This is a genomic window from Paenibacillus jilunlii (genome assembly GCF_900102965.1).
Lineage (GTDB): Bacteria > Bacillota > Bacilli > Paenibacillales > Paenibacillaceae > Paenibacillus_AQ > Paenibacillus_AQ jilunlii.
In genome coordinates this window covers 1,013-58,683 of the sequence record NZ_FNGM01000026.1, presented here as the reverse complement: position 1 = coordinate 58,683, position 57,671 = coordinate 1,013, and the positions used below count along the sequence as shown (strand labels likewise).

The following is a 57,671-nucleotide window of genomic DNA, read 5'->3' as shown; positions in this document are numbered from 1 at the left end:
AATAATAATGTCTCCCTTGGATAACAGCGGCGCCAGCTCTTCAATTACAGAATCGACAAACGCATGCGGCACCATAATCCAGGCGATCCGCGGCGCTTCCAGCTTGGAGATCAGCCCGGCCAGACTGCCTGCTCCAGCCGCACCTTTGGACTCAAGCTCCGCAACCGCCTCCCGGTTTACATCAAACGCAACAACCTCGTGCCCATGGTCCAGCAGATTCCGGCCCAGATTGGAACCCATTTTTCCTAAACCAATCAATCCGACTTTCATGAATATACCCCTCCGTTTGTGTTAGTTAACCTGGAATTTCTCATGCTCCCGGACGTACAGCTTCCGAATCCGCAGCATGAACGGCAGTAATACTATTATGTACATCAGACGTTGGTTCATCCAGCCACCAGTGGGCATCGCCCAGCAGCGCATCATAAATAAGGTTCTCATAGGCTTCCGGCAGCTCCGGATTGGCCGAATCATGTCTGATGCTTACAGGCTCAAGCTGTCCTATACTCGAAATAATCAAAATAAGCCGCTTTCGCCTGCTGATCCAGATCCTGGGCGCAGATTCCGGCATAGGCACCGGTGAAGCCCAGCTTGCCCCCGTATTCATCCGACAGTGTGCCTAAATCAAGCGGTGTGCACATGGCGGTCCAGATTTCTCCATCCGGGGAAGCATAGAACATGATGTCCCGGCCTTCGATTACAGCCTTCAGGTAGTAGCGGTCCCAATCCTTCACAGAAATTTGCATCGGAGTGACCTCATCGTATTTTCCTGCCCTGCACATTACAACGCCAAGGCATACCCCTCTAATTTCGTCGGCGGTCACCCGCAGGTAATAGTAATCACTGTCGTCATAATAAAGGACCAGCCCGGCCATTTGCATGAAGGTATCCGGTTCGAACTCCAGACAGGTAGACACCGTGCAGGCAAAATGCTGAATCGGACGCCCTATCAGACTCTGGTCATGCAGCGAGGCCAGCGATTCCCTGCCCCGCAGGCGCAAGAAGCCGGGACGTTCGGTGAGGCTGACCCAGGAGGGGTCAAACGGCACCCGCAGGCTCTGGTAGGGATACCCCAGCGTATCGCAATCAAAATCATCCCGCTCGGGCAATTCCGGGAACGGATGCGGCGGCAGGTCCGGCGCTGCTACCGTCAGCGCAGGCAGCTTGCCGCCATGGGCCAGGCGCAGCCAGCCGTCTTCCGTCCAGACCACGCGCTGGATGGCTGTTTCCCGGCCCAGCGGATTCATCGTTCCGGTTCCCGGGATGGGACGCGTGCACAGATGGGCCATGTACCACTCGCCGGCCGGTGTCTCCACCAGTGAGCCATGACCGGCCTGCTGGAAGGCAAAGGTCAGATCGTGCGCAGTGGTCATGACCGGATAATCCGGATCGGTCTCATAAGGGCCGGTCCGGCTGCGGCTGCGGGCGAGCGTGACCATGTGATTAATGCCCGTCCCGCCTTCTGCGACAAGCAGGTAGTAATAGCCGTTTCTCTGATAAAGCTGCGGCCCTTCCGTTACGCCGGCAGGCGTCCCTTTGTACAGCTCATGGACAGGTCCGGTCAAGCTGCGGCTTTCAGGATCATACTGCTGCATGATTATACCGGAGAAATTACTGTGCTGTTTGCGGAAATCCCAGCGCATATTCAGCAGCCATTTGGTACCGTCGGCATCATGGAACAGGAAGGGATCGAAGCCGCTGCCGTTCAGCCGTACCGGATCGCTCCAGGGTCCCAGGATACCTGCAGCGGTGATGAGATAATTATGCAGATCCTTATAGACACTTTTACGTGACTTCACATCGGTAAAGAGTAAATAATAGATCCCGTTATCGTATGAAAGTGCCGGCGCCCAGATCGAGCCGGAGCTTGGGTTGCCGCGCAGATCTGCCTGCGATGACTCGGTCAGGACACGGGCAAGCGGGTGCCAATGCACCAAATCACGGGAATGGTGGATTTCCACTCCCGGGAACCACTCGAAGGTGGAGGTGGCGATATAATAATCATCCCCGACACGCAGAAAAGACGGATCAGGATGAAAACCCGTCAGGACCGGATTAACGATGGTTGAAGCCATAAATTTTACCCTCCTAATATTCGCTGTGCAACTATGCTTTTCATTAACTGTTCTCCGTTTTATTGTAGCGGTTACAGCTGTAAAAAGTTATACTGGGTAATACGGAAATGTTTATATTTTGTCATGATGGAGGCCTTATGAAACAGCTGTTCGAACCTGTCATTTTTACGGACCGCAAGTCGCTGATTTGGGACTATCAGATATATACCGACGATCATTACAAAGGGTACTACCATTGGCACCAGTGCTGCGAGGTCATGTACGTTCACGGCGGCCAGGGCAATGTTGTCGTGAACCAGCAGATGTACGAAATCCGCTCCGGGATGCTGTTCTTTTTCCAGCCCTACCAGCTGCACCGGATTTATTCCGAGGTCTCCCGCGAGTGTCCCTTTGTGCGCACGATTTTTTATATCGATCCGCACACCGCCGAGAATCTGCTGTCGGGCTTTGCCAAACGCAAGGCGATCTTCTCCGCTCTTTGGCAGGGTGAAAATACCTATTGCGGTTTTGATCTGAGCGGCAGCGCCGCAGCGGTTGATTGGATCTACAAGAATTACAACCTGTGCCGCAACAGCGCTATGGAGGAAGACACCGAAGATATTACGATGCTGCTCCTTCAGCTGCTGAGCTGTCTCGGAACCGGGGAGAACTCCCTTATTCAACCCGAGGAGCGGCGGAACCTCCGCTATTCCGAGCAGATTATGAACTGGATCGAGGAGCACTACCAGGAAGAAGTTAAGCTGGAGCAGCTTGCCGCCGAGACACATTTGTCCAAGTCCTATGTCTCCAGAGTCTTTCATCATGAAACGGGCGGACGCCTGGTGGACTACCTTACGGCCCGGCGGATCAAACAGGCTTGCCGTCTGCTTAGCACAACCGATATGCCGGTCGAACAGATCGGCATCGCAGTCGGTTTTCCGAACGCCTCCTACTTCAACCAGCTCTTCAAAAGAGTCCTCGGAACCACGCCCCTGAAGTACAGAAAAAACAATTAAGACGTTTACTCACGCTTGAACACCACATTGTGCGCATAGGTATTCAACAGAATGAGGTCTGTGCGCGCATTTTCTACCAGTTCCCCGCCCATCTGCAGGTTGATGAATTGCACCCCGTTCACGCCCCGGTCTTCATCGTACCCGTAAATCCGCGAAGGATGGACCCCGCCTCCGCTAAAGCTGACATTGCGAAAGGTCACTTTTTCAATCCCCGTACCCGGCTCAGGGTTGTAATCCTTGTTCATCACCACCCGCAGATCAAACAGCTGTCCCTGCTCGATCCATTCAACCCGGATGTTGCTGTACAGCACGTTCCGTACCGTATTGCAGTCGCCCGCATTAATCGCCAGCGCTCCCCAATAGTTCTCCTGCGGCTCATGATGCTCCAGAATGTCAATGTTTTCGTACACGATATTTTCAATGATGTCTCCGCCCCGCCGGTGATCGCCGTGTGTGCCTATCATAAGCGGGTGGGCCACATCCGCCCACAGAACCGAATCGCGTACGCTGATGTTGCGGCTGTCCCCGGAGTAATCCCATCTGGAGCCGTAAATGGCGATGCAGTCATCTGAATTGCGCATGAATACATCCCGGATAGCAATCTCACTGCTGGACATGATGTCTATGCCGTCACTCCAGCCGCGTGTGCTGAAAGATTTGAAATTCGTGACTGTAATATCCGTAGACTGGCCGATAAAAATACTGTAATGCGGCGGATCGATCACCGTAATGCCTTCAACACTGATCCGGCGCGAGAAAACAATCTTCACCCCGCGAAAAGCGGAAAACCGGTGGAAATCCGCCAAATACACCACACCCCGGCCACGAATCTCCACATCCTCCACCCGTTCACAAACCAAAGAACCGGCAAAGGCCGCACCGCCAGCCAAATAGATGACTGTTCCGGATGGAACTGCAAATACGGTTTCTTCTATGTAATGGGTTCCGGGGGCAAAATAAAGCGTTTGCGGCAGTCCGGTCTCCTGGTCTTCCGTCCGCTTCAGTAATGCGAGGAGATCCGGAGAACGGTGGATGCCCGGCTGAACCAGATGGACTCCTGCCCCATCCGGCTGCGGTGCCCCAACCTCCAAGGGATTGGCAAAAAGGTGCAGATTCCGGAAACGGCCGCCGTTAATCTCCACCGAAAGCTTTTGCGGCCCGTTCAGCTTGAAGCTGATTTTGCGCCCGTCATGACTACAGACTACTGAGCGTGCGGCTGGGGAAATATTCACATGTTCAATCTCAGTATAAAGACAGTCAATTTCAACCTCTGCTTCGCCCTCCACATCAAAAAAAGCCATCGACGCCGGACGCACCTCATGCATGTCAACTTTAACCTCATACACAAAAAGCGGCTGCCATCGGCCTCCCGCTGTTCTTACCTTAACCCGGTAATCCTCCCGCCCCGGAATATATTTCGGAGCCTCATACACCTGCAGCTGATTCATTCTCAACTAACCTCCCTGGATATGTCCTGTGATGAGTATACCGCCCTCTCCCACTCCGTAGTTTGGCTGGGTTATACAGAAATGTTGATATTTTGTCGCGGTAAAAGCGCTGCCATTGTTCAACAGGATATCTGAACTCCTTCAGAAAGGATGACAAGATTTCGATATTTTGGGATATCAAATTGCAACTTTCTTCAATGGCTTCACGATATACTCAGGACACAATCTTAAATATTGGAGGCATCCGCAATGAGTACAGCGTATTGGCAGGAAATAATGGACAGACTGGATACGAAGGTAACACGCATGGCAGCGCAAATCGGCGGCAAATGCCCGCATTATGCCGGTGCAGACGGCAAATATGATGATATGGCTTCCGACTGGTGGACCACCGGCTTCTGGCCCGGCCTTCTCTGGATCATGCATGACATGACCGGAAAAGAACTATATAAGGAAGCGGCCTGGCATTGGGACGCAACTCTGGAGGAATGGTTCGTTAAACCGACGGTGGAGCTGCATCATGATGTGGGTTTTCAGTTTCTGCCTACGGCCGTCATCAAGCATACGCTGACTGGCGACGAGGACGGGCTGCGCAGAGGGATTGAGGCCGCCAACTTCCTGGCCGCCCGTTATAATCCAGCAGGCAAATTCATCCGCGCCTGGAATGAAGACAAATATGGCTGGGTCATCATCGACTGCATGCTGAATATCTCGCTGCTCTTCTGGGCCAGCAAGGTTACCGGTGATCCTCGCTACAAGCATATTGCGGTCAGCCATGCGGAAACTGCCATGCAGTACGGTGTCCGCGAGGATGGCTCCACGAAGCATATCCTTTCCTTCGATGCCGAAACCGGCGCCTATATTGAGAACTTCGGCGGACAGGGTTATTCGCCGGAATCCTGCTGGAGCCGCGGAGCCGCTTGGGGTCTGTACGGATTCGTCAATACGCACCGCCATACCGGGGATGAACGCTTCTTGAATACCGCCAAGCGGATTGCCCATTACTTCATCGCTGCCCTGCCGGACGATCAGGTTCCCTATTGGGATTTCCGTACCGGAAATGACGGGCGCAAGTACAAGGACAGCTCGGCTGCAGCGATCGCCGCTTCAGGCCTGCTGGAGCTAGCCGATGTTGTCCCGCTGGGCGAAAAAAGCCTGTACGCCAATGCCGCAGAACGCATCCTTCGCTCCCTGACTGAGAATTATGCTACCTGGGACCAACCGGAGCATGAAGCGGTCCTCACCAAAGGTACAGGCAGCGGGGACTCCTTCATCGAAGTCTCGCTGATTTACGCAGACTACTATTATATTGAAGCAGTTGCGAAGCTGAACGGGTGGAAGCACCGGATATTCTAGTTCAGGTTCTGCTCCTGAATGAGCAGCATTCATCCGGAAGCTTGCAGCTGTAGACACAGCAATCGCCTTGTCCCCGAAATGGAGGGCAAGGCGATTGGTCTTCATGTTAAGCTGGGAGGCCGCTCACTATGTAATAAATCCCCCGGTAAACTGTTGCGTTTATAGTGGAATTCTACGAATTCCGGACTAATTTCTAAAAGATTCGTAACCGCATCCGCCTCGGTAGCGGCTTTGGTATCGGGAGTGGCTTGCCTCTTCTATGCTTTTTTTAGCCTAAATTTTATAGGGCAGTAGATTCTCCACTTTCATCTCTATCCCAGCAGCCAAGCCAATGCCAATGCCTCACTGCCGAACACCCGGAAGTTCTCGCCTTTGTTCAATTCGGTCAGCAGTTCTTTGAATCTGCCTTGAGTGGTCTCCTCCGTGCGGATTACGGCCGCAGCCTTGATGTGATAGTTGATCAATTTCTGCAGCGCTGTTCCTGCCAGGCCTGTTCTGAGATTATAAAATTCGTCGGAAAGCGTTCCTTCGTGGAGCAGCAGCTTATAGCTGTTATGCTCAAAGCACACCGAGATAAGATCGAGCACGTCCTGCTCTGTGCGCAGTGGCTGACCATCAGGGTGGCAGAGAATATAGCCCTGCCCTTCTTTTTGAATTGATTCCATCTTCATATCCATTACCTCCTGCTCAAGTTAGCCCCAGCTCATGACGCAATTCCGCAAGCCAGGTCAATTCATTGTTATAGGTTGAAATCAGATTGCTGTGAATCAGCTTCCATAGCGTGATCCCTTTCGCATTCCCTTCGTTTACATAATGATCGCTGCCAGCCTGGCCTTTCAGAAGCAATAACTGTGTGCGCACTTCCTGCTCATATCCCGCCAGCAGCGCGTTCAATTCATCCGGGTTCAGCAGATCCGCCCAAGCAAGCTGGATAAGAAAAGTCTTCTTGAACTCCGGCGGCTCCGGTGGAGTAAGCACCCACTTCCGCAGCTCGTCGAGGCCGGCGGATGTGACGGTATAAATTTTTTTGGAGGGCGAGCTGTCCTGGTGCAGGACCTCATTGGTTACAAAACCCGCATTCAGCAGCTCCAATAGCGCTTTGTAGATTTGATTGTTATTGCCGGACCAATACAGGAATGAGGATTCCTGTATGAGCTTTTTGAGATCATACCCGGTCATCGGCTTATGGCTCAGCAGTCCCAGAATAGCGTGATTGATTGAGATAAGACCCACCTCCACTTCAGTATCATATGTTAACTGTATCATATGATATCCAGGAAGTCGACAATGACTTTAGATTTTAGACTTGTTAGACTGTAGACTGTAGACTGTAGAGTGTAGAGTGTAGATTTTTGTTTTTTGATTTTTGATTTTTGTTTTTTGCTTTTTGATTTTTGTTTTTTGCTTTTTGTTTTTTGCTTTTTGCTTTTTGCTTTTTGCTTTTTGCTTTTTGCTTTTTGCTTTTTGCTTTTTGCTTTTTAATTGTAGATTGTAGATTGTAGATTGTAGATTGTAGACTTTAGCTTCAGACTTCAGGTTTCAGATTTATGAATGTATAGATATATATTACAACCAACAGGAACAGAACGGTTGCGCCGTCCCCCACGGGACAGTGCAGCCGTCTTGGATTTCAGTCTAGCGTTTCCTGGTGAACGAATTAAGATGACTCCTACGGCAACTCCAAGTGGAAAAAGGGACACTAATTCAGCTCATTTCGCCATTAGACAAGGAATATAACCTAATTAAGTTCACTTTTTCCATTTGAATCTCATTATTTTTGAATTTCCGGAAAAATAAGTTCCCTTTTTCCAACTAGCGCTTGCGAAGCAGCCGTTGAGCAAGCGCTAGTTGGAAAAAGAAGATCTAGACCCGTCGCTCCCTCAACTTTATAGCTTCCAAGAAAAGGGCAAACCAGCCTTCGGCGCTCTAATAACGGTATTTCTACCGTTGTCTTCCAGACAAACCAGCCCGGGGCGCTCTAACAACGGTATTTCTGCCGTTATTTCCAGGCAAACCAGCCTTCGGCGCTCCAACAACGGTATTTCTGCCGTTGTTTCCCGAAAAACCAGCCTTCGGCGCTCCAACAACGGTATTTCTGCCGTTGTTTCCAGGCAAACCAGACTTCGGCGCTACAACAACGGTATTTCTGCCGTTATTTTCCGGCAACCCGGCATTCCGGTCCAAATTCGTCCTTCAGACGAACCAAACTAAAAAAACCTTATCCCCTCACAACCATACCCAGAACAGAAAAACACATAATTTCCCAAACAACAAGTGGAAACGGCTACGCCGTCCTTATAAGGACGGTACCCGTTTCAGCGAGAAATAGAAGGATAGTTTATAGCGCGAAGCATATAAATTATATTTGAACAAAACGGCCGCACCATCCTTCACAGGATAGCGCTGCCGCTTTAATTGTTGGGGTTAGGTTACCTGCTTGCACCGGGAAGTACGCCCAAGTGGCATAGTGAAACTAAATTCACCCTACTTTCCTGCTGCTCCCCTTTCAGATAAATGTATGTGTCATCTAATCAAAACAATGCCTTCGATTTCAACTGTAGTTATCGCTCATCCAGTCCTACGAATTCAACTATAGTTATCACTCATCCAGTCCTACCAATTCAACTGTAGTTATCGCTCATCCAGTCCTACCAATTCAACTGTAGTTATCGCTCATCCAGTCCTACGAATTTAACTTTAGTTATCGCTCATCCAGTCCTACGAATTCAACTATAGTTATCGCTCATCCCGTCCCACAAATTCAACTATAATTATGCTCATCCAGCCACAAAATGGCTGTGACCCCGCGCGGATAATATTTGCTGCCCGTGATTTCACCGGAGATGATCTGGTCGCTCCAGCTCCAGACTGACAGCTCCGGATGCGTAAGCCACTCCACATGCGCCCGGTCCGCTTCACTACCGCTCTCTGTCCACTTCAGGCCCAGAATCTGGCGGGCGATGAACTGGCTGAGGTAGACTTTGCTCAACCAGCTGTTGTTGCTGGTCGAGGAGATTTTCCAGCCGCCGTCTTCGAACAGGCAGACTCCCTTGACGAGCACCGCCTGCAGGTGCCGTTCCAGTGCAGCAATGTATTCTGCGAAACGTCCATCCCGCTCCAGTGCTTCTCTGCAGCCGGTAAAGTATGGGAATACCAGGCCTTCGATGGCCGGAATGATCTTCGAGTTATTGCCTTCGCCGATCACTGCCGGAATGTAGCCGTCCTCCGTAACACTTGCCACAATCGTTGCGGCGCAGCGTTCAGCCTGATCCCCGGCGGTACCGGACAGCTCCGGCTTTCCTGCCTCGCGGAAGATCTTTTCCATCGCAAGGTAAGCCGCCCAGCATTTTCCCGCGAGGTAAATGTTGTTCCGGGCCTGTCCCAGCGATACATCCAAACTGTCGTAGGTTGTGATCTCCGCCCCGCCCATTGTGCGCGAGCTGTCCAGACCCATGACCCCGTTGCGCTGTCCGGGTTCAGGATGGTCGCGGTTGACCATGCTGGTGAGGCAGTCTTCTAGCACGCCCAGATTCCGTTCCATCCAGGAACGGTCCCCCGTATGCTCCAGATACACCGCGCTGCTAAGCACCCAGTTAACAAGCTGTTCATGGGTCATATGTGAAAAGCAGCCGTCAATGCCGTACATCTCATATGCCGAGTAGCCGGAACGCGACACTGCATTAGCCACTCCCATATCATGAGTAAAGCTGATGCCGCCGGGATATTCCGTCTTGTCGCCAGGGAAGCGGACGGTATCTGTATAGCTGTACCGCTCCACGAACATATCCAGCTCATTGCGCACGGTCCATGGATTCATCCGCAGCTCATAGAACAGCTGATCGACCGTAAGGTCGAAGGTATTCATCATGCGGTATTCGCCTTCGTTCACAGTCCAGAACGGTTTATGATTGTAATCCAGCAATTGGGTAGAACCGTAATAGCTGCGGATCGCATGGGCAAGCATGAAGGTCTGGTCTTCGCTGAGCCCTGAACCCTCCAGCATGGCATTGGCTTGTACGGCCTGCTGCTTAATCTCCTCAAAGTGTGCCAAAGCATACTCCGCAACAGACTCCACATTGCTGAAATAACGGTTATAGTAGTAGGATGCATCCATCCCGGTGGTTACAAAGCCGGAACGGTGGAAGCAGACAGCGAAACGGTAGCATTGCTTCACACCCGGCGGCACCTCCATCACTTGCGCGCCTACCTGGCCCAGACCAAAGGTCCAGTTCTCCTCCAGCTCAGCCAGCAGGATGTCTTCCATTGTGAAATGCAGTGCCGATTTCACGCCGGTCCCCTGCTCTGCGGCGATGGCCAGAAATCTGCCCTGGCCTACTCCGGTTAGCCCGGACTGCATATCATCCAGCCGTCTCATCGCGCTGTAGGGATCATTGCCCTGGAAGCCGAAAAAGGCGCGTCTGGCCGATGGGCTTGCGCTATTATCCACTTCCAGCTCCACCAGTAGTGCCGGGAGCAGGATCTGCTTCAATTCCTCCGCTGAGGAAGTTTCCGGATCGGGAACGGCCCTTACCGGTGAATAAATGCGGAAGGTTAAATCCCCCGCCGACCAGCTGTCTATGCTGAGGCTGAAATCACGGGTAATCTCTTCATCCGCGAATGGATGGAGAATTCTTGGCTTGTCGGGATTGGGATCGGGGTTTTCAATATCGTAGCGCTTGCTTTCATCATCCCCGCCCTGCTCATGAAAAGGCAGAGTATCATAGCCATTGCCGTCCTCCCGGGCAAGGCCGATAAATATGTTGTGTCTGGGCGGCTTGCCGCCTTCCAGATCGAAGCCGCCTGCGGCTCCTTTGAAGCCCAGGGTAAAACTCGCAAACGCTCCAATCGGTGAATGATGGGCATTGAAAAATTGATTCTTCGGCATAACTTAAAGCACTCCCTCCAGCTATTCTCCGGTATTACCGGACTCTATCTCTATGTTAGCTATCCCCCTGCTCCCGTGACAGGTTCAAAGCCGCCTATTATTTGGGCAAATCGAACGAATGAATCCGGCTATGCTATAATCAATCCATATATTCCAGTGAAAAAGAGGATACCCATGAACGTGAATTTTCCCGGTATTGAACATTCTTTGGACGGCCGCATGTCCCCGGATCTGCAAGCGGCTTTCCACATCTACGCAGCCCATTGGCGCAAAGTCAACGCGCAGTGGCAATACCCCGAGCATACCCATCCGATGTTCGAAATCAACCTCGTACTGCAGGGAAGGCAGCACATGACTGTAGGCGGGCAATCCTATGTGCAGGAATGCGGGGACATCCTGTTCATCCGACCCGGAGTCAGACATGCCAGTTTTGGAGCTGATTCTGCGGGGGACATGACCTATTATTGCCTGCATTTTGATATCGATGATCTGTCGCTGCGGCGCGCGCTCCTGACGATGGATGCCGTCAGTCTCAGCGGCGAATCGTCGGTACTGCTGGCGATCCGCTCAGCGCTGGATGTGATGATCCGCACGGCGATTCTCACGGAGGCTGAAGATGCTCAGCGGAACCGGCTGGTAAGGCTGAATGCCTCCCTGCAGCTGTTCGCTGCACTTAGCGCATGGGTGCTGTCCGAGACCCCTGTGGCCACGCGCAGCGCGCAGCCGGGGATTACAGAGAATACCGTTGCTCTCGCAAATGCAGTGGAAGGATTGCTGCAGGAATCGGTCTTTACAGCTGCAGCAACCGGCAGCAGAGGCGGCGGCATTGAGGACATTGCCGCACGGCTGGGCTACAGCCCGAACCACTGCAACCGGGCATTCCGGCACATCTACGGAATGTCGCCCAGACAATACCTGTCCGGGCTGATTATCCGCCACGCGAAGCTGATGCTGCTGGACAACAGCCTGTCCGTCGAGGCCATTGCCCACCGGCTCGGCTACCGCGATGTCTCCCATTTCAGCAAGCAGTTCAAGCGCTGGACCGGCCTGCCGCCCATGGCTTACCGCCAGTTGACAGCAGAGTCCAAATAGTTCACAAGATGTGGACGGCACCACGGCGGTTGTCATGGACAAGCGGAGAGCTGAATCCGGCTGCTTATATGAGCACGATACTACGCCGCAGCACGCAAATAAGGGTCAGGCAAGCCACTGTTTTAACAATGGCTTGCCTGACCCTTTGATTGTATGATAGCTTACCCCTTGGTAGCTCCCGAAGCTATCCCTTTGACAAAATACTTTTGCAGAGCTATGAACACGATCAGGACAGGTACCACTGACATTGCAGTTCCGGCAAAGATCATATCCCAGCGGGAGGAAAATTCTCCGATATACCGGTAGATTTCCACGACCATGGTCTTCGGCTCGCCGGAAGGCAGCACCAGCATCGGCATCAGGAAGTCATTCCAGATCCCGAGGCCGTTCAGCACGACCATACTTGCCGTAACCGGTCCCAGCAGCGGAAAGACGATTTTCCAGAAGATCCCGTACCGGCTGCAGCCGTCAATCTCCGCCGCCTCCTCGATCTCCTTCGGAATTCCTTTGACAAAGCTCGTATAGAGCAGACAGCCGAAGCCGACCGCACCGGCGACATAGACCAGGATCGGACCGGCCAGGCTTCCGTACAAACCGAACATCCGGAGTTCTTTGAATAACGGAATCATATACGCCTGAAAAGGAATCATCATCCCTGCCAGGAAATACAGGAACACCATCTTCGTCCACCGGGTATCCCTGCGTTCAATCGCATAACCCGCCATTGGAATAATCAGCACCTGGGCCACGATCGAAACGAGCGTCAGAATCAGGCTGTTCACAATGGCTCTGGGGAAATCCGTTTCCGTCAGCAGGTACTTGAAGCTGTCCAGATACAATCCTTTCGGAAAGGCAATTGCATCCTTCATGATTTCCGCATTGCTTTTAAAGGCCGACATCAGGTTGAAGAAAATCGGGAAAAAGAAAATAATCGCCAGCAGAACCGTTATGGCAAGCAGGGCAATTTCTCCCCATCTTTTTTTGGCTTGTAGCGTCATATTACATCTGCACCTCCCGTTTCCGGAGGAATTTCACTTGGATGACCGTGATAAGCATGATGATCAGGAACAGCACCATGGCAAGTGCCGTACCAAAGCCCTGCCTAAGTTCACCAAAGCCTACCTTATAAATAATATAGGTTAATGTCTCCGTCTCGAAGCCCGGACCTCCATCGGTCATCACCGCGATCTGGTCAAAAATCTTCAGTGCGCTGATCATCGAGAGGACCAGACATACTGTCATCGAACCGGCGAGCAGCGGGAAGGTTATATGGCGGAACTGCTGAAATCCGCTGGCTCCGTCAATGCTTGCCGCTTCATTCAGCTCGGCGGGAATGCCCTGCAGCCCTGCCAGATAGATGATCATGTAATAGCCCGCGCCCTTCCAGACCGTAGACAAAATAATCGAAATCATCGCATACTTCGGATTGCCGAGCCAGTCGACCACCCAGCTTCCCAGTCCGATGGCATCCAGAATCTGATTAAACACACCGAAATTGTAGTTCAGAATCATGGCCCAGACAAACCCCATAACAATACCGCTGAGGAGTGTGGGGAAATAAAAAATACTTCTGAACAAATTGCGGAACCAGCGGACCTTATCCACCAGCACAGCCAGCATTATGGCCGCAATATTTTCCAGCAGCACCAGGCTGACCGTCATGACCAGTGTGTTCTTCAACGCGTTATGAACCCGGGGACTTTGCCAGATCTCCACAAAATTGGCGAAGCCGATATACCGGACATCCTCACTGATGCCGTCCCATGAAGTAAAGCTCAAATAGATGCTTCCTGCCGTAGGAACGATAACAAACAGGGTATATATTAAAAATGATGGTAGTATAAACAACAGTGCATAGGACTGCCACTTCTTCTTTTTCTTTGGTATGGCTGCCGTTAGCGGCTTGTCTATTCTTGTTACTGCTGTAGCCATGATTGCTCTCCCTCCCGGAGGTGTTCCGCCAGAGGGGCCCGCCGCCTTTGCTGCGCAGCTGCTCCCCGCCGGACCATGATCTGTTTATTGTGCGTTGGCTTTGACCTGGGCGTCGTATTCCGTGTCCGCCTGCTTCATGTAGCCGGCTACATCGCCGTTTTTCACAACCAAATCCTGCAGCAGCTTGTAATACCAGTTACGGAACTGCGGCGGAATCAGATTGTCCCCCCACCAGTTGTTAATCGCCAGCGACTTGGTTACGTTAGGATCGGCAATCAGGTCCAGGGCTGCTTGCATTTGCTCGCCGGTTTCATAGATCACCTTTTCTTTTGTGGACGGAATGGCATTGATGCTGGCCAGGTAAGCGGCATACTGCTCAGGTGCAAAGAAGAAACGGATGAAATCTTTAATGGCCTGTGTTTTGCCGGCGTCCTTAGCAGCCTCAGCGGACAGCGACCATCCGGCCGGTGACGGCAGACCGATAACATTGACTTTACCTTCACGGTCAGGAACGGCATAGAAGCCAAATTCAAAATTCGGGTCAGCCTCCTTAATCTGTGAGAACATCCAGGTTCCAGAGAACAGCTGGGCCGCTTTGCCGGATACGAGAATGGAGGCTGTCTGATTGTCTCCTGTGCTGAGCCAGCCTTTATCGACATAATTGGTGAACAGGTCCTTGAAATCCGTCATGGCTTGAACGACATTGGGATCTGTGAAGCTGACGGTTTTGGCAGTGCGCTTGGAGTTCCAGTCCGGATCTTTGGTATAGACATCATCAATCAGGAACTTGTTCACCCAGAAGCCCATATGGAAAATATCCTTGCCGCCGACCACGATTGGTGTAATCCCGCTTGTCTTCAGCTTGTCCTGGATGGTAATGAATTCATCATAGGTTTTGGGAAGCTCGGTGATTCCGGCATCGGCATAAGCCTTTTTGCTGTAAATAATGCCTTGCGGCACATTTACGGACATGGGTGCGTTCCACACTTTGCCCTTAACCTGAGGCGGGTCCTTAAAAAGCTCCAGCAGATCGCTTGGCAGTTCAACAATTTTACCGGCGTCGGCAAAAACCTCGGTATCACGCATCTCCACCAGATCCGGAAATTCGCCTACAGCGTCCTTGGTCTTCAGCCAATCCAGATACGCCGATGAAGTTGTTTCGCTGATATCTTTGATCTTCACATTGGGACTTACTTTCATGAACGCTTCTACGGTAGCTGCGATGGCTTTTTTGGTGGCAGGGTCGCCGGCTGCATACCCGATCGAGAAGCTCACTTCTTTCTTGGCATCCGTGGCAGCGGCATCCGGTGATTGTGAGGCAGCCGTATTTCCGCCGGTATTGCCAGCTTTGCTGTTGTTATTGTTGCTTCCGCAAGCCGATAAGACTGTTGTGGCCGCCAGGAGCAGCACCGACAGCTTAGTCATTGTTTTCTTTTGCATATGAGAGTAACCCCCTATAAGTTCTGGTTCGAAAGTGTATTGGCTTAGTCTTGTTTAATGGGCCGGAAACCGGGGCTCGATGTGCGCATCATCGTTCGTAAGCGTTTCCTTGCTACAAGAATAGCATTCCTAAACTTTCGTTAGAATGAACTTTTTTAAGCCGCGTATGCGGTAAATTTAAGAGGAATCCTACGGCAACTTTTTAAGTGGAAAAAGGTTAACTAATTTTCCGGAGTACCTTATCCTCGGGCAGATGAAGTGGAAAAAGGGACACTAATTCTGCTCTTTTCGCCATTGTTCAAGAAAAGTGGCTCTATTAGGTTTACTTTTTCCACTTAACCCTCAGGATTTCTTAATTTTCGGAAAAATAAGTTCCTTTTTTCCAACTAGCACTTGCGAAGAAACCGGTAAGTAATTGTCTAGATGGAAATAGGATATTTAGACCGGCTCCCCCTCAGAATTCGGTCTTCGGCGCCCCAACAAGGGATTTCTGCCGTTGTTCGTTTCAAATTCGTCCAAAGTATATTATCCCCACCTGCAGAAGTAATCATAGTTTCCTACAAAACAAAAAAAGGAGGATCATAGATCCCCCGTCTGAGTTCATATGCAGTTATTGCTATCCGGTTCTGCCCCAACCTTCTCTGTCACAGCTAATTGTCCTGCACCTGGCGGTCATATTCCCGGTCTGCCCGGTTCATATATTCGGTGACATCTCCGTCAGTAAGGATCATCTCCTCCAGCAGTTTATAAAACCAGTTGCGGAAATCCGGCGGAATCAGATTATCCCCCCACCAGTTGTTGATCATCAGCGATTTGGTCACATCCGGGTCGGCCATCAGTTTCAGGGCTTCCTGCATCTGCTCCCCCGTATCATAGGTTATCTTCTCCTTCGTGGAGGGAAGGCCATTGATCCCGGCCAGAAATTTCGAGTACGGTTCAGGCGCAAAGAAAAAGCGGATGAATTCCTTAATCGCTTCCGTTTTCTCCGTATCCTTGGCGGCTTCCGCAGAGAGCGACCAGCCGGTTGGCGAAGGCAGACCGACTACATTCCGTTTGCCGCTGCGGTCAGGCAGGGCATAGAAGCCATACTCAAAACCGGGATCAGCTTCCTCAATCTGCGAGAACATCCATGTTCCCGAATAGAGCTGGGCAGCCTTGCCTGATGTAAGCATAGAGGCGGTCTGGTTATCATTGGTGCTCAACCAGCCTTCGTTAACGTCAGTTTGGAACAGCTCCTTGAAATTTGTCATCGCCTGAACCACATTATGATCGGTGAAGCTGACCTGCTTCGCTGTGCGTTTGGCGTTCCAGTCCGGGTCCTTGTCATAGACTTCATCGATCAGGAACTTGTTCACCCAGAAGCCCAAGTGAAAAATATCCTTGGCTCCAACCACCAGAGGTGTCATCCCCACGGCCTTCAATTTCTTCTGTATGTCCAGGAATTCGCCATAGGTTTGCGGGAGCCGGGTGATTCCCGCACGGGCGTATGCTTGTTTACTGTATATGATTCCTTGCGGCGCACTTACGAACAGAGGAGCGTTCCACACCTTGCCGTTCACCTGCGGCAGATTGTCGAACAGTTCCAGCAGCCCGGAGGGCAGCTCTACGATTTTTCCTGCACTGGCAAACGCATCGGTATCCCGGATTTCCACCAGGTCAGGAAACTCGCCTACCGCATCCTTGAGCTTCAGCCAATCCAGATATGCGCTGGAGGACAGCTCACTGCTGTCCTGAATGATAATATCCGGATGGGCTTGCATGAAGGCTTCAATGGTGGCCGCGATGGCCTGCTTGGTGGCCGGGTCTCCCGCAGCATATGCGATGCTGAAATGCACTTCTTTCTTAGGCTCTGCTGCTCCGCCTGATGTGACAAGAGAATTTCCTGTACCGTGGCCCCTGCAAGCAGTGAGGAGGAGTATAGCCGCCAGCGGCACTGCCTGCAGCCGCATCCATTGTTTCCTCTGCATCTCTAGCTGTTACCTCCTACTAATCTTGTGATATAACGCCGGATAGACGGCCTTCTTCTATTCGTCCAACTGACGGCGGTATCTTGTATACGCCGGGTGTTCAGTCTATTATCGGGAATAACAGTGTAATTGAGGTTCCGACATGCTCCCGGCTGTTGATGGACAGCCCATAGTCTTCTCCAAACGTCGAGCGTATCCGCTCATGCACGTTTTTTAGACCCACATTTTTGCTGGGCGCTTCGGGATCTTCCAGTGTTTGGGTAATCCTCGCCAGAGCTTCCCGGCTCATGCCGACGCCATCATCATAAATGGTGATCGCAAGCACCCGGTCTTTCTTTTCCATGGTAATCCCTACTGTTCCCTTTCCCTGCAGACGGAGTCCATGCTGAACGGCATTCTCTACAATCGGCTGGAGCGAGAGCTTCAGGATCGGCCAATCCATCTGAACCTCCGGGGCAATATCCAGAACAAGCTCATAACGGTTCTCGAAACGGACAGATATAATATAGAAATAATTCTGCAAATGCTCCAGCTCGCTGCGGATGCTTGCCCGGTCCTCACCATAATCAATGACATATTTCAGTTCGTTGGACAAGGCAAGGATCATATCTGCAACCTCTCCAGCTTCCTTATCCACAGCGTTCATCCGGATCACTTCAAGCGTATTATACAAATAATGCGGCCGGATCTGGCTCTTCAGCGCGTTCAGCTCCGTCTGCTTTTGCTTGATTTGCGCTACATAAGCCTCGTCGATATAGATCTGAAGCCGTTCCACCATCCGGTTGAACCCGTGGGCGAGCCTGCCCATTTCATCATTCGTGTTCACAGACAACTGGGTATCCAGCTTGCCGGACTCCACAACGGCCATCTGCTTGATTATTTCGCGGATCGGCGCCGCCAGACGCCTGGAGAACCACGCCCCCATCACAATCATCACAAAAGCACAGATCATAATGGCAATGTAGACAGCCGCTCTGGCCGATAACAGCTGCTCGAACAGACTGCCGCGGTGAATCCGCGCAACCACCCTGCCATTCAGAAACGGAATATCCTCGCTAAGCTCGATCATCTCCCGGTTTGTCTGAACGGCGGCTGCAACCGACCCTTCCGGCAGATTCTGATTGCTGAAGTAGACCTTGCCTTCCCCATCCAGAAGATACAGCTCATCCTTGTCACCCAGGCTCAGCTCCCTGAAAAATTGTTCCAACAACGAAATATCAATATCCAGAAACAGCGTGCCTACCACCTTGGGTTCTTGGGTTACTTTTCCAGAGGTATCAATCAGGCTGCGTCCAATCGTGAACACCTTTCTGCTCGAGCGGAAGAAATACTGGTCGGTATGTGTAGGAAAGATAGCTACTGCGGACGGATTGGGAGCCATAGTCTCCAGCCATTCGGCTGCGGGAAACGAATTCGTATCCAGCGATCTGTTTTCTTTTTCCTGGGAATACAGCTTGCCGTCGGACTGGCGGACAAACACGGCGCTTGAAATATACGGGTCGCTGAACAGCACTGTTTTTAGAAAAGAATCAATCGGAATGGTGTTGATCTGCTCCAGCTCATTGACGTTGGCGGTCTGGTCCTGCTTATAGCTGTCAATAAAGCCTTCATAACGCCCGGTATACATCAGCTTGGAGACTTCATTGTACTGGTTGAACGCCGAGTTCAGATTATAGCTCATATACAGCACCATTTGCTGGAGATTGCTGGTGGTATACCGCTCCACATAGCTGGAGAAGGTCTTCACGGAGAAGAGGCTGAGCGCCAGCAGGGGAATCAGTCCCACCAGCAGAAATGATGCCGAGAATTTGACAAAAATACTTTTGGATCTCCGCCCCCAGATCAGCACGAACCCCCCCTTTTCTCTGATAAGCTGCTACTGCTTCACCGATTGTTTATACTCCTGGGGCAGCTTGCCGAAATGTTTCTTGAACATATCGCTGAAATGCCGGGCATTATTGTAGCCGACGCGTTCCGCAATCTCGTAGACCATCAGATCGGTTTGCAGCAGCAGCCGCAGCGCATGATCCATTCTGGTTTGGGTAACATAGTTTTTAAAATTCTGTCCGGTATGCTTTTTGAAAAAGCTGCTGAAATAGTAGGGATTCATATAGACCAGAGCGGCCATCGACTCCAGAGTAATATTCTCTGCATAATGCTCTTCGACAAAAGCCTTCACCTGCAGCAGTTGGGGCATCTCCTTGCCGTTCAACTTACAGGCCAGCTGGTCAGCGAGCCGCTTCAGCACGTCTTCAAACTGCTGCTTCAATGCGTCAAAGGTCGGGGCATCCTCCAGCTTTTCCAGCAGCGGCAGATCTTCCGGGTCCACCAGCCCGGCATCCACGCCAAAGCCGGCAAGCTCCTGCTCCAGCTGAAGGATGGAATTGTACACATGGGTGACCGCCTGGTTCCTGCGGTTTCCGGACAAAAGCCGGACCGTTTCCAGCAGCCTGGCCGCCAGGACAGGCACCTGCTCCTTGTCCAGTGATTTGAGCGCTTCTGTAAGTGCTGCTTGAGCCGCCGCCCATTCGGATACCGCCACAGTTGTCTCCTGATTACCCGCTTCCCGCAGCACCCGGTTAAGCCCGGTAAAATAGCGGGTTTTGAGCGCTTTCAATGCGCTGCGGTAGGATTCGCCGGCTTCCTCCATTCCGCTTACCGGCCGCCCGATGCCAATCGAGACCTGGAGCTTCAGGTAACTGTTGATTTTGTGATGGAGATCCAGCATCATCCGCTCCGGTTCCATTTCCTGCTCATGCTGAAGCAATACTGCGAAACGCTCCCCTTTGCGGAAAACATAGCCGTTGCCCCCAGCCTCCACGGTTTCTTTGATAATATTGGACAGGGCAAATTCCACCAGCTTGCGTTCCCGCTCCTCCCAGCGTGAGGCCTGGCCGCTATATTCATCCATTTCCAGGACACATACGCTGGCATAACGGGTTATCGCTATGTTTCCCATCCGGGCCAGCGTGGATGCCGCTCCTTTGTTGCCGTCGGTCAAGAGCTCAAGGAGCTCCTCTACAGTAATGGAATGATTTTTGCGTTCATAGGATTTGAGCATTTCCTTGTTGCGCTCTTCTTCAGACTCCTGGCGGATCACCGCCGCGGCCCGTCCCACCACCTGCTCCAGCTGGCCTGTGTTCACAGGTTTCACAATGTAGTCCAGTGCCCCGTATTGTACCGCCTGCCGGGCATATGAAAACTCCTGGTAAGCGCTTATAAAAACAACCTTGACCGGACGCCCCGACTCATGGATGTCCCGAATAATATCAATACCGCTGAAGCCCGGCATGCTGATATCGCTGATGACCAGATCAGGCGTGCAGGTGTCAATCATCGCCTTCAGCTCGATCCCGTCCTTTGCTTCTCCTACAATATCCAAGCCGAGCGTATCCCAGGAAATCAGCTTCTTCAGTCCGCGCAGGATAACCGGTTCATCATCGGCCAGTAGCACCCGGATGCTTCTGTTCATCGCTATCCCTCCGTATGTCTGTCTAGTATCTGTTTAGTATCTGTTCAAAAGGAGGCTGTTGCCTGTTGCCCGCAATTCTATCATATCAGACCTTGCCTCATCTTTGTCTACAGCACACAATTGCGCAAGATTTGCCATTTTGTCTTATGGATTAGGGGTTTCCTACTTTACTGTATCATGCCAGACCCGGGGCAAGGATGAAGCTTTTTAAGGTTGAATAGCAGTTTTTTTAGAATTCTGTACTCCCCCGGCAAACAAAAAAACGGCTCCAATTCAACTTACGAACTGAAACCGTCTTATTTGGGACAATCCCTCAAATCTAACCCAGATTAATCTCGCGGATCTTGCTGAGCGGAACCTTTGGCTTGCGGTCTTCTGTCAGAAGGCCGTTTACTTCCTGCTGCACATCGCTTACCTGGGTATAGCAGTAGCCGCTGATGTATGGCGTTGCTTTGATCGCCGCAGTAATCGCCTGGAAGCGCTCCAGGAAATCCTGCTCGGTCTTCACCTGGTTTCCATACCCCCAGCCGCTGTCCGTCTGGAAGGCAATGCCGCCGAACTCGCTGATGATGACCGGCTGTCCTTTGTAGGCATATCCTTCAGCCCAGGCAAATTTGTAGTTATTGAAGGAGACCCTATTATTAACGATGGAATTTTGGTCGGCATAAGTGGCCAGAAATTGTTCTCCGGCTTCTACATAATCATGCAGGGTCAGAATATCCGAAACGGTATGCTCCCAGCCGTCGTTCGTCACGACCGGACGGTAAGGGTCGATCGCTTTGGTCAGATGATAGATGCCCTCCGTGAATTTCTGCTGTCTGACATCCTTGGCAATGGCGGAAATTCCCCACGATTCATTGAATGGAACCCAGGTGATGATGCAAGGATGATTATACTGCTGCGGCACAACCTCCAGCCACTCCCGGGTGAAGCGTTCGACGGCAAGATCATTGAATTCATAGGTAGCGGCCATTTCCGACCACACCAGCATCCCCTTCACATCGCACCAATACAGAAAACGGGCATCCTCAATTTTCATGTGCTTGCGCAGGCCGTTGTAGCCCATTTCCGCAATCCAATCAATGTCATCAATTAGTGCCTGCTCATCCGGCGGTGTCAAATGGCTGCCGGTCCAGTACCCCTGATCCAGAATCAGACGCTGGTATAACGGCCTGTTGTTAAGCAGAATCTGGCCGTTGTCAATGGAGATTTTACGCATACCGAAATATGAATACACATGGTCTACGCTTTCCTCACCGCGAAGCAGCGTAAGTTCAACGTCAAACAGATTTGGCGCCTCCGGCGACCACAGGCATTGCAGCCAAGGCCCTGCAGCCTCATGCAGCACATCCATCTCAAGGCTCACCAGATCACGGTCAATGCCCACACTGAACCGCTTCACCTGCTGCCCTTTCAGGGAAATCAGCGTATCGAGTGTAAGCTCCGGCCCCTCCGTGAGGCCTGCCATGCGGAAATCGAAGCGGATCATATGCCGGTCAACATCCGGTGTCATTTTCACAGAATCGATCCGTGTTTCGCTTACGCATTCCAGCCAGACGGATTTCCATATCCCGGTCGTCTGCACATAGAAGCATTCAAAACTGTCAGAGATCCAGCGCTGCTTGCCCCGGGGCTGTGTGCGGTCCATGCTGTCCTCGGCTTTGAGCACAATCCGGTTGGCGGCACCAAACGTCACAAACGGGGTAATGTCAAAAGAAAAGGCGGCATATCCTCCTTCATGCAGGCCGACATAGGAGCCGTTCACCCAGCATTTTGCCCGGTAATCCACACCCTGGAAATGCAGAATCGCCCGCTTCCCGGCGTTCTCCGCAGGAAGCTCCAGTGTCCGCTCATACCAGACATTGGGGTGAAATTCCTCAATACCGATCCCGCTGGCGGCCGTTTCATAAGTGAAGGGAACCGTAATCTTCCGGGCCTCCGGGAACGCGGCATACCATCCTTCCGCCTCTCCGCGATTGGCATCATCAAAGCTGAAATTCCATTCTCCATCTAAATCAAGCCATTCCTTGCGCACAAACTGTGGTCTGGGGTAATTGGGAATATAAGATTTTGTCGTCATTGAACTTATACCTGTCCTCTCCATGTCTTTAGTTAAAATCTGTTCTTATCACAATGGTCAACCTTTAATCCCCGACATGCTGATCCCTTTGACAATCTGGCGTTCAAAAATAACGAACAGCACAATGATCGGGATCGAAGCAATCGCGTTGACGACCATCGGCTTGACGTAATCCTCGGAGTACTGGCTGATCAGGGTCGGAATGCCCATCGGCAGTGTGAACAGGTTGTCGTCGGTGATGGACAGAAACGGCCAGAGGAAATTGTTCCATGAACCGATGAAGGTCAGAATAGCCATAGAGGCCAGCGCCGGGCGGCAGAGCGGCAGCATGATGCGCATGAAGATCCGCCAGCTGCCGCCCCCGTCGATCTGTACACTCTCCAGCAGGTCGTTCGGGATGCCGTCAAAAAAGCTTTTCAGCACAATGACCGCTACAGGGGAAGCCAGCGCCGGAATAATTAACCCCTGATAGGAATTCAGCAGATTCATATCCTTCGCCACCTGGTACAGCGGAATAATCGTTGCTTCACCGGGAATCAGCAGCCCGGCCAGCACCACAAAAAACATCAGTGTGCGGTAACGGAAGGGGATTTTGGATAAGGCAAACCCGGCCAATGCTGCAGCAGCTACGGTCAGCACTGTCACAAAAACAGCAACAAGCAGGCTGTTCCCGATCCAGTTCGTCAGCTTGGTGCCGCTAAGGATTTCCTGATACACCGCCAATGAATAGGGCGGAGTGAACCAGTCCATCACCGTGATGATCTTCATGCCTTCTTCTTTGACCGATACGAATAGCATCCACACCAGCGGCCCCGCGAACAGCACGGCTATGAATAATGAAACCAAACGGTAGACCCATTTCATGACAGTTCCGCTCCTTTGCGGTTATTCATCCAATATTGCAGCGCCGACAGCACCAGCAGAATCACGAACAGCAGGTAGGACATGGTCGCTGCATAGCCCAGATCATTGCTCTTGAAGCCGGTCTGATAGATCAGCTGGATAATCGGCCGGGTCGAATCGAGCGGTCCGCCGCCGGTCACAATATAAATCTGCATGAACACCTTGAACGATGCGATAATCTGCAGCATGGTAATCGTCTTCGTAATCGGAGCCAGATAGGGAAGTGTAATCCGCCAGAACATCTGCCGGTCCCCCGCTCCGTCAAGGCGGGCCGCCTCGTAAATTTCGTCCGGAATTTCCTGAATCGCGGATAAATGCAGAATAAAGTTGAAGCCTACTGTCCACCAGAGGGTGATCAGCGTAATGGCAATCCAGGCGAGACGGGTTTCCGTCAGCCAAAATATTTCCGTACCCCCGGGAAGCAGATGAATTAAATGGAGTACGGAATTCACCAGTCCGGTATACGGCTGGAATACGAACAAGCCCAAATAGGAAGCTACCGCGACGGACAGCACACTGGGGATGAAGAAAATACTGCGGTAAAACTTTTGCAGCACGGACTTCCGGTTGGCAATCAGCGCCAGTGAAATAGACAGCACAAGCATAGTCGGTGTAGTCAGCACGACAAAGATAAGCGAATGCCCAAGCGCTTCCCATACCTCCCGGTCCTGCAGCACCTTGCTGTAATTGTCCCAGCCCAGGAAATCCATTTTGCGGATCAGGGTCCATTTGTAAAAAGTCATTTCCACGCCCTTGAACATCGGCCAGATGGTGAACAGGCCATATACAATCAGAAAGGGAAGCAGGAACAGCAGCGCCTGCGCATCCGCCCTCCATTTTTTCATCTTCATTCAGGTCACCTCTCCCCAAAACGGCGCACAGGCCGCGAGAATCACCGCCATAAGACCTGTGCATTGCCGCCTGCATGGCTATTTATCCAGCTCTTTCTGCACGCCTGCCTCCATTTTGTCCATGGCTTCAGCCGGCTTCATTTTATTAGCCCATACTTCATTGAGGATTTTGAAGGAGACATTATCACGGATCTGCCAGTTCTTAGTCGACGGTTTGTTGAATTTCACCGTACCGGCAACAGCGGCATAATCGCTGCGGTAAGGCATGTCTTTGTATTCCGGCTTCTCCAGAACCGATGGTTTGGAGGGAATATGGCCTGCTTTTGCCCAAATCTGCCCGTTCTCGGCTACATAGTCGGCAAAAATCAATGCGGCTTTTCGTTTGGCCGGGTCTTCGGACTTAGTCAGCGGCAAAATAATCGTGTGGGAATCGCCCCAGGTCGCTTCCTGGCCGAACAGCTTGGGAATCGGCATCGCTCCGAACTCCAGCCCCTTCGTCGCTTCCCAGGTTCCGGTGGCCCAAACGCCGGTCATCATGATCGCCGCAGTGCCGCTCTGGAAGTTTTTGTAGAAGTCAGGATCATTTTTCTTGATATAGCCTTCAGTGAACAGCTTCTGAATATATTCAGCCGCCTGGATGCCTTTCGCCTTGTCGATTTCGGCTTTCTTCAGATCATCGGATACCAGATCATTGCCGCCAAGCTGTGAATACAGCGCCCACCACAAGCGGTAAGGATCGTCATTCGAATTGGAAAGGGCAAACGGGGTCGTTTTGGCCGGAAGCTTCTCCTTCAATGTCTTCAAAAAGGCCAGCAAACCGTCTGCGGACTGCTCAAGCACCGGTTTACCGTCATCGCCCAGCAGCCCCGCTTCCTTCAGCAGTTTTTTGTTGTAGTACATAATAAAAGGATGGGTATCAATCGGCACGGCATAATGTTTGCCGTCCACAACCGTTGCATCCAGCAGATTCTGATTAAAAGTCGCCCAGTCGACGCCTGCTTCTCCGGCCACTGCGTCCAGATCGGTTACAACTCCCTGGTTGATCAGATCCGGCAGCCGGGAGGTGTGGGAAATGCCGATGTCCGGGCCGTTGCCGTTCCCTACGGCGGTAATCAGCTTGGTGTAGTATTCCGCCCAGACGAGCTTCGTGTTCTTCACCTTGATATCAGGGTGGCTTTTGTTGAATTCATCAACCAGCTTCTGCATGTTGTCCCCGTCGCCGCCGTCGAACAAGGTCCAGAACGACAGGTTGACGGCTTCACCGCTGCCTTCAGTTCCTGTATTTCCCCCTGTGCTGTTATCCGCAGATGGAGCAGGGCTGCTGCCTGTGTTGCCGTTTGCTGCGCCTCCGGCATTGTTATTGCTGCCGCAAGCGCCGAGTACCAGCGAAGATGAGAGTATGAAAGCTAAGGCCAGAAAACCGGTGTTTCTTTTCTTCATTCCTGTCTCCCCTTTATTGTATTCTAGATACAAAACAATTTATTTGTTTTATTACATGTATTTTGTATCTAATGACGATTATAAGGAGATATAATCTTAATGTCAACGCTTTCATATCGATTTTTAGTAATAATGAGCATGAAAAAAACCATTAGTTACAGATTAACTGTACTAATGGTTCTGATCTTCTTCGTCTCGGGTAAAGCTCAGCTTCATCATAATTTCCTGGGCATGGTCGCCGAAGCTCCGGCCGAACAAATTGACGCCGCCCTGATGAATAGACTCGGGATTCACACCGATGCGCAGCCGGATCTTCGGGCTTTGGGTCAGATTAAGCTGGCTCAGGCTTACATCCGATACCTTTTCCATATCGAGTGTTGTCTTATCCCTGTCGACCCTCCATGTCTTGAGCAGGCCGTATTGTGTAGAGGAATCCCACCACCAGGCCGGATTCAGTTTGCCCCGTCTGCCTCCGAAATCACCGGGGCTTGTCCACATGCCAATCTCGACCCCGTTGATCCATACCGATATATCCGACGGCCAATTGTTGTCGTAATTAGGAGCTTCCGAGCAAATCTCCATCGACACCTCCAGCGATTCGACTCTGGAGCCCTTCGGCACTTCCACCGGGAGCAAATATTCGATATATCCTTTGCGGAACCAGATAATCTGCGCGCCTACATGCTTGGGATGGTAGAAGCCCGCCGGTTCATCCTCGCGGACCAGCATGGCTTCCGCATCAGCCATGCCGCAGGTCGGCGATACATCGCAATCGCTGTAATGGCCGATCGGCACCTCAATTTCATAGACACTCACAGCCCCCTTGCGCACAGACTTCTCCTCATTCAGGGCAATATGTATATCGTCGTAATTGCGGCTGCATACCTTCATCGCCCCGCGGGAAGCAGGCAGCAGCTCCGTATTGATCAGCCGCGCCGCTTCCAGCACCTTCACATTGTTGGCTACCGTCGATACAGGCAGCTTCAGCGCCTCGGCGATTTCAATTACGTTCAAATTCCGCGAATTCAGTAAATGGAGAATATCGACCCGGGAGCGGGTCGACAACGCATGTGCAACGGCCACCAGCTTCTCCGGATCGTCAAAACCTAGTTCAAGCACAGGCCACACTCCTTCGAACCCTAAGTAATACCATAATAGTACGTGCTTGGAGTCACAAAATCAACCAATGTTCTCCAGAAAATAAACCGGTCTTGCGCCGCAGCCTCTGGGCCTTGCTCCTATGCTCATGGTACAATACAACCAGAAATATACATAACGAGGTGAACCTGATGATCTATTTCATAAAATTTGTGTACAGCTTCGTGCTGCCTCCCGGACTTTTCGTCATCCTGCTGCTGGGGCTGGCGGTCTGGCTGTGGCGGCGAAGCCGCCGCCCGGCCCTGGCTCTGCTTGGCGTTACTCTCCTGCTCTATCTCTCCATGACTCCATGGATCAGCAAGCTGCTGATGGGCGGATTAGAGCGGCAGTATGATAAGCCTGAGCTGCTGCAGGGCGATGTAATAGTCGTACTGGGGGGAGGAGCCACCTCCGGAACCCCGGACATTGACGGGGAAGGCAATTTGTACGGCTCGGCGGCCAACCGGCTGCTGACCGCAGTGCGGCTGTACCGCCAGACCGGACTGCCGATCCTGTTCTCCGGCGGCCAGGTCTTTCCCGACAGCGGCAACGAAGCGGATATCGCCAAGCGGCAGCTGATCGGCCTTGGTGTTCCCGGGAGCGATATTCTGGCCGAGAACCGGTCGCTGAATACCGAGCAGAATGCCGTCAATACCGCATCCATGATGAACAGCAAGGGGCTTCGCCACCCCATTCTGGTTACCTCGGCCTTTCACATGCCCCGGGCCATGGCCTTTTTCAAGGATAACGGACTGGCACCGCTTGCCTATCCAACGGATTACACGGCTAGCCGGGGAAACGACCTGTATCCGGCCATGTTTACGCCTTCTCCAGGTGCAATGAATAATACCGGAACGGCACTTAAGGAATACCTCGGCCTGCTTGCCGCCCGCTTCTGATGTCCGGAGAAAACAAGAGAATATGAGACTCCAATATAGAAACAGCGGCAGTCATGGACAGGAAAGTAATGTCTACAGACTGCCGCTGTTTTTTTGAACCCAAGTAGGAATGACTGCTCCAACTGATTGAATTCACGCCAGGACTATTGCAGAAATATAAAAAATTAAAAATATTTACATATAAGTATATATACAGTATACTTCAAATGACTCTAAAAGGTATTTTATTCCATTTAAAGGAGTAGATGCATTTTATGCAATCATATTCAATAAAAAGATTGACGCTTGTTGGAACCTTTGTTTCAGTCTTTCTTTTTTCTATTGTTTCCCAGGCGTATGCGACCAATCTAACAGGTTACCCTGCAGCGGCACAGGCTAAGAGTAATTGGTGCTGGGCTGCGGCTGGTGTTTCCATTCTTCAGTATTACGGAATCTCCGTAAGCCAATGTTCTTTTTATGATCATGTGAAGGGCACCTCCGGGTGTGCAACAAATGAGAGTGAAACCTATGGAACTGTTCAAGCAGGCATTCATAGCTATGGAGTCTCCAGCTGGAATCATACTGGAGCGCTATCGTATAGTGATGTCAAAAACCAGATTGATAATCTTGGCAGCCCGGTATACGTAAGCTGGAAATGGAATACTTCTACCAGCGGCGGGCATGCAGTAGTGATCTATGGGTATGACACATATGGCGGCAATGACTGGATTCAGCATATGGACCCGGGCGGGGGCATAAAAACCTCCATGGTATACACCAGCTTTAAAGGCGGGCCAAGCTACGATAGAAGCTGGAGATGGGGACTTCATGGCTTCAGCAAATATATTTAAGAGGAGGGCTTCCCATTAAAAAAACACTGCTGTTAACTGTATCATCATTCTTGTTGTTTCTGACTTTGTTCACACCTGCGTCCGCTCGGGCCGTAGCTGAAGATGTTGTTTCTTTTGCGAATACAGAAGGATTAGCCTTGATTAAAGAAGGGCTGTCCAAGGACCCTGAAGGATACGGTTATGCCAATGAAGCGGAGATTAATGAAATTACCATAGGCGAAGGAATGCAGATTCATTTTATTGATGGCGGTAAGCTTAGAGCGGCTTCCGATAGTCTGCTTGAAACGCTCACGCCTCAAGAGAACTGGGAGTTTCTTGTTTTATTGAACGGGTTACCCAAATCTAAAATGGTCATTCAAAAGGATGCAAACGGGTCTTATCAAGTTACTGAATTTGGAGGGAATCCTAATACTTTGGCCTATGCGGTTCACTCTCTACAAGTTGTGGGTGAAGTGACTGAGCCTACACTGATCCGTGAGCGGGACGAATATATAGCCGCATTCAAGAAAGGCAATCAGGAATTCATCATTGCTCCACAACCGGCCTCATCCACAGATTCAAAAGGGTTAACCAGTAACCCGGATCCTCAAACCCCGGAACGATTGATTGATGTGCTGCAGACGATGCAGAATGACACTTCCGATGACGGGAAGGACGGGTCGGGAACCATCGCCTCCGCGTATTATGCAGATGACGATAATCAGCTAACAAAGTCTATCATCATTAGCGCTATCATTGCTCTAGCAGCCGTATTCTTGATTTGGGCCTACCTCAGAAGACGGAAGCGGCCTGAGCATATGTAAAAAGAATCAGGCCGCCTTCCTTCATTGGAAAGCGGCCTTTCTTATAATGATTTCTTCCCGAAAACATTGCCGCTCTGAAACGATCAGGCGGAGCATTTTGACACGCGCATTCCCTATTTAACCAGCTCGCAGAACCCGGCATGCACAACCCCGGCAAGCTGCTCCGGTGCCAGCTCCATCTGCATGCCAATCTTGCCTCCGCTGACAGCCATTGTTGCAAGAGCCCCGGCACTGCTGTCAATAAAGGTAGGATAAAGCTTCTTCATTCCTACAGGAGAACAGCCGCCGCGCACGTAGCCGGTCCATTTCAGCAGATCCTTTACCGGAAGCATCTCGATCTTCTTCTCTCCCGCCGCTTTGGCGGCTTTTTTTAGATCCAGCTCTTCCGCCACCGGAATGACAAACACATACAGGTTCGCCCCGCTATGCGCAACAAGCGTCTTAAAGACCGTTTCCGGCGGCAGCCCCACTTTCTCAGCTACCGCTGTTCCATGAATCTGTCCGTCCTCATGGTCATACACATGAATCTCGTAAGCGATTTTTTGGGTATCCAGAATCCGCATCGCATTGGTTTTGGTGAATTGCATCCTTCATCGACCTTTCAGCCAGCTCTATCTGCTTGCTCTGTTAATCTCTCGGGAAATCCATGGCCATAATGTCCATAAAAGGAACCTTGATAAGCTCCTCGCCCCAGCTCACATGCACCTTGCCGGTACGCGGGTCCATGCCGACGATCGTTCCCCGCACCTGCTCCTCTTTGCCCCAGACGGTCAACAAAATCTCGGAAGCCTCCTGCATCGCTTCTGTCAATTGATTGCCGATTTCCTCCAGCACAAATTCATCTCTTGTCGGCCGTTTGGCCACTTTCGCTTTTGCCACGCTATTCCTCCAATAAGTTAAGTCTGTTTCCATGTGTTATCATCTAGGTTATCTCTTTGGCACCTCCCCGTCAACCACAGCAGCTCCAGCTTCCAGACAGACTCATTCCTGTTTATTTAAGTGTATTTGTTCACAAAATTTTTACCAGCCCATACGATTACACAGAGAAGTAATATGTGCAAGATGATGCTTACCGTGCCAAGCATATATTCCAATATTTTTACCTATTGAAACTTCACCTGATTCTGGATGAATAAATGTCTTTTCCATATCAGCAGGAGTTAGACCACGTAAAAGGTTAGTCCAGCGTTTGTGCAAGGTTTCGAGGAGTAAAAGTGAAGTATCAATTGGCAATTTATAATCTGTTAGTTCTGCCCATTTCGTTTCGTCATATGGTTTAATTATCGGATTTTCTTCTGTTAGAGCCAATTTAAAGCGGATGTAGGCATTCATATGACTATCTGCAAGATGATGTATGACTTGGCGAACAGTCCATCCTCCGGAACGGTAAGCTGTTTCAAGCTGTTCATTATCTAGGTCTTTTACAGCATCACGTAATAATCTTGGTAAATCTTCAATCTCATTGATCCATACATTAGTAACACTGCTAGTAATTTCATCGTCAAATTGAAAAGTGCCAATTGGGTATTTCATATCCATCTACTTAATCCCCCTAAACATCCTTGTTTTTTGCGGCTGACTAAATGAGTCGCTAAAATATATAATTCTCAACAATTCCTCTAATACCTTCACACCTTAAATGTTATTTAAGCCTGCAGCACATTATCCGTCAGCCTTGCCCATGCTTTGTCCACCGGATGCTAGTAATGGCGTTCAAACACAGCGGTTGTTGCTGTAAAGGATAACCAGTCTATTGGCAAATCGGGGGAGTATGCCGGACTCAGCGGGGCGAGGTGCTTTACACTATAACCGATGGCACCGTATGCACCGTAAATGATCCTCAGTGGAGTCACTTCCCGCTGCATACAGTCCCATATAAGATTCCAAGGATTTGAAATTAAATCCGGCCTTGACGGCAGCGACGCCAAAGAACCCGCGGAGGCTATCGAGGTGCCTGCGGGATCTTTTAACTTTTCAGAAATCACCTAACGCATAAGATCAGCTCATCTAGCTGCCGCTAACCGTATAATGATCTAATGAGATGGGACTGCCGTTCAGCAGAGCTTTTGTTGCAGTAAGACCATCTGTGCTTAATTGCAAGTGGTCTCCCTTGATGGAGTTATATCGAACTGCCATTGCGGCTCCTGCTTCAAAAGATGGAGCTTGAGCTGCCCGTTCTGCCGCAAACGCCGCAAGATCACCGGTCCCCCGCTCCGCAGCTTCTTTAACGCTGATGGCCTCCACAACCACTCCGCTCCGCTTCCCGTTCGCAGACACTTCGAGGTACCCCTCCCGCTCTTTGAGCTGATAGTTATGGGACAGATATACGGCAAAATAGACCTCCCCTGCCTTGCCGAACAGCGCTGCGGGTTGCTTCATCCACTGGCCATTGGGCAGCACCCCCACAATCGTGTCCGCTTCACCCTCCGGCACTGGGAACAAGGCCAGGACAATGCCCTGGTGATACAGCACCTCCATATAACGGCTCTGATGCCGGGGATCGCCTTCCTGATAGCCTTGACCGGGATGAAAGAAATACAGCCGGTTCACGGCATATTCAGGAGACACTGGCAGTGAAAAAGCCCAACGCAGCTGCTCGTTGTCGAACTCCTCTACACGCTCCCATAGTCCTCCTGCTGCGAAGCTCTCCGTAATATACGCATACGAATGAAGCAGCGGCTGCGGGTTCGGATCGTCGGGAACGACTTTTTGCGTAATCTTGGTGACCTCCACTGGGGCCTGCCGGTTCAGCGCTGCCGCCCGCACCTGCCCCGGCGCTTCATAGAACAGGAATCCGGCATACTCGGTGCGGGGCATGGCTTGCGGCAGCTTGAAATCCCCAAATTGCACATAGTCATGCAGCACGTTGCCATCCGCCGGAACATCATGCGGCCAGCCCCGGGAAAACGCGCCCGCCCAGGCTCCCTGCAGATAAAACTGGCCCCGCTCCTTCCACAGATAATCCAGCATTTCAGCTAGCGTATTCTTCAGCCCGCTGTCTTCCTCCAGCTCCCATGCGCAGGTGAATGCCTGCACCCAGTGCCAGAACCACGGCAGACTGCCGTATTCCGGCATTCCCTTCTCCCGGATATACGCCAGTGTATTCTCCAGGCTTTTCCGCCCGTCTGCCAGCAGCTCCTCATCGTCGAACAGCTTGCCGAAGATCAGCTTCGCCGCTGTGTATTTGGCCTCATGATGACCAAAATGAACCACCGGCTTACGGTAGAAGCCGCTCCGGTAAATATGCCCGATCGCTGTATGAAAAGCAATCCGCAATCCGGCATTCAGCCTGCTTCCGTAATGCTTGCAGAACCAGACCATCAGGCTGCCCATGATCTCCACCGGCAGCTCATGCGGCGCTGCCTCGCGCGGCAGCGGATTCAGGCCCAGCGGCCAATGCCCGTATAACCGGGTGCCAGGCTGCCGGTTCTGCAGCAGCACCGTTTCCAGCAGGACTGCCTCCGCTTTGTGTTTCGCCGCCTCCCGGTCAAAAGGCAGCTCAAAGCCTGGCTCCACTGCCGCAGCAAAAAGATAAGAAGCATAATAAAAGTTGTTGCGCACATCATCATGGAACCACAGCCCGCTGTCCAGCAGCGGGAGGCGTTCTGCCTCGATTGCGATATTATAGATAATTTCGTTCTGGCGAGCCTGATATGTACCCGCCCCAGCTTGTAATTCTCCCACTTCCGTTCCCCTCCACCAGTTTTTATATTCTAAATCTGTTATGGCCCGCTGCACCGGGCCGGTTCAAGGGTATTTTTACCCTTGATTTACGCGAGGCCGCCGCAGCGGGCCGGTTCAAGGGTATTTTTACCCTTGATTCCGGCGATTCCGGCGCAGCGGGCTATTTCAAGGGTATTTTTACCCTTGATTCCGGCGATCCCGCCGCTCCGGGCCATTTCAAGGGTATTTCTACCCTTGATTCCGGCGATTCCGCCGCAGCGGGCCATTTCAAGGGTATTTTTACCCTTGATTCTGGCGATTCCGCCGCAGCGGGCTATTTCAAGGGTATTTTTACCCTTGATTCCGGTGATCCCGCCGCAGCGGGCTATTTCAAGGGTATTTCTACCCTTGATTCTGGCGATCCCGCCGCAGCGGGCCCGCCTCCCATACACACCCGCCCCTGCTGCCAGAAACTTACCTGACGGGTCTGCACTGCCTGCCCTGTTCACGCCTAGTCCGCAACAATTGGTGCTCCAATTGGAAATTCATTCTTATTCCAGTTCTATTGTGCACGCTTTCAGTTCATATGGCAATATCCCAACCCGATAAATGCACTAAAATAAACGTACTAAAAAAGATTATCTCTTGCCAAATAAACGTATATGGATTAAATTGTACCTATACGAACGAAAATTTGTTTGCGAAGGAGATTGAATATTCAATGGAAAGACGTTTCGCATCCCATCCCAACGAAGTTAAGCAATTTGACACCGCGCGTTTGCGCAAGGAGTTCCATATCCCTGTCATTTTTGCTCCGGATGAACTGAAGCTTGTCCTGACCCATGAAGACCGTATGATCGTAGGCGGCGCTAATCCGGTGAATAAGGATGTCGTGCTCACTACTGACCTGAAAGAGCTGGGGGTTACTTACTTCCTGGAACGCCGTGAACTGGGTGTGATCAATGTCGGAGGCAAAGGTTCGGTTGTTGTAGACGGAACTGAATATGAAATAGATTTCAAAGAATGTCTGTATGTAGGACAGGGCGCCAAAGATGTTATTTTCAAAAGCGCCGACAGCGCCAAGCCTGCGAAGTTCTACCTGAACTCGGCTCCTGCACATCAGTCCTACCCTACCACCAAAACAACGCTGGCTGAATCCGAATCCGGCGCAATGGGCGGCTTGGAGAACTCCAATGAACGTACTATTCACCGCTTCATTCATGCAGGTGGCGTACAAAGCGCACAGCTTGTTATGGGGATGACCCAGCTGAAACCGGGCAGCATGTGGAATACAATGCCTTCCCATACTCACCCGCGCCGGATGGAAGCCTACTTCTATTTCGATCTTCCGGACGATTCCATTGTATTCCATCTCATGGGCGAGCCTACTGAGACCCGTCACATCGTAATGCACAATGAACAGGCCGTAATTTCCCCAAGCTGGTCCATCCACAGCGGTGTGGGTACGCATAACTACACCTTTATCTGGAGCATGGCCGGCGACAACAAACGTTATGATGATATGGACCCCGTAGGCATGAAAGAATTACAATAGAACAAAAACAACTACGGAAAGATGAGGCAGGCGGATGAACCCGATACGGCGGCACGAGATGATTATGGAAGTTTTGCTCAACCAGAAGGATGTAACGGTGAATGAGCTGAGCGACAAGCTCCAGGTGACTGGAAAAACCATCCGCGAGGACTTAAGCAAGCTGGAGGAACAGGGACTGATTATGCGTGTCCACGGCGGAGCCGTGCTGGCCCAGAGCGACCAGTTCGGCATCTTGCCCTCCAAGAACCCTCTGGATAAATATTCCGATGAAAAAACGGAGATTGCGCAGCTGGCGCTGGCCCATATTGCCGAGGATGATATTATTGCTCTGGACGGCGGCAGCACCACGCTTGAAATTGCCCGGAGGCTGGACAACATCCCGCTGACGGTGATCACCAATGATGTGTACATCATCAGCGAACTGGTTCAGAAAGACCGTATTCGTCTTGTCGTCCCCGGAGGCTACCGTGTACGCAATATGCTGGCTGGCCCTGAAGCTGTCTCCTATGTCCAAAAGCTTAATATAGAAAAAGCCTTTCTGTCGGCTACAGCCGTTCATATTGAACACGGGCTGTCGATTTACACCGGAGATTTTATCGATTTCAAGCAAGCCTTGGTATCCACTGCCCGCACAGTGTTCGCCGTTTGCGACCATCACAAATTCGGGCATACTGCGCTGCGCACGTTCGCTTCACTGCAGGAAGTTGACGTACTGCTTACCGACAGCGGCCTTGCCCAAGAGTCTGTAGAGCAGTTTCGGAGTGCAGGTGTCAACATCGAATGCGGGTAGATTCAGTATCCATCGAAGCATCGCAAGATGCTCACCAATGTGTATAAAAGGAGAGAATAATATATGTCATCTTTATTCAGTTTGGCAGGCAAAACAGCAATCGTAACCGGGGCTGCCCAAGGTCTTGGACAAGGGATTGCGCTTGCTTTCGCAGAAGCGGGCGCAGACGTGATCTCCGCTTCCCTCAATGCAAGTGACGAAACAGTAGCCGCAGCCAAAGCCTTTGGCGTAAAAGCACTCAGCATCGCAGGCGATTTGAGCGATCACACCAAGCTTCAAGGAATGTTCGACGAAGCTGTAGCTTTTACCGGGAAAATAGACATTCTTGTCAACTGCGCAGGCATGATCCGCCGTACTCCAGCCAAAGACCACAGCGAAAAAGACTGGTTCGATGTCATCAACCTGAACCTGAACACGGTGTTCCTGCTGTCGCAAATCGCCGGCCGCCACTTCCTGGAAAGAGGCAACGGTAAAATCATCAACATCTGCTCTATGCTCTCCTACCAGGGCGGGATCAACGTGCCCGGGTATACTGCGAGCAAGCACGGCGTAGCCGGTCTGACCAAAGCCTTTGCCAATGAATGGGCTGGCTCCGGTCTGAACATCAATGCCATCGCTCCCGGATATATGGCTACTGAGAACACCGCTCCAATCCGTGCCGACCAGAACCGTTCCGACTCGATCCTCGACCGTATTCCTGCGGGACGCTGGGGAACTGCTGAAGATGTTAAAGGACCTGCTGTGTTCCTGGCATCCGCAGCTTCCGACTACCTGAACGGCCACATTCTGAATGTGGATGGCGGATGGCTCGCCAGATAATTCCGGGAATATAGACAGACACATACAAACGGGCTGCGGGCGTGTTATAAAAAGACATCGGCTTACTCTGCAAGCAGCTGCTGCTAATCCTGACTACAAGCCAAGAAGGCTGCACTGTCCTCACTATGGACGCTGCAGCCTTTTTGCAGTTTCTGAACGAACACCGATGCCTGACATCATCAGGTGAATTCAACGAATTCATCCGGGTGGGCACGGATATATTCAGCAATTAAGGCGTGGCTTTTGGGTATAATCCGCTGAAAACGGTCATACAAGACCGTGATGATCTGCAGCAGATCCTGGTCTGTTTCGAGATCCCTCAGTCCCGCATCACCCCATTCCAATCCCAACCTGCGGTTTCTCGCCTCCAGCCTCTCCTGTGTCTCTTCGAGCAGTTCCCGCAGCGCATCATCTGCAAAAAAACGCACCCCCTCCAGCACTCCGCTCCAATAACCCGGCTGGTCCAGCAAGTATGAGCTCCAAGCATACAACTCTGCCGGAGAGTGGCAGCTGTGATCATACATGATACGGAACATGCAAAGTGCTCTCTGTCCCTTGCCCAGCTCCTTGATTGCCGCAGCTTTTAGAGCTGGAGATTTCCCGCGGATCGGCATAAAGATGGGCTCCATACAAGCCCAAGCGAGTCTTTCATCACAATAGGTATCGAAATCCTTTCTTTCCATAGCCACGAGCATGTTCATCCGCCTCCTATGCCATATTATACCCTTTCGGACAACGCCTGCCGAGCGTTCCGCTTTTTTGTGTGATAGGCTTAATACAACTAGACTTAAAGGAGCACCTACATGACAGAGGAAATTCTTACTATTTTTGATGCTGAGGGCCAGGTGACCGGCACCGCTCCGCGTGATGAAGTACACCGGTACGGACATTGGCATGAAACTTTTCACTGCTGGTTCGTAGAACAGCGCGAGGATTCGCTCTATATCTATCTCCAGCTGCGCAGCAAGGACAAGCGGGATTATGCCGGTCTGCTCGACATTACCGCCGCCGGACATCTGCTTGCGAATGAGACGGTCAAGGACGGCCTTCGTGAAGTAGAGGAAGAGCTGGGGGTGCAGCTTGCTTTTGACGAGCTGATTCCACTGGGGGTCATCCCTTATTCCATGGTCAACGAAGGGATGATTGACAATGAAAGGGCGAATGTTTTTCTGTACAGCAATCATTTCCCTTTGGAGCAATTCCGGCTCCAGCCGGAAGAAGTTGCGGGAATTGTCAGCGCAGAATTTGCTTCCTTCCGTCAATTCTGGCAAGGCGGGCTGCAGCAGCTTGATGTATCGGGCTTTCGTGTAACAGACAACGGGGAGCGGATTGCCGTTCAGGAGGCGGTAGGCCTCACTCATTTTGTCCCTCATGATACGGCCTATTATTTGCAGGTTATTGCTGGGATCGAGAAGGCTTTCGGTTAGCGCTGCTGGTAGACTGGCAGTTCTCCGGCTGCACAGAAGCATATTCCGGCTCAAAAGACAGGGCCCTGAGCTGCAGACTCCCGAATCGATAAATCCATAAAGCACTTTCGATCATTACGGACAGAGTGCGGACCTTGAGCATACCTTGACCGTAGCCTGCGCTGGTTTGTTACATTTAACCGAATGCTAACACACGCGCAAAACGGCGATTCTCCAATAGCAGAGAATCGCCGCTTAGCTGCATATTTAGTGCGTCCGCTTCAGGATAGCTAGGCCATGAACCGGAAGTGTAAGCACAGCTGGAACAGCCTCGCCTGACTCCAGATCAGTGTACGCTCTGCCATCCATTTTTACGGATTGCTCCACGCCGCTGAAATTCTGCACAAATACATAATCGTTTGTACCGTCTGTGCGCAATTGGGCCGTGACACCCGCCGGCAGCTCCGTGTCCAAGGTGCGGACAATGCCTGCCTTTTTGGCAATCGCCGCGTACAGCCCCACATAGAATCCCGCATCCTTCACTCGTGTTGCGAGATGGTACGCACGGCCTTCACCCAGACGGTTCATTGTCAGCGCAGGCTGTCCGGCATAAAAGTCTGTACGGTATGTGCCCAGCGCCTCTGCCCCTTCCAGGTGGATCAGCTCGGCAATCTCATGGGCGTCATAGTCTCCTTCGAGACTCAGGGCATTGCCGGAATTCATCACCAGCCCGTTCAGATCACGGCTGTGCAAGCCTTCCGTCTCTTCAGCCCAAATGCCAAGTGTACGGCGCAGAGGGCCAGGGAATCCGCCCAAATGGCAGAGATCCGTCTCTCCGACCACACCTGACCAATAAGTACCCAGGAAGGTTCCGCCCTGTTCGACATACTTCTCAATCCGTTTGCCGTTGTCTTCGCTAATCAGGTACAGCATGGGTGCGATCACCAGCTTGTAGGCGGAGAAGTCTTCCTCCGAACCGATAATATCAACCGGAATGCCCAGCTCCCACAGTGCCTGATAATGCTGAAGCACCGTTTCTTCATATTTCAGGCCGGAGTTGCGGATACCCTGCGCATCCTTAATTGCCCAACGGTTGTCCCAATCATATATAATGGCGGTCTGCACAGGCGTGGTTGTGCCTACTACGTCTTGCAGCTCTGCGAGCGTACGCCCGACTTCGGCAACATCGCGGAAGACACGGGTTTCGGCGTGGCCGCTGTGGTCAATCACGGCACCGTGGAATTTCTCGCTGGAGCCGCGGCTTTTGCGCCATTGGAAGTACTGTACAGAATCCGAGCCGTGGGCAACCGCCTGCAGCGAAGACAGCTTATGCATGCCAGGCCGTTTCAGCTTGCTGACCGACTGCCAGTTCGTAAGCGAGGGCGTGCTCTCCATTAGCAGGAATGGCTTGTGCTTGAAGGTGCGGAACATATCGTGGTGCATCGCCGTCCAGGCCGCGAGCCGGGCATCGTCATCATCTTCGGTGTACCCCCAGGCCGGATAGGCATCCCAGGAAACCACGTCCAGGATTTTGGCCAGCTTGCGGTAATCCACACCGTCAATATTGTGCATATTGGTCGTTACCGGCAGCTCAGGATTATAATCGCGTACGGAATCAATCTCGTGCTGGCAAAAATTAATCGTCGACTCGCTTACGAAGCGGCGCCAGTCCAGGTTAAGGCCGTGAACCTGGTTTTCTCCGTGCGGGGCCGGGGATTCCACCTGATTCCAGGAAGTGTACGTATGGCTCCAGAACGTGGCCCACCAGGCATGATTCAATTCATCCAGGCTGTTGTCGTATTTCACCTTCAGCCATTCCCTGAATTTGGCCTGGCACAGGTCACAGTGGCATTCGCCGCCGTACTCATTCGAGATATGCCAGCCAATAACTGCCGGATGATCCGCATAACGCTCTGCCAGCTTGCCGTTCAGCAGGGCTGTCTTCTGCCGGTACACCGGTGATGTATAACAGTGGTTGTGCCGGACACCATGCAAATTGCGCACACGGTTTCGTTCTACCCGCAGCACTTCCGGATATTTCTCTGACATCCAGGCCGGACGCGCGCCGCTCGGGGTAGCCAGAAAAGCATAAATCCCGTTCTCGGCGAAGGAATCGAGAACGCTGTCCAGCCAATCGAAGGTGAATACGCCTTCCTCCGGCTCCAGCGATACCCAGGAAAAGATGCCAACAGATATTACATTGCATTTAGCCAGCTTCATCATGCGGATATCCTCACGCAGCACTTCAGGATATTTCAGCCATTGCTCGGGATTATAATCGGCTCCATGCAGCATGACTGGAATCTTGCTGCTGACCGGGGGTAATTTCATATTCATGGGTAGGTTCATCCTTTCGGTTGGTTGTCCATGGACAGATGGGATTATTCTCTGATGTAAGCGAGGACAAGCCCTGTCTATTTCATGAATCATTCTTTATACTGTATATAATATAGGATAAAATCATTAAAACAGTAGGAGTATACACTCGCTTTACTAGCACAAAATGAATACGAGGTGAACATCATGCTCCCCTTTTCGCTAATTGAAATTCCGCGCGACCCGAACCGCTTCCCCTTATATCCTTATTCGGTCGGCCGGCACATCCAGTATCATCATGTCCGCCCCGGGGGGTTTCCCGTCTACCAAATCTTTCTGATCCGCAGCGGAAAGGGCTTGTTTCGGGACCTGGAGACTGGTGAGGAAACGGTACTCGAACCCGGTATGGCTTTCGCTTATCCGCCGGACCGGAGCCATGAATATTACCCGCTGTCCCTGGAACGCTGGCATGTGGGCTTCATCGGCTTCCACGGGGACCTCTCCCAGGGGTTGCTAGAAGGAATCGGGATGCTGCCTGCCTCCCCGCCCTTGCGCCCGGAGCGCTTCGAGGATTGCTGGGAACAGGTGGGCAGTATTTGGCACACCGTGAACCAGCAGGCCGGCCGCCAGGATGAACAGGTGATGCAGGAGCTGTCCGTAGCGCTCTACCGGCTGCTGCTGCTGCTGCGCCGTAGTGCTTCTGACACAGGCCCCTCTGGACGGCTGGAACTGGAGAACGTACGCAATGAGGCTTTGCAGAAGGCGGTAAGCCTGATCAATGAGCATTTTACCGAACCGCTGCTGGTCTCTAATCTTGCTGCCGCCGTAGGCTATTCCGTACAGCACTTTCAACGGCTGTTCCTGCAGGAATACGGGATTACGCCACACAAATATTTGCAGAACCTCCGCCTGGAGCGCGCACTGCAATTGATCCGGGAAAATGCCGATATACCCGTACAGGACATCGCGCTGAATCTCGGCATGGACACCAATTATTTTATCCGCATATTTCGGAATACATATGGTTGTACGCCGGGTACAATGCGCAAGCGGCTGCATGAATCCTAAAACGAGATACCATGGTATGACGCTGCCAATTGACGTAGTACGCGTTCGAAAGGATTACCTTTATCTAGCAGACACATAAAGGCAAAACACAAACAAGGTGGTAGAAGCTGTGGAGATTTTTGAATTCATCTTACTCATGCTGGCGGCAATCGCGTTATCCAATTTGCTGAACCGGTTTATCCCGTCCGTTTCGGTCCCTATTATTCAGATTGCTCTCGGGGTCGGGATTACCTATCTGCCTCTGCATTTTGAATTAAGGCTTAACCCCGAGCTGTTTTTACTGTTGTTTATCGCTCCCCTGCTGTTCAATGACGGGCGCCATTCTGACAAAGAAGCGCTGTGGAGCTTGAAGAAACCCATTCTTTTATTAGCGCTGGGGTTGGTATTCATGACGGTAGCCATCCTGGGCTTCTTTCTCAATTGGCTGCTTCCTGTCATACCGCTGGCTGCGTCTTTTGCACTGGCTGCGGCACTCGCTCCTACCGATGCTATAGCCGTTGGCGCCCTGGAAGAGAAAATCCAAATCCCCCACCAAACGATGAAAATCCTGGAGGGAGAATCACTGATCAACGACGCTTCGGGACTGGTATCCTTTCAGTTTGCTGCCGCAGCGATGGTAACCGGCGCTTTCTCCTTGCGTTCGGCTAGTCTGAGCTTTGTAGGAATATCTATCGGAGGCATTGTGCTCGGGCTTCTGCTGACCCTTGTGAAATATGTATTTGTGAAGTGGCTGCGCAGATTGGGCATGGAAAATGTAACATTGCATATGCTGATTGAGGTTTTAACCCCCTTCGCAGTGTTTTTGGCGGCTGAGGAGCTTGGGGTCAATGGAATCCTGGCGGCAGTCAGCGCGGGTATCGCCCACTCCTTTGGCTATAAAAAATTGGACCCCGAGGTCGCCAGACTCAATATTGTGTCCAAAAGCACCTGGTCTGTCATCATTTATGTTCTGAATGGACTGGTTTTTCTGCTGCTCGGCACCCAGCTCCCGGAGATTATCCGGACCATCTGGAGCAGTTCCAGCCTTGGACATGTCCAGGTGTTCACCTACACGCTGGTATTGACACTTGCCGTGCTGTCCCTGCGCTTTATCTGGATTCTCTTCATGAAACTTCCCGGAAGCAGCGAGCAGATGCCCGTCCGGGGACATAAAATCAAAAACGCGCTCATCCTGAGCCTATCCGGTGTACGCGGTACGATCACGCTGGCAAGTACATTGTCGCTGCCGTTTCTCCTTGATAACGGGAACCCGTTCCCGGAGCGGGATCTGATTATTTTTTTGGCGGCGGGTGTCATTCTGTGGACCTTGCTGGCGGCTAACTACCTGCTGCCTCTTCTGATCAAAAATGAAGGCGAATCCGAAAACGACGAATCCCACATTGAAATCGAAATCCTCCGCAATGTTGTGATTGCGTTAAGTGAACAAACAACTGACGAGAACAGAGCGGCGATCAGCAAAATTATCAGCACGTACAATTCACGGATCCGCAAGCTGAAAAAGGAAGAGACTGCAGACAGGTTCCAACGCCCTATCATCATCCAGACGCTCAAATGGCAGCGGGAGAACACCTTGCAGGCGATTCAAAACAAAGAAGTGAACCCGTTCATAGCATACCGCTATTTACATAGACTCAACCGGACGCTGTACCGGTTCACCAAAGATGAACAATACAGAACCGACCTGATGGCGCTCCGGCAATGGATGGAAGTATCCGGCATCCTGCAGCAGGCCAGATTAACATTTCAGGAGAGGCATGCAGCCGTAGATGCATTCCAGATACGCAACATTCACTATGTTATTGTGCAATTAAAGAACATGCTGCCTACAGCGGGAGCCGAGATTGAAGATGTCAGCTCTTTACTTCTGCGTTATGAAGGGATGCTTGGCAGATATACGCGGAATGAATCTGAGCCTTCAGCCAAAGAGGACTTTGACACGGCTCTGGATGAGCTGGCCCGGGTGGGCATCCAATTGGAGAGAGACCAGATTCAGCACATGTTCGAATCCGGCAAGCTGTCGAGGGCAGGAATGAAGGGAATGAAAAGCAACCTGCTGCTGATGGAGCATGACCTCCGGGAATTAACCCTTTGAGCGGGCCGGGTAAATCCCCGGTCTAAGCGGTCCGGGCACCAAGAAAATCAGCTGTGCCGCAGAGATCGCTTGCCTGAAGAGCAAAACGGCTGTGCTGTCTCCCATGGACAGTGCAACCGTCTTGTATTTCAGTCTAGGGTTATTTTTCGATTTTGGGATTGGCCGTGACTCCAGAGAGTGTTTGGACTTCCGGCCGCTGTCCATCTGCAGATTTCTTGGTTGTATACCGCTGTCGCGGTTGAAATCCGCAGACAAAGGCGGACGCTACCGCTCCGTAAGTATCCAAACTTCTCCTCCGCCACTTTTCCCTTTATTTTTAGTATTTCAAGTTCAATCTATAGCGCTTGCGAAGAAGCCGGATGCTCAACAACGGTATTTCTGCCGTTGTTTTCAGGCAAACCGGCCTTCGACACTCCAACAACGGTATTTCTGCCGTTGTTTTCAGGCAAACCGGCCTTCGACGCTCCAACAACGGCATTTCTGCCGTTGTTTCCAGGCAAACCGGCCTTCGACGCTCCAACAGCGGTATTTCTGCCGTTGTTTTCAGGCAAACCGGCCTTCGACGCTCCAACAGAGGTAATTCTGCCGTTGTTCGCTACAAATTCGTCCAAAGGTGTTTGTTCCCAACTTTATTCACAGTTTATCCATAAATGGAAGCAATCACAGTTTCCTATACAATCTAAAAACAGCTGCCAGCGCTGGACCTCATCCTCAAGTCCAGGCTGCAGCTGTTTTTTAATGCCTATCCTTTGTGTTTAACTAACTACACTGCCGCAAATTGGCTGTTATACAGCCGGGCGTAATGCCCTCCGCGTTCCAGCAGCTCCTCATGGGTGCCGCTCTCGGCGATATCGCCGTCTTTCATATAGAGAATGATGTCCGCCTCGCGGATCGTGGACAGCCGGTGGGCAATCACGAAGCTGGTGCGGCCGGAAATCATCGCCAGAAAAGCCTTCTGGATACGCGCCTCCGTCAACGTGTCGATACTGCTGGTCGCTTCGTCTAGAATCAGCATGGGCGGATCGGCAAGCATGACACGGGCGATGGTGAGCAATTGCTTCTGTCCCTGGGACAGATTATCCCCTGAACCGGAAATCTTCGTGGCATAGCCTTCGGGCAGCCGCTTAATGAAGCTGTGGGCATTCGCAGCCTTGGCAGCGGCAATCACTTCTTCTTCAGAAGCCTCTGGCTTGCCATAAGCGATATTGTCGCGGATCGATCCCCCGTACAGCCAGGTATCCTGCAGGACCATCCCGAAATTGCGGCGCAGACTGTCGCGGGTAACCGCCCTGATATCGGTCCCGTCCAGTTTGATGCTGCCGTTGTCCACATCATAGAAGCGCATCAGCAGGTTGACCAGTGTAGTTTTCCCGGCCCCGGTCTGCCCGACGATGGCCACCCGTGTGCCCGGCTTCACCTCCAGGCTGAAATTCCTGATCAGCGGGCGCTCTTGAGAATAGGCAAAGCTCACCTGGTCAAATGTGATCGTCCCCTGGCTTATGCCCAATACTCGAGCGTCTTCAACATCCTGAGTTTCCGGCGGCAGATCCAGAATCGCAAAAATCCGCTGAGCTGAAGCCGTTGCAGATTGAAGCTGGGTAATGACACCCGTAATTTCATTGAACGGCTTCGCGAACAGGTTCGAATAGATCAGGAAGCTGGAGAGATCCCCGACTGTGAAATGCCCCCCGATCACCAGAGCGCTGCCGATCATGGCAATCACAGAAAAAGTAATATTGTTCACCAGCCGTGTGCTTGGATTGGACAGCGAGCCGTAGAACTGGGCCTTGACACCGGTCTGGTACAGCTCATTATTCCGTGCGGAGAACTCCGCGAAGCTGTGGTCTTCGTAACGGAATGCCTGCACTACCTTCTGGCCGCCGACGATTTCCTCCACATATCCGTTTAGCCCGCCGAGAATTGTGGCCTGCTCGCGGAACAGCTTCTGGGAGCGTGTGGTTATGAACCGTGCGACATAAAAGGCTGCCGGTGCCGACAAAAGCACAACCAGCGTCATCACCGGACTGATGTAGAGCATCAGACCCATGGCCCCGGCGATGGTCACCACTCCGGTAAGCAGTGTGGAGAAGCCTTGCAGCAATCCGTCCGAGACCGCATCCATATCGTTCACGAACCGGGAAATGCTGTCCCCCTGCGGATGGTTGTCATGGAACTTCAGCGGCAGCACGTTCAGCTTGTCGAACAGCTCGCGCCGTAAATCATAGACCGTCCGGTAGGCGATCCGGTTGGTATAGTAAGTCAGCAGCCAGCCAAAAAAGCTGCCGGCAATGTAGACCAACGCCAGAATCAGCAGCAGCCGGAGGACGCGGGCAAAATCCACTTGTCCAGGACCAACCATCTGGTCGACGGCCCGGCCAATCAGGAGTGGACCGACCAGACTCGCTATCACACTCAGAATGGCACAGAACACAGCGGCAATGGCGATGCCCCGGTGTTGTCTGGTATATCCTATAATTCTTTTCCAGGTTGCTCCGGCATTCATCGTGCCCCCGCCTCCTCAGTGGACAGCTGGGACCCGCAGATTTCCTGGTATACGCCGCAGCTCTCCAATAATGCTTCATGCGTGCCAATGCCGGCAATCCGGCCTTCGTCAAAGACGATGATCACATCCGCCTGCCGGACGGTGCTTACCCGCTGGGAGACCAGCAATACCGTCATTTCCCCGCTGCTCTCCTTCAGCGCGCTGCGCAGCGCCGCATCCGTGGCAAAATCCAGTGCGCTTGCCGAATCGTCCAGAATCAGGATCTGTGGGCGCATGGCAACCGCGCGGGCGATGGTCAGCCGCTGCTTTTGTCCCCCGGACAGGTTCAAGCCTCCGCGCGCAACCGCAGTAGCCAGCCCTTCAGGGAGCTTCTGGATGAACTCTTCGGCCTGGGCGACAGAGGCAGCGGCCAGCAGCTCCTCTTCCGGGGCGTCCTGCTTGCCCCAGCGGATATTGTCGGCAATGGTGCCGCTGAAGAGCGTTGCCTTCTGCGGTACGATGCCGATCTTCCTCCGCAGCTGCTCCAGCCCATAGTCCCTGATATTTACTCCATCCACCCGTATCTCTCCCTCCACCGCATCATAGAAACGCGGAATCAGATTCACGAAGGTTGACTTCCCGGAGCCTGTGCTGCCGATCAGCCCTACGGTCTCCCCCCGGTTAATGGTGACGGAAATATCGTGCAATGCCAGCTCACCGGTCGTGTTGTAGCCAAATGAGACATGTTCAAAGACAATTGCCGGAGCCTGCATATCTGCCCGTGGAATAGAATGATTTCCGGTATCCTCAACGGAGGCTTTCGTGTCCAGTACTTCATTCACACGGTTCGCCGAGGAAGAGGCCTTGGTGAAAATAATAACCAGATTCGAGACCACAATCAGCGCCAGCAGAATCTGGGTCACATAGTTGATAAAAGCAATAATTTCCCCCTGGGACAGCCGTCCCGCATCAATATGGATGCCGCCTGCCCACAGAATGGCAATAATTGCAGCGTTGACCACCAGCGTTGTCATGGGCCCCAGCCACGCGGAGATGCGGGCGACGCGGATTGCCGTTGCGGTGAGGTCCTCCGAAGCGGCATCAAAGCGCTGCTTCTCGCTGCGGCTCTTGGCAAAGGCACGGATCACGCGGATGCCGGACAGGTTCTCGCTGAGCACAAGAGCCAGATGATCCAGCTTCTGCTGGTATTTGCGGTAGAGCGGCGAGCTTCGTGTGATGATGAAATACAGAATCACTCCAAATACCGGAGTCGCCGCAAGCAGAATCAGCGAGAGCCGGAAATCGAGAATCATGGACATGATAATTGCCCCGATGCAGATGAACTGGGCACGGATGACCAGACGGATCAGCATCGCCACCGCAAGCTGCAGCTGGTTCACATCATTTGTGATCCGGTTGATCAGCGAGGGCGTGCCAAAGGTGTCCAGCTCGGCATAGGAGAGCGCCGAAATATGCTTGAACATCTTATTGCGCACAGAAGTGCCAAAGCCCTGTGAAGCCCGGGCGGCATAATATTGGCATACCAGGGAACAGCTGAAGCCCAGCAATGACATCAGCACCATCAGCCCGCCCATCCGGTACACATAGGTGCTGTCGTGGCGGCCAATCCCGTTGTTGACAATCAGGGCGACGAGAGTCGGCAGCAGAAGTTCAAGAATCGCCTCCAGCAGCTTGAAGACCGGTCCCAGTATCACCTCTTTTCTGTAGGGTTTAAGAAATACAGCCATTTTGAACACAGTAATCCTCACCTAACTTCATTAGTATGTAAGAGCTATGAAAATGAAAGAAGACCCGTTATGATTATGTCATACCTGCTTACATATTAATAATATTGGTTTCGTATCCATGCGATATGATTTTCATATGGCAGAAAAACAATCGGAGGTACACTTATGGATATCCGCCAGCTGAAATATTTTTTGGCGATTGCCGAAGAAGGGCAAATTACATCGGCGGCGAGAAAGCTGCAAATGGCGCAGCCGCCGCTCAGCCAGCAGCTCAAGCAGCTGGAGGAGGAGCTTGGCGTGGTGCTGGTGGAACGCGGTCCGCGGAGCATTCAGCTGACAGAAGCAGGAATGATCCTCAGGGAGCGGGCCCAGCAGATTCTGGAGCTGACGGACTCTACCACCAGGGAGCTTAAGGATTTTGTCAAAGGCGTGACCGGCACCCTTTCCATCGGCACTGTCTCCTCATCGGCGGCTACCTTGCTGCAGGACCGGCTGGTGGAGTTCCATCATAACTATTCAGGGGTGAAATTTGAAATCCATGAAGGCAATACCTACCGGATTATCGATCTGTTGAACAAAGGCATTGTCGAGGTGGGTATCGTCCGCACTCCGTTCAGCAGCGCGGGCCTGGAGTGTGTCTATACGGTGTCTGAGCCTATGATTGCCGTGATGGCTCCAGAATATGACTGGACGGACGGGAAGCCTGAGATTGAAATCGGTGAACTCCGGAACCAGCCGCTTATTGTTTACCGGCGTTTCGAGCAGCTCATCCGCGAGACCTGCCTGGAGAACGGATTTGATCCGCAGTTCTTCTGCATGAATGACGATGCCCGCACCACCCTGCTCTGGGCGAATGCGGGGCTGGGGATCGGCATTATTCCGCGGTCGGCTTTCACCCTCGCGAGCAACAGCAATGTGGCAGCCAAGGAAATCCGCAGCGATTCCCTGAATACCCGGGTCGCCGCCGTCTGGATGAAAGACAAGTATCTGTCCTCTCTGGCCGCGAAGTTTATTGAGAACTTCAGCACAGTGTGAAGTGAATTCCCTCCTCTTGCCTGCTACAATCAAACAGGATAAGTCTAACAATAAATAGCCCTCAGCTTCATTTTGAAGTGAGGGCTGTCCATTAGATTTCCGGCTTTGAACAACAACATTTTTCTACTTATTAGTTATCTTACAGATGTTCCAGGCCCAAGCTTTTCATACATAAGCTGCTTGTCTTTAATTTCTTGGAGTACTACTGGTTTTACCTTCCGTTCAGTTAAGGTTTGCAGTAATTTGTTTTGAACGGCTAATGCTCCTTCGGGATGATTAGAATGGGCTGCAATAGACTCAGATAACCGGTCCATGTAGAAATGATAATCCAGATGCCCCAGAGTATTGGCAGCAACATGACTCCGTTCCAGCAATGCCGGTTTTAAAAGCTGTGTGGCCTCTTCAATTTGAGGGGGAGTCACATGAATAATTTTATCTTGTCCCAATAGTTTGAAGGGCTTCATGAGAGGCATGGCTAAGGCCACTTCGGCATGAACGGCTACTTTGCGGTGAGGTAATCTTTCTGCGACTGTTCTTAATATATTGTTGCTGTTTTCTAAGGATTTTGTTCCGTCAAAAAACAAAGTTCTGGCAACATCATTCGAGAAGAAATCCTGTGCTAAAAAATCCTCTGTACGATCTATCGGCGGTTCAACCCGAATCATCAATTCATTTGAAAGCACATCTTCATTCTCTAGATGAATAGCTACCTGAATTAGATAATCACCAGGTTCAGAAATAAGCCAACCTTTGTTTCCAACAGAAGCAAAGATCGATGAGTACATCGTTTGTCCCGGCATCAAAACCTCTTTCTCAATTTCCTGAAGGTAATGCACGTAGGGGAGAAGCTGCTTAGCCTTGCCTCCATTTTTCTTGACGATGATGGTCATTCGGTCTATGTTGGCCAGTACATCCTTATTGACAATCTGAGGGTCCTTAGAAACATTGGACAGTTTAAGCTCCACACATACAGGCTCTAGATATTCATAACGATTGGTCTCCCGATTAACCCGTAATGTAAGCTTGAAGGTGGAGTGCATCATCGTGTGCTGATGCTTGAACCCATGATCATCGAACCATTCAGCTTCGCCCATCTTCACGAACCGTTCTGGTGCATGTCTCAAGAAGAGCAGTTCATTGTCCGAAAAGCGATACTCAAAGTTCTGAAAAAACGCGGGTACCCCACCCTGTACAGCAAAGGGATAGTTCATAAAGCTGCGGACTTCAGCATCATCTTGCAGTGGAAGCCATGGATTTCCAAGCGATTTTTGCCAGGCATGAGCAAGATTAAAGCCATGTCCCATCTCGTGGCATGCCGTCCAGAATTTCATACGTTTTACCCAAGCATCAGGCTGTACATCATTCTCCGGTGCATTGGAAATAAACGAGTTGTTAAAAATTGCAGTCCCCTGACGGTGCTGACTGCCAATGTCGTCGAACATAATTCCACCAAGTGGATAACCCTCCTCATGAAGAGAAGCAAAGAATACCCACATCGCCCATTTTGGGTTATTTGAATATTGAGACCAGTGCACCTGCATCGCATCATGCATCTCGGCATCACTCCACCGGACATCATTTCCGGCACCTACAAGCGGGACTACACTGTTTCCTGTAGATAGCTTCACATCAAACCCTGCCCGGCGGTAAACACTTTCTATTGACAGTTCTTCTCTCGGCAAATTGGCTGGATGATTCGGATGGGCATGTGTATCAATTGCGAGTACAGGGGTTATCCCTTCTTCCGTATCGTATTCGAATTCGACTGGATAAAAATATTGATTTACCCATGTGAAATGAGCAGTTCGAAGCGGTGTAGCACCCTCTGAATAGACTACCTTGGCATTTCGCAGTGTCAATCCCTGAGCTTCAATTGTAACGAAGTTGTAGGGAAACATGGAGACATCACCGTCTTTATAGAAAATGTTTCCCTTCCACGCATTGGTTCCAATCGGCTCAAGTTTAGCAATCCAATGCAGTGTTAGCCTATGCAAGGTCCAAGTTCCACTTACAACCATCTGTGGAGTCTCTCCATCCACATCCAGATGCAAAGTTTCTTTGATTGAATTATGAAAGGGGAGCCCCTCAGTGCCTTCCGTTGAGGTTAGCTCCCAGATTCCACTTATTCCGGTACCTGTTCTTGCATGCGTATTGTCAGTTGTTATCAAATTAATCCTCCTCAGGCACAAGATGTGCTGTGTTATTTTCACTAGTAACATTCCGTTGCACTACTTTTTTTATTCCCAAACAGAATAGCATGGAAAAAATCACTACTACTATCGGCCACAGCACAAAAAACCCGCCCCGGCAATTACCGGAGGCGGGTTTAGCTTTTAACTTGCCGCAGGACAGAGCCGCTGCAGATTACACCATGATTTTGCAGATATCATTGGTGAATTGTACTGGATCATTAACCTGCAGGCCTTCGATCAGCAGCGCCTGATTATACAGCAGGTTCGTATACAGGCCAAGCTTCTCCTTGTCCCCTTCGGCTGCAGCTTTCAGGGATTTGAAGACATCATGATGGATGTTGATCTCCAGCACCTTGTCCGCCTGAACTTCCTGGCCATTCGGCATCGCTTTGAGGATCTTCTCCATTTCGATCGTCAGCTCGCCTTCCGTGGAGAGGCAGACCGGATGGGATTTCAGGCGTTTGGAAGCTTTGACGTCCTTCACTTTGCCGGAGAGAATGTCCTTCATAGCTTCGAACAATTCCTTGTTCTCGTTCTCTTCCGCTTCCGATGGCTTGTCATCGGCACTCTCTTCAATCCCTAAGTCGCCGCTGGACACGTTTTTGAATTCTTTTTCCTTATAGGACATGATCATCTTGATCGCGAATTCATCGATATCGTCCGTGAAGTAGAGGATTTCGTAGCCTTTGTCCGATACCATTTCGGTCTGCGGCAGCTTCTCGATCCGTTCCACGGATTCCCCCGAAGCATAGTAGATATACTTCTGGTCTTCCGGCATTCTTTCCACATACTCGGCCAATGTCACCTGTTTCTTCTCCTTGGAGGAGTAGAACATCAGCAGGTCCTGAAGGGTTTCTTTTTCCATGCCATAGTCATTGTAGACCCCGAACTTCAGCTGTCTGCCAAAAGAAGTATAGAATTTCTCATATTTCTCCCTTTCATCCTTCAGCAGGCTCAGGAGCTGGCTCTTGATCTTGCTCTTAATGTTCCTGGCAATCAGCGTCAGCTGGCGGTCATGCTGCAGCAGCTCGCGGGAGATGTTCAGCGACAAGTCCTCGGAGTCGACCATCCCTTTGACGAAGCTGAAATAATCCGGCAGGAGGTCGGCGCATTTGTTCATGATCAGCACGCCGTTGGAGTAGAGCTCCAGGCCTTTTTCATATTCCTTGGTGTAATAGTCAAAAGGTGTATTCTCCGGAATGAACAGGATCGCATTGTAGACCACCGCACCGTCGGCACTGATGTGGATATGCTTCAGCGGTTTGTCGAAGCCGTAACGTTTCTCTGTGTAAAAGTTATTGTAATCCTCTTCGGTCAGCTCGTTTTTGTTCTTGCGCCAGATTGGCACCATACTGTTGATGGTTTGCTCTTCCTTTGTTTCCTCGAACTCGTTTTCGCTGCCTTCCTTAGGCTTGCTGCTGGTAATCTCCATTTTGATCGGGAAGCGGATGAAGTCGGAGTATTTCTTAATGATCGATTTCAGGCGGTATTCTTCCAGGAACTCATCGTAGTTGTCTTCTTCGGTGTTCGCTTTGATCTTGAGGGTAATCTCGGTTCCGACGGTTTCCTTCTCCGCTGGTTCAATGGTGTAGCCGTCTGCACCCTGGGATTCCCATTTGAAGGCCTGATCGCTGCCCAGCGCCTTGCTGACTACAGTCACATCCTCTGCCACCATAAAAGCGGAATAGAAGCCAACCCCGAACTGCCCGATAATATTGTGGCCGTCCTTCGCTTCATTATCCTTCTTAAAAGCAAACGAGCCGCTGTTCGCAATAATACCGAGGTTGTTCTCCAGCTCTTCCTGGGTCATCCCGATGCCCGTATCGGAGATGGTCAGGGTGCGGCTAGCCTTGTCGGCGGCCACTTTAATGTAATAATCCTCTTTATTGAACACCAGGCCTTCATCAGCCAGTGCTTTGTAATAAATTTTGTCAATGGCATCGCTTGCATTCGAGATCAGTTCCCGCAGAAAAATTTCGCGTTGCGTATAAATGGAGTTAATCATCATTTCCAGCAATCTTTTGGATTCCGCTTTAAACTCTTTTTTGGCCATGAATAAGTAAATCTCCTTTCAAAAATACCTCTGATGGTTTCCGGCTGATTAGCACTCCAGTGCGATGAGTGCTAATACTTCCTTTTATATACCATATTCCTGTTTTTGATGTCAATATATTGCTGCATACCGGAACCCTTTTTACGCCAAAAAAGCTAGCGGACTGTGAATCTCTCCAATATATTTTTCCACAGGTAATCATTATCGTGAAACTCATCAGGCACCATAGGGATCTGCAGGGCGCACACATTCGAAAAAGGCCACGGGGTTTCAACAATTCCGCTCACCGGAGCCTGATTCACCACCAGCACATTGAATTCACCGGACACCAGCTCTCTTAGAACATCCAGCAGCTCCGCCGTTTCATGTATGGTTCCTTCCGTACGGATAAATAGAATCCGGTGTGCACTCCTGAGTGTCTCCAAAAACCGTGGTACTCGCCGGGTAACCTTCTCTCTAAGCTCCGGGTAGCTCACAAGCTGGGTAGGTGTATTCTGGCTCAGCGGAAAATCATGGTGGGAGAATATATAATACGCCGCATCCCGCACAATATAGCATTCGGCCTTTTCATTAATACCGGTAATCGCCAGATTGGGCAGTTCCATAAAATTCGAAAACCGGTTCCGCAAGAGATTGCTCACACCGGACAATGCGGGGGACTCCACCCAGTCCAGAACGCCCCCGGTCTTCCTCCGCATATGGCGCGACAATTGGTCTGCAGCCAGACAATTCCGCCCCAGGCTAAAGATAACATCATAGGTTCCTTGTATCTCATTAAAATTCATATCCAATCCCCTCCTGCATCATTTACTATAGTTAATTACTCAAATAAAAAAGGGATTGGACTATCGGGCCGATAAACAGCGAATTAGACAGTTATGCAGGTCATCGCATACGAATCTCACATACAATAATTGTATTAAATAGGATAGGCGGTGTACATTTTGGCCAAAATATCTGTTCTCATGCCAGTTTATAATATGGCCGCATATATTGAAGAAGCGATTTGCAGTATTTTAACCCAAACCTATTCGGATTTCGAATTGCTTATTATTGATGACGGATCAACGGACGGAACTTTGGATATTATTCGAAAATTTGATGATACCCGAATTAAAGTGATTGCCCATTCAGTGAATCAGGGGCTGATTGCAAGCTTAAATCAAGGCATTGATTGTTGTACAGGCGAATATATAGCCCGGATGGATGGCGACGATATTGCTTTGCGCCACCGGTTTGAACGTCAAGTGGAATTCATGGACACCCATCCGGATTACGGTGTTTGCGGTTCTCAGGTTTACTTATTGGGCTTAGACCGTGTTACGACCAAACCTGTAAATCATGAAGAAATCAGATGCTGGCAGCTGTTCCACTGTACAATCGTGCATCCAACCGTTATGATCCGAAGATCCGTACTTGTGGACCATGGGATCAGGTATCTGGATTATCCCCATGCCGAGGATTATGAAATATGGAACCGGTTAGCGGCAGTTACGCATTTATTTAATCTTCCCGAGGTTTTGCTCATGTACAGACAACATCCGGACCAGATTTCAAATATCCACCCGCAGGTGCAGTTAGTACAATCCGAACGGATCCGCAGAGAACAGCTGCGCCTGCTTGGTATTGAACCCACCGCTGAGGAGTATCAGACCCACTTGGATTTTTGCCATTTTAGAATACGGGTCCATGAACCAAATCACTATTATCAATCCTTAGCCTGGGCTCACAAGATTCTGGAGGGCAACCTGCGCACACAAAAGTATCACCACGAAACTTTAAATTCGGTATTATCGCAATGTTTCAGTTTTTCCAGATATTAGGACGCTGCTCATTTGATTCACTTCTTCGTACGTTTTCATGGACAAAGGGCCTTTTGTGAAAAGCACACCAAAAAAAAGGTTGGGCAGATTAATGAATCTCACCCAACCTTCTTTATGTTAATCCAGTATGCGCGGCCCTCATCTTGTTAACATTCCGCCATGATAGCAGTAATACGATTTAGCCTGAAGATTTTTCAAAACATTCAAGGACTGATCTGCACGCTCACGGTCCAGACAAAAATGTGGATTGGCTATAATTAATTCATCCCCATCTCTAACCGCCGCATCGCCAGTAATGACACTGCTTAATTCAGGAAAATACAAAGAAATATGGCCTGAAGTATGCCCTGGAGTAGCAATGATCTTACATTGTTGATTTAAAATCCACTCCCCGTCCAGGACGGTTTGATCTACGGGAACATGCTTTAGACTTTGTAGCTGCTGTACGAACCAATGTCCAAAATCTTGTTGTTCCTCCGGCATATGCTCCAGCATTGCTTCTGCTTGGGCCAATCTCTCCGATCTCACTTCGCCGCTGATAAATTCCGCTTCCACTCCGCTTGCCATAATCGTAACTGAAGGGTATTTTTCTCTAAAATCGTACAAAGAACCGATATGGTCATCATCATAGTGTGTGATCAGGATATTCTTTAAGTTCTTCATGTCATAGCCGCGTGTAACAATCTCCTTCTCAATGAAAGGAAGGAACCCCGGATATCCGGTATCAACCAGGGTTAATTCATTCCCGGATACAATCAGGCTTGGATAAATATAATTTTGTTGACCATTATACTCAAATTCAATCGGAAGCTCGATTATTTTCATTGTTACTCTATCCTCCATAGATGATTAATACGGCAGCTTATACAACCTCCACAGCCTCCATTTACAACGCAACAGACTTTGACTGAGCATCGGCCAGCAGCATCTGAATCAGCGACTGCAGCGGCAGCGACTTCCACTTCTTCGGATGAATCAGCAGCTGCAGATCGAAGTGGATTTCGGGATGTACAAAAGCCAGCTCCGCCAGCGTGCCCCGTTCAATCTCTTCTTCCGCTACAATTCTTGGAAGCAGGGCGATCCCCAGTCCATTGCGCACGCAGCGTTTGATCGCTTCCAGGTTGGACAGCTCAAAGCCGATGCGGAAATTGATCCCGTGCTCCCGCAGCAGATTCTCGAACAGGCTGCGGTAAATACAGCTCTCCTCGGAGACGATCAGCTCACATTGGTTCAGATCCTGCAGCGTCACACCGTCCAGCTTGGCTAACGGGTGACCCTGCGGTGCCACCAGTACGAGCGGCTCATCTCTGATAATCATGCGTTCCAGCTGCGAATCTGTGGTACTGCGGTCGAGCATCAGACCGATATCGACCTCGCCATCCCTGATTTTGGCTACCAGGTTCGCCTCCTGCTCCGTTTGCAGATGAATGTTCAGCCCCGGGAAGGTCGTCCTCAGCTGCTGCAGAAAAGGCGGCAGGTAAAAGGCGGCAAGTGAATCTATTGTTCCGATAGTCAAGGTTCCCCCGATTTGCTGGGCAATGGTTTCTTTGGAGCGGTCATACAGGTCCAATATCTCCGCGAACAGCTTCAGGAGCTCTTCGCCTGGCGGAGTCAAGCGCAGTGCGCGTCCATGCCTTTCTATCAGCGGAACCCCATATTCCTTCTCGATCTTCTGAATCTGCATGGTCACACTGGATTGCGCATAGCCCAACTCTTCAGCTGCACGGGTAAAGCTCTGCCGCTTCGCGACCTCGCGGAAGGTCCGCATATATGTTAAATCCATAATCTTACCCCTAACATCAATATTATTGATAACCTATATCATTTATTATAGCTAACGCCGATGGAATATTCCATGCTACAGTAAGATAAAAGGATTTTAACATTTTGGAGGACGATATTCATGTTAACAGAAGAACAGATTTATGGAATCTATGTTCCCGTGGTAACCCCGTTCAATGCTGCTGGCGAGATCGATCTCGAATCGTACCAGCGTTATGTGAACAACATCATCAAGAACAGTATTCATGGTCTGGTCGTCAATGGAACCACTGGAGAATCGCCGACAGTCAATATACAGGAATTACAGACCCTCGTGAACACCTCACGGGACCTATTGAAATCCAGCAGCATTCCGCTGGTCATCGGCACAGGCACGAATGATACTGCTTCCACAGTAGCCCGTACCGAGCTGGCGGCTAACTCAGGCGCCGATGCCGTTCTGGTCGTCGTACCTTATTACAGCCGCCCTTCGCAGCAAGGCATTATTGAACATTTCCGCAAAGCCGCCGAGGTGGGCATTCCGGTCATTGCCTATGATATCCCCGGCCGCACCGGGGTCGGCATGTCCGTCGATACCGCACGCACCATTCTCGAAATGAACAATGTCGTGGGCTTGAAAGACTGCTCCGGCTCGCCGCTGCTCGTCACTGAGCTGTCCCGCCTCGGCTCGAAGCCGGTGCTGTGCGGGGATGATCTCCATTTCTTCGAGATGCTGGGCTGCGGAGCCGCCGGCGGCATGCTGGCCTCGGCCAACGTGCATACCGCCAAATTCCTCGGCATCTATGAACAGTTCAGGGCCGGACAGATTGAAGAAGCCAGAGCGTCATTCGACCGGCTGGTTCCGCTGATGAAGCTGCTCTTCAAGGAATCGAATCCGGCCCCGATCAAATGGCTGCTCAGCGCCTATGGGGAAATCGATTCCGACACGCTCCGCCTGCCGATGACCTCCATCAGCTCCGGACTGCGTGAGGAATTGGACGCTTATCTCGCCGGATCAAACCATCTGGCAGCCATTTAATATTGTGCTGCACGACAACAACCGCCAGGTTACAGTCAAGACTGTCCGGGGCGGTTGTTGTCGTGTAGGCCTCTTATCCATGTAACATCCGCAGCCGCCCGCTATCCAGCTATCTGCTATACTCGCCCACCCGCTGCAGGCAGACCGTCCGTGGCCAAATATCGCCTGCCTCCGTCGAAATGAGAGGTATTTTCACCTCTCATTTCCGCATATAGCCCGCCTGT

The 57,671-nt window shown here is 51.2% G+C and carries 49 protein-coding genes (1 of these 49 cut by a window edge); 16 read left to right on the top strand and 33 right to left on the bottom strand.

All coding sequences use genetic code 11. The features are described 5' to 3' along the window. The 3 genes in view from gnd to BLQ82_RS28225 are tightly spaced (at most 40 nt apart) and all read right to left on the bottom strand, a layout consistent with a single transcriptional unit that may run on beyond the window. On the bottom strand, nt 1-270 hold the beginning of the coding sequence (gene gnd / locus BLQ82_RS28235; RefSeq protein WP_074648748.1) for a phosphogluconate dehydrogenase (NAD(+)-dependent, decarboxylating). The gene continues 627 nt to the left of window position 1, outside the view; the window shows 270 of its 897 coding nt (coding positions 1-270); its start codon is at nt 268-270; its stop codon lies off the left edge, out of view. A 40-nt stretch (nt 271-310) separates the two neighbouring features. Beyond that, entirely contained in the window at nt 311-520 is a 210-nt protein-coding gene (locus BLQ82_RS28230; protein WP_062520471.1) for a hypothetical protein, read from the bottom strand. Beyond that, nucleotides 492-2,075, bottom strand: coding sequence for a glycoside hydrolase family 43 protein (locus tag BLQ82_RS28225; RefSeq protein ID WP_062520469.1), 1,584 nt, complete (start codon nt 2,073-2,075; stop codon nt 492-494). The genes BLQ82_RS28230 and BLQ82_RS28225 overlap by 29 nt, the downstream gene beginning before the upstream one ends. A gap of 137 nt (nt 2,076-2,212) precedes the next feature. On the opposite strand from BLQ82_RS28225, the gene BLQ82_RS28220 reads away from it, so the two are divergent. Further along, the gene (locus BLQ82_RS28220; protein WP_062520467.1) at nt 2,213-3,070 is read left to right on the top strand and encodes an AraC family transcriptional regulator; all 858 of its coding nucleotides are present in this window, start codon (nt 2,213-2,215) and stop codon (nt 3,068-3,070) included. 5 nt (nt 3,071-3,075) lie between these two features. Here the strand turns inward: BLQ82_RS28220 and BLQ82_RS28215 are convergent, their stop codons facing one another. Beyond that, the gene (locus tag BLQ82_RS28215; protein ID WP_062520465.1) at nt 3,076-4,518 is read right to left on the bottom strand and encodes a glycosyl hydrolase family 28 protein; all 1,443 of its coding nucleotides are present in this window, start codon (nt 4,516-4,518) and stop codon (nt 3,076-3,078) included. Between the two features lie 249 nt (nt 4,519-4,767). Here BLQ82_RS28215 and BLQ82_RS28210 point away from each other — a divergent pair, with 249 nt between their 5' ends. Further along, nucleotides 4,768-5,874 carry a glycoside hydrolase family 88 protein gene (locus tag BLQ82_RS28210; RefSeq protein ID WP_062520463.1) on the top strand — a complete coding sequence of 369 codons (1,107 nt, stop codon included), beginning with the start codon at nt 4,768-4,770 and terminating at the stop codon, nt 5,872-5,874. Nucleotides 5,875-6,185: 311 nt separating this feature from the next. Here BLQ82_RS28210 and BLQ82_RS32890 read toward each other — a convergent pair whose 3' ends face one another. Further along, on the bottom strand, nt 6,186-6,545 hold the full coding sequence (locus tag BLQ82_RS32890; RefSeq protein WP_062520462.1) for a DUF4180 domain-containing protein: 360 nt from the start codon (nt 6,543-6,545) through the stop codon (nt 6,186-6,188). Nucleotides 6,546-6,561: 16 nt separating this feature from the next. Next, nucleotides 6,562-7,140, bottom strand: coding sequence for a PadR family transcriptional regulator (locus BLQ82_RS32885; RefSeq protein ID WP_062520460.1), 579 nt, complete (start codon nt 7,138-7,140; stop codon nt 6,562-6,564). 582 nt (nt 7,141-7,722) lie between these two features. On the opposite strand from BLQ82_RS32885, the gene BLQ82_RS32225 reads away from it, so the two are divergent. Then, nucleotides 7,723-8,085, top strand: a complete 363-nt coding sequence (locus tag BLQ82_RS32225) for a hypothetical protein (protein ID WP_157243756.1) — start codon at nt 7,723-7,725, stop codon at nt 8,083-8,085. A 550-nt stretch (nt 8,086-8,635) separates the two neighbouring features. Here the strand turns inward: BLQ82_RS32225 and BLQ82_RS28190 are convergent. Next, entirely contained in the window at nt 8,636-10,759 is a 2,124-nt protein-coding gene (locus BLQ82_RS28190; RefSeq protein WP_062520458.1) for a glycoside hydrolase family 52 protein, read from the bottom strand. A 174-nt stretch (nt 10,760-10,933) separates the two neighbouring features. Here BLQ82_RS28190 and BLQ82_RS28185 point away from each other — a divergent pair, with 174 nt between their 5' ends. Then, complete coding sequence (locus BLQ82_RS28185; RefSeq protein WP_062520456.1) at nt 10,934-11,851, top strand: helix-turn-helix domain-containing protein; 918 nt, start codon at nt 10,934-10,936, stop codon at nt 11,849-11,851. Nucleotides 11,852-12,012: 161 nt separating this feature from the next. Here BLQ82_RS28185 and BLQ82_RS28180 read toward each other — a convergent pair whose 3' ends face one another. From BLQ82_RS28180 to BLQ82_RS28130, 11 genes are all read right to left on the bottom strand, one after another. After that, on the bottom strand, nt 12,013-12,849 hold the full coding sequence (locus BLQ82_RS28180; RefSeq protein WP_062520454.1) for a carbohydrate ABC transporter permease: 837 nt from the start codon (nt 12,847-12,849) through the stop codon (nt 12,013-12,015). Nucleotide 12,850: 1 nt separating this feature from the next. After that, entirely contained in the window at nt 12,851-13,783 is a 933-nt protein-coding gene (locus tag BLQ82_RS28175) for a carbohydrate ABC transporter permease (protein ID WP_062520453.1), read from the bottom strand. Between the two features lie 84 nt (nt 13,784-13,867). Then, on the bottom strand, nt 13,868-15,223 hold the full coding sequence (locus tag BLQ82_RS28170; protein WP_062520450.1) for an ABC transporter substrate-binding protein: 1,356 nt from the start codon (nt 15,221-15,223) through the stop codon (nt 13,868-13,870). Nucleotides 15,224-15,873: 650 nt separating this feature from the next. Continuing rightward, entirely contained in the window at nt 15,874-17,190 is a 1,317-nt protein-coding gene (locus BLQ82_RS28165) for an ABC transporter substrate-binding protein (protein WP_062520448.1), read from the bottom strand. A 100-nt stretch (nt 17,191-17,290) separates the two neighbouring features. Next, nucleotides 17,291-19,039 carry a cache domain-containing sensor histidine kinase gene (locus BLQ82_RS28160; RefSeq protein ID WP_062520446.1) on the bottom strand — a complete coding sequence of 583 codons (1,749 nt, stop codon included), beginning with the start codon at nt 19,037-19,039 and terminating at the stop codon, nt 17,291-17,293. A gap of 27 nt (nt 19,040-19,066) precedes the next feature. Then, a complete protein-coding gene (locus tag BLQ82_RS28155) occupies nt 19,067-20,662 on the bottom strand; it encodes a response regulator (RefSeq protein ID WP_062520445.1) in 1,596 nt (531 codons plus the stop codon). A gap of 319 nt (nt 20,663-20,981) precedes the next feature. Continuing rightward, nucleotides 20,982-22,742: a glycoside hydrolase family 2 protein gene (locus BLQ82_RS28150; protein ID WP_062520443.1), complete on the bottom strand. Its 1,761-nt coding sequence runs from the start codon at nt 22,740-22,742 to the stop codon at nt 20,982-20,984. 57 nt (nt 22,743-22,799) lie between these two features. Further along, on the bottom strand, nt 22,800-23,606 hold the full coding sequence (locus BLQ82_RS28145) for a carbohydrate ABC transporter permease (RefSeq protein WP_062520441.1): 807 nt from the start codon (nt 23,604-23,606) through the stop codon (nt 22,800-22,802). Further along, the gene (locus BLQ82_RS28140) at nt 23,603-24,496 is read right to left on the bottom strand and encodes a carbohydrate ABC transporter permease (RefSeq protein WP_062520439.1); all 894 of its coding nucleotides are present in this window, start codon (nt 24,494-24,496) and stop codon (nt 23,603-23,605) included. The genes BLQ82_RS28145 and BLQ82_RS28140 overlap by 4 nt, the downstream gene beginning before the upstream one ends. A gap of 78 nt (nt 24,497-24,574) precedes the next feature. Continuing rightward, nucleotides 24,575-25,936, bottom strand: a complete 1,362-nt coding sequence (locus BLQ82_RS28135) for an ABC transporter substrate-binding protein (RefSeq protein WP_062520437.1) — start codon at nt 25,934-25,936, stop codon at nt 24,575-24,577. A 171-nt stretch (nt 25,937-26,107) separates the two neighbouring features. Further along, nucleotides 26,108-27,055, bottom strand: a complete 948-nt coding sequence (locus BLQ82_RS28130) for an ArsR/SmtB family transcription factor (RefSeq protein WP_062520435.1) — start codon at nt 27,053-27,055, stop codon at nt 26,108-26,110. Between the two features lie 170 nt (nt 27,056-27,225). Here BLQ82_RS28130 and BLQ82_RS28125 point away from each other — a divergent pair, with 170 nt between their 5' ends. From BLQ82_RS28125 to BLQ82_RS28115, 3 genes are all read left to right on the top strand, one after another. Then, a complete protein-coding gene (locus BLQ82_RS28125; RefSeq protein ID WP_062520433.1) occupies nt 27,226-27,972 on the top strand; it encodes a YdcF family protein in 747 nt (248 codons plus the stop codon). Between the two features lie 254 nt (nt 27,973-28,226). Next, the gene (locus BLQ82_RS28120; protein WP_062520431.1) at nt 28,227-28,802 is read left to right on the top strand and encodes a C39 family peptidase; all 576 of its coding nucleotides are present in this window, start codon (nt 28,227-28,229) and stop codon (nt 28,800-28,802) included. After that, nucleotides 28,769-29,605, top strand: a complete 837-nt coding sequence (locus tag BLQ82_RS28115; protein WP_143013582.1) for a hypothetical protein — start codon at nt 28,769-28,771, stop codon at nt 29,603-29,605. The genes BLQ82_RS28120 and BLQ82_RS28115 overlap by 34 nt, the downstream gene beginning before the upstream one ends. A gap of 113 nt (nt 29,606-29,718) precedes the next feature. Here BLQ82_RS28115 and ybaK read toward each other — a convergent pair whose 3' ends face one another. The 5 genes from ybaK to BLQ82_RS31685 all read right to left on the bottom strand — a co-directional run bounded on the left by ybaK (nt 29,719) and on the right by BLQ82_RS31685 (nt 33,777). Beyond that, nucleotides 29,719-30,192 (bottom strand): Cys-tRNA(Pro) deacylase, encoded by a 474-nt coding sequence (gene ybaK / locus BLQ82_RS28110; RefSeq protein ID WP_062520427.1) that lies wholly within the window; start codon nt 30,190-30,192, stop codon nt 29,719-29,721. Between the two features lie 40 nt (nt 30,193-30,232). Beyond that, nucleotides 30,233-30,484 carry a YolD-like family protein gene (locus tag BLQ82_RS28105; protein ID WP_062520425.1) on the bottom strand — a complete coding sequence of 84 codons (252 nt, stop codon included), beginning with the start codon at nt 30,482-30,484 and terminating at the stop codon, nt 30,233-30,235. Nucleotides 30,485-30,625: 141 nt separating this feature from the next. Continuing rightward, nucleotides 30,626-31,144: a YfiT family bacillithiol transferase gene (locus tag BLQ82_RS28100; protein WP_062520421.1), complete on the bottom strand. Its 519-nt coding sequence runs from the start codon at nt 31,142-31,144 to the stop codon at nt 30,626-30,628. Between the two features lie 468 nt (nt 31,145-31,612). Then, on the bottom strand, nt 31,613-33,289 hold the full coding sequence (locus BLQ82_RS28095) for a hypothetical protein (protein ID WP_062520419.1): 1,677 nt from the start codon (nt 33,287-33,289) through the stop codon (nt 31,613-31,615). Nucleotides 33,290-33,375: 86 nt separating this feature from the next. Next, nucleotides 33,376-33,777 (bottom strand): hypothetical protein, encoded by a 402-nt coding sequence (locus tag BLQ82_RS31685; RefSeq protein ID WP_157243755.1) that lies wholly within the window; start codon nt 33,775-33,777, stop codon nt 33,376-33,378. Nucleotides 33,778-33,989: 212 nt separating this feature from the next. Between BLQ82_RS31685 and kduI the strand changes: the two genes are divergently transcribed. From kduI to kduD, 3 genes are all read left to right on the top strand, one after another. Next, nucleotides 33,990-34,823 carry a 5-dehydro-4-deoxy-D-glucuronate isomerase gene (kduI, locus tag BLQ82_RS28085; protein WP_062520415.1) on the top strand — a complete coding sequence of 278 codons (834 nt, stop codon included), beginning with the start codon at nt 33,990-33,992 and terminating at the stop codon, nt 34,821-34,823. A gap of 34 nt (nt 34,824-34,857) precedes the next feature. Continuing rightward, nucleotides 34,858-35,613 (top strand): DeoR/GlpR family DNA-binding transcription regulator, encoded by a 756-nt coding sequence (locus BLQ82_RS28080; protein ID WP_062520414.1) that lies wholly within the window; start codon nt 34,858-34,860, stop codon nt 35,611-35,613. Between the two features lie 63 nt (nt 35,614-35,676). Continuing rightward, nucleotides 35,677-36,432 (top strand): 2-dehydro-3-deoxy-D-gluconate 5-dehydrogenase KduD, encoded by a 756-nt coding sequence (kduD, locus tag BLQ82_RS28075; RefSeq protein WP_062520412.1) that lies wholly within the window; start codon nt 35,677-35,679, stop codon nt 36,430-36,432. A gap of 179 nt (nt 36,433-36,611) precedes the next feature. On the opposite strand, the gene BLQ82_RS28070 is transcribed toward kduD, so the two are convergent. Beyond that, a complete protein-coding gene (locus tag BLQ82_RS28070; RefSeq protein ID WP_062520410.1) occupies nt 36,612-37,127 on the bottom strand; it encodes a hypothetical protein in 516 nt (171 codons plus the stop codon). A 108-nt stretch (nt 37,128-37,235) separates the two neighbouring features. Between BLQ82_RS28070 and BLQ82_RS28065 the strand changes: the two genes are divergently transcribed. Continuing rightward, entirely contained in the window at nt 37,236-37,859 is a 624-nt protein-coding gene (locus tag BLQ82_RS28065; RefSeq protein ID WP_062520408.1) for an NUDIX hydrolase, read from the top strand. A 246-nt stretch (nt 37,860-38,105) separates the two neighbouring features. Here BLQ82_RS28065 and BLQ82_RS28060 read toward each other — a convergent pair whose 3' ends face one another. After that, on the bottom strand, nt 38,106-40,175 hold the full coding sequence (locus BLQ82_RS28060; RefSeq protein ID WP_062520406.1) for a beta-galactosidase: 2,070 nt from the start codon (nt 40,173-40,175) through the stop codon (nt 38,106-38,108). 186 nt (nt 40,176-40,361) lie between these two features. Here BLQ82_RS28060 and BLQ82_RS28055 point away from each other — a divergent pair, with 186 nt between their 5' ends. Continuing rightward, on the top strand, nt 40,362-41,222 hold the full coding sequence (locus BLQ82_RS28055; RefSeq protein ID WP_074648745.1) for a helix-turn-helix domain-containing protein: 861 nt from the start codon (nt 40,362-40,364) through the stop codon (nt 41,220-41,222). A gap of 109 nt (nt 41,223-41,331) precedes the next feature. Next, on the top strand, nt 41,332-43,314 hold the full coding sequence (locus BLQ82_RS28050) for a Na+/H+ antiporter (RefSeq protein WP_062520405.1): 1,983 nt from the start codon (nt 41,332-41,334) through the stop codon (nt 43,312-43,314). 335 nt (nt 43,315-43,649) lie between these two features. On the opposite strand, the gene BLQ82_RS28040 is transcribed toward BLQ82_RS28050, so the two are convergent. The 3 genes from BLQ82_RS28040 to BLQ82_RS28030 all read right to left on the bottom strand — a co-directional run bounded on the left by BLQ82_RS28040 (nt 43,650) and on the right by BLQ82_RS28030 (nt 47,553). Beyond that, the gene (locus BLQ82_RS28040) at nt 43,650-43,925 is read right to left on the bottom strand and encodes a hypothetical protein (protein ID WP_244281039.1); all 276 of its coding nucleotides are present in this window, start codon (nt 43,923-43,925) and stop codon (nt 43,650-43,652) included. A gap of 152 nt (nt 43,926-44,077) precedes the next feature. Further along, on the bottom strand, nt 44,078-45,817 hold the full coding sequence (locus BLQ82_RS28035; protein WP_074648742.1) for an ABC transporter ATP-binding protein: 1,740 nt from the start codon (nt 45,815-45,817) through the stop codon (nt 44,078-44,080). Continuing rightward, the gene (locus BLQ82_RS28030; RefSeq protein ID WP_062520398.1) at nt 45,814-47,553 is read right to left on the bottom strand and encodes an ABC transporter ATP-binding protein; all 1,740 of its coding nucleotides are present in this window, start codon (nt 47,551-47,553) and stop codon (nt 45,814-45,816) included. The genes BLQ82_RS28035 and BLQ82_RS28030 overlap by 4 nt, the downstream gene beginning before the upstream one ends. Before the next feature lie 156 nt (nt 47,554-47,709). On the opposite strand from BLQ82_RS28030, the gene BLQ82_RS28025 reads away from it, so the two are divergent. Beyond that, a complete protein-coding gene (locus tag BLQ82_RS28025) occupies nt 47,710-48,579 on the top strand; it encodes a LysR family transcriptional regulator (protein WP_062520396.1) in 870 nt (289 codons plus the stop codon). Between the two features lie 134 nt (nt 48,580-48,713). On the opposite strand, the gene BLQ82_RS28020 is transcribed toward BLQ82_RS28025, so the two are convergent. From BLQ82_RS28020 to BLQ82_RS28010, 3 genes are all read right to left on the bottom strand, one after another. After that, nucleotides 48,714-50,747 (bottom strand): hypothetical protein, encoded by a 2,034-nt coding sequence (locus tag BLQ82_RS28020; RefSeq protein ID WP_062520394.1) that lies wholly within the window; start codon nt 50,745-50,747, stop codon nt 48,714-48,716. Between the two features lie 196 nt (nt 50,748-50,943). Continuing rightward, nucleotides 50,944-52,824 (bottom strand): molecular chaperone HtpG, encoded by a 1,881-nt coding sequence (gene htpG, locus BLQ82_RS28015; RefSeq protein WP_062520392.1) that lies wholly within the window; start codon nt 52,822-52,824, stop codon nt 50,944-50,946. A gap of 155 nt (nt 52,825-52,979) precedes the next feature. After that, nucleotides 52,980-53,609: a DUF1796 family putative cysteine peptidase gene (locus BLQ82_RS28010; RefSeq protein ID WP_062520391.1), complete on the bottom strand. Its 630-nt coding sequence runs from the start codon at nt 53,607-53,609 to the stop codon at nt 52,980-52,982. 159 nt (nt 53,610-53,768) lie between these two features. Here BLQ82_RS28010 and BLQ82_RS28005 point away from each other — a divergent pair, with 159 nt between their 5' ends. Further along, nucleotides 53,769-54,647: a glycosyltransferase family 2 protein gene (locus tag BLQ82_RS28005; protein WP_062520389.1), complete on the top strand. Its 879-nt coding sequence runs from the start codon at nt 53,769-53,771 to the stop codon at nt 54,645-54,647. 138 nt (nt 54,648-54,785) lie between these two features. Here BLQ82_RS28005 and BLQ82_RS28000 read toward each other — a convergent pair whose 3' ends face one another. Both BLQ82_RS28000 and BLQ82_RS27995 read right to left on the bottom strand, forming a co-directional pair. Beyond that, the gene (locus BLQ82_RS28000) at nt 54,786-55,472 is read right to left on the bottom strand and encodes an MBL fold metallo-hydrolase (protein ID WP_062520388.1); all 687 of its coding nucleotides are present in this window, start codon (nt 55,470-55,472) and stop codon (nt 54,786-54,788) included. 61 nt (nt 55,473-55,533) lie between these two features. Then, entirely contained in the window at nt 55,534-56,430 is an 897-nt protein-coding gene (locus BLQ82_RS27995; RefSeq protein WP_062520386.1) for a LysR family transcriptional regulator, read from the bottom strand. 120 nt (nt 56,431-56,550) lie between these two features. On the opposite strand from BLQ82_RS27995, the gene dapA reads away from it, so the two are divergent. Then, nucleotides 56,551-57,447 (top strand): 4-hydroxy-tetrahydrodipicolinate synthase, encoded by an 897-nt coding sequence (gene dapA, locus BLQ82_RS27990; protein WP_062520384.1) that lies wholly within the window; start codon nt 56,551-56,553, stop codon nt 57,445-57,447. The last annotated feature ends 224 nt before the right edge of the window (nt 57,448-57,671 follow it).

Excerpts from the sequence above, each read along its gene's own strand:
- BLQ82_RS28065 (WP_062520408.1), top strand. The coding sequence starts at position 37,236 with ATGACAGAGGAAATTCTTACTATTTTTGATGCTGAGGGCCAGGTGACC.
- BLQ82_RS28055 (WP_074648745.1), top strand. The coding sequence starts at position 40,362 with ATGCTCCCCTTTTCGCTAATTGAAATTCCGCGCGACCCGAACCGCTTC.
- BLQ82_RS27995 (WP_062520386.1), bottom strand. The coding sequence starts at position 56,430 with ATGGATTTAACATATATGCGGACCTTCCGCGAGGTCGCGAAGCGGCAG.
- BLQ82_RS28035 (WP_074648742.1), bottom strand. The coding sequence starts at position 45,817 with ATGAATGCCGGAGCAACCTGGAAAAGAATTATAGGATATACCAGACAA.
- BLQ82_RS32890 (WP_062520462.1), bottom strand. The coding sequence starts at position 6,545 with ATGAAGATGGAATCAATTCAAAAAGAAGGGCAGGGCTATATTCTCTGC.
- BLQ82_RS28155 (WP_062520445.1), bottom strand. The coding sequence starts at position 20,662 with ATGAACAGAAGCATCCGGGTGCTACTGGCCGATGATGAACCGGTTATC.
- BLQ82_RS28180 (WP_062520454.1), bottom strand. The coding sequence starts at position 12,849 with ATGACGCTACAAGCCAAAAAAAGATGGGGAGAAATTGCCCTGCTTGCC.
- BLQ82_RS28025 (WP_062520396.1), top strand. The coding sequence starts at position 47,710 with ATGGATATCCGCCAGCTGAAATATTTTTTGGCGATTGCCGAAGAAGGG.
- BLQ82_RS28125 (WP_062520433.1), top strand. The coding sequence starts at position 27,226 with ATGATCTATTTCATAAAATTTGTGTACAGCTTCGTGCTGCCTCCCGGA.
- BLQ82_RS28225 (WP_062520469.1), bottom strand. The coding sequence starts at position 2,075 with ATGGCTTCAACCATCGTTAATCCGGTCCTGACGGGTTTTCATCCTGAT.
- kduI (WP_062520415.1), top strand. The coding sequence starts at position 33,990 with ATGGAAAGACGTTTCGCATCCCATCCCAACGAAGTTAAGCAATTTGAC.
- BLQ82_RS28165 (WP_062520448.1), bottom strand. The coding sequence starts at position 17,190 with ATGCAGAGGAAACAATGGATGCGGCTGCAGGCAGTGCCGCTGGCGGCT.
- BLQ82_RS28170 (WP_062520450.1), bottom strand. The coding sequence starts at position 15,223 with ATGCAAAAGAAAACAATGACTAAGCTGTCGGTGCTGCTCCTGGCGGCC.
- BLQ82_RS28190 (WP_062520458.1), bottom strand. The coding sequence starts at position 10,759 with ATGCCGAAGAATCAATTTTTCAATGCCCATCATTCACCGATTGGAGCG.
- BLQ82_RS28120 (WP_062520431.1), top strand. The coding sequence starts at position 28,227 with ATGCAATCATATTCAATAAAAAGATTGACGCTTGTTGGAACCTTTGTT.
- BLQ82_RS28210 (WP_062520463.1), top strand. The coding sequence starts at position 4,768 with ATGAGTACAGCGTATTGGCAGGAAATAATGGACAGACTGGATACGAAG.
- BLQ82_RS28215 (WP_062520465.1), bottom strand. The coding sequence starts at position 4,518 with ATGAATCAGCTGCAGGTGTATGAGGCTCCGAAATATATTCCGGGGCGG.
- BLQ82_RS28115 (WP_143013582.1), top strand. The coding sequence starts at position 28,769 with ATGGGGACTTCATGGCTTCAGCAAATATATTTAAGAGGAGGGCTTCCC.
- BLQ82_RS28140 (WP_062520439.1), bottom strand. The coding sequence starts at position 24,496 with ATGAAGATGAAAAAATGGAGGGCGGATGCGCAGGCGCTGCTGTTCCTG.
- BLQ82_RS28080 (WP_062520414.1), top strand. The coding sequence starts at position 34,858 with ATGAACCCGATACGGCGGCACGAGATGATTATGGAAGTTTTGCTCAAC.
- BLQ82_RS28070 (WP_062520410.1), bottom strand. The coding sequence starts at position 37,127 with ATGCTCGTGGCTATGGAAAGAAAGGATTTCGATACCTATTGTGATGAA.
- htpG (WP_062520392.1), bottom strand. The coding sequence starts at position 52,824 with ATGGCCAAAAAAGAGTTTAAAGCGGAATCCAAAAGATTGCTGGAAATG.
- BLQ82_RS28135 (WP_062520437.1), bottom strand. The coding sequence starts at position 25,936 with ATGAAGAAAAGAAACACCGGTTTTCTGGCCTTAGCTTTCATACTCTCA.
- BLQ82_RS28175 (WP_062520453.1), bottom strand. The coding sequence starts at position 13,783 with ATGGCTACAGCAGTAACAAGAATAGACAAGCCGCTAACGGCAGCCATA.
- dapA (WP_062520384.1), top strand. The coding sequence starts at position 56,551 with ATGTTAACAGAAGAACAGATTTATGGAATCTATGTTCCCGTGGTAACC.
- BLQ82_RS28010 (WP_062520391.1), bottom strand. The coding sequence starts at position 53,609 with ATGAATTTTAATGAGATACAAGGAACCTATGATGTTATCTTTAGCCTG.
- kduD (WP_062520412.1), top strand. The coding sequence starts at position 35,677 with ATGTCATCTTTATTCAGTTTGGCAGGCAAAACAGCAATCGTAACCGGG.
- ybaK (WP_062520427.1), bottom strand. The coding sequence starts at position 30,192 with ATGCAATTCACCAAAACCAATGCGATGCGGATTCTGGATACCCAAAAA.
- BLQ82_RS32885 (WP_062520460.1), bottom strand. The coding sequence starts at position 7,140 with ATGATACAGTTAACATATGATACTGAAGTGGAGGTGGGTCTTATCTCA.
- BLQ82_RS28150 (WP_062520443.1), bottom strand. The coding sequence starts at position 22,742 with ATGACGACAAAATCTTATATTCCCAATTACCCCAGACCACAGTTTGTG.
- BLQ82_RS28100 (WP_062520421.1), bottom strand. The coding sequence starts at position 31,144 with ATGGATATGAAATACCCAATTGGCACTTTTCAATTTGACGATGAAATT.
- BLQ82_RS28185 (WP_062520456.1), top strand. The coding sequence starts at position 10,934 with ATGAACGTGAATTTTCCCGGTATTGAACATTCTTTGGACGGCCGCATG.
- BLQ82_RS28000 (WP_062520388.1), bottom strand. The coding sequence starts at position 55,472 with ATGAAAATAATCGAGCTTCCGATTGAATTTGAGTATAATGGTCAACAA.
- BLQ82_RS28145 (WP_062520441.1), bottom strand. The coding sequence starts at position 23,606 with ATGAAATGGGTCTACCGTTTGGTTTCATTATTCATAGCCGTGCTGTTC.
- BLQ82_RS28060 (WP_062520406.1), bottom strand. The coding sequence starts at position 40,175 with ATGAATATGAAATTACCCCCGGTCAGCAGCAAGATTCCAGTCATGCTG.
- BLQ82_RS28220 (WP_062520467.1), top strand. The coding sequence starts at position 2,213 with ATGAAACAGCTGTTCGAACCTGTCATTTTTACGGACCGCAAGTCGCTG.